The organism is Halobacillus seohaensis (assembly GCF_042663045.1).
GTDB classification, from domain to species: domain Bacteria; phylum Bacillota; class Bacilli; order Bacillales; family Halobacillaceae; genus Halobacillus_A; species Halobacillus_A seohaensis.
The window spans coordinates 1-51,136 of sequence record NZ_JBHSZV010000018.1; the positions used below are offsets into that span (position 1 = coordinate 1).

The 51,136-nt window shown below is 39.4% G+C and carries 51 protein-coding genes and 2 tRNA genes; 50 read left to right on the top strand and 3 right to left on the bottom strand.

Annotated elements, in window-relative coordinates:
* The first annotated feature begins 365 nt into the window (after positions 1-365).
* From ACFQIC_RS07740 to rsmI, 11 genes are all read left to right on the top strand, one after another.
* Positions 366-548, top strand: a complete 183-nt coding sequence (locus ACFQIC_RS07740) for a sigma factor G inhibitor Gin (RefSeq protein WP_204711341.1) — start codon at positions 366-368, stop codon at positions 546-548.
* A gap of 1,150 nt (positions 549-1,698) precedes the next feature.
* Positions 1,699-3,126: an aminotransferase class I/II-fold pyridoxal phosphate-dependent enzyme gene (locus ACFQIC_RS07745; protein WP_390217025.1), complete on the top strand. Its 1,428-nt coding sequence runs from the start codon at positions 1,699-1,701 to the stop codon at positions 3,124-3,126.
* A 14-nt stretch (positions 3,127-3,140) separates the two neighbouring features.
* Positions 3,141-3,791: a dTMP kinase gene (gene tmk, locus ACFQIC_RS07750; RefSeq protein ID WP_204711339.1), complete on the top strand. Its 651-nt coding sequence runs from the start codon at positions 3,141-3,143 to the stop codon at positions 3,789-3,791.
* Positions 3,792-3,836: 45 nt separating this feature from the next.
* Positions 3,837-4,166 carry a cyclic-di-AMP receptor gene (locus ACFQIC_RS07755; RefSeq protein ID WP_204711338.1) on the top strand — a complete coding sequence of 110 codons (330 nt, stop codon included), beginning with the start codon at positions 3,837-3,839 and terminating at the stop codon, positions 4,164-4,166.
* A gap of 15 nt (positions 4,167-4,181) precedes the next feature.
* On the top strand, positions 4,182-4,622 hold the full coding sequence (locus tag ACFQIC_RS07760) for a YaaR family protein (RefSeq protein WP_204711337.1): 441 nt from the start codon (positions 4,182-4,184) through the stop codon (positions 4,620-4,622).
* Positions 4,623-4,635: 13 nt separating this feature from the next.
* Complete coding sequence (gene holB / locus ACFQIC_RS07765) at positions 4,636-5,622, top strand: DNA polymerase III subunit delta' (RefSeq protein WP_390217026.1); 987 nt, start codon at positions 4,636-4,638, stop codon at positions 5,620-5,622.
* A gap of 7 nt (positions 5,623-5,629) precedes the next feature.
* Positions 5,630-6,457, top strand: coding sequence for a PSP1 domain-containing protein (locus ACFQIC_RS07770; protein WP_204711336.1), 828 nt, complete (start codon positions 5,630-5,632; stop codon positions 6,455-6,457).
* The gene (yabA, locus tag ACFQIC_RS07775; protein ID WP_390217030.1) at positions 6,423-6,818 is read left to right on the top strand and encodes a DNA replication initiation control protein YabA; all 396 of its coding nucleotides are present in this window, start codon (positions 6,423-6,425) and stop codon (positions 6,816-6,818) included. Before ACFQIC_RS07770 ends, yabA begins: the two co-directional genes overlap by 35 nt.
* A gap of 378 nt (positions 6,819-7,196) precedes the next feature.
* Positions 7,197-7,940, top strand: a complete 744-nt coding sequence (locus ACFQIC_RS07780; protein ID WP_204711334.1) for a tRNA1(Val) (adenine(37)-N6)-methyltransferase — start codon at positions 7,197-7,199, stop codon at positions 7,938-7,940.
* A complete protein-coding gene (locus ACFQIC_RS07785) occupies positions 7,930-8,223 on the top strand; it encodes a GIY-YIG nuclease family protein (protein ID WP_204711333.1) in 294 nt (97 codons plus the stop codon). The genes ACFQIC_RS07780 and ACFQIC_RS07785 overlap by 11 nt, the downstream gene beginning before the upstream one ends.
* Complete coding sequence (gene rsmI, locus ACFQIC_RS07790) at positions 8,195-9,070, top strand: 16S rRNA (cytidine(1402)-2'-O)-methyltransferase (protein ID WP_204711331.1); 876 nt, start codon at positions 8,195-8,197, stop codon at positions 9,068-9,070. Before ACFQIC_RS07785 ends, rsmI begins: the two co-directional genes overlap by 29 nt.
* A gap of 118 nt (positions 9,071-9,188) precedes the next feature.
* Here the strand turns inward: rsmI and ACFQIC_RS07795 are convergent, their stop codons facing one another.
* Entirely contained in the window at positions 9,189-9,470 is a 282-nt protein-coding gene (locus ACFQIC_RS07795) for an AbrB/MazE/SpoVT family DNA-binding domain-containing protein (protein WP_204711330.1), read from the bottom strand.
* A gap of 415 nt (positions 9,471-9,885) precedes the next feature.
* On the opposite strand from ACFQIC_RS07795, the gene metG reads away from it, so the two are divergent.
* From metG to ACFQIC_RS07920, 25 genes are all read left to right on the top strand, one after another.
* Positions 9,886-11,838 carry a methionine--tRNA ligase gene (gene metG / locus ACFQIC_RS07800; RefSeq protein WP_204711329.1) on the top strand — a complete coding sequence of 651 codons (1,953 nt, stop codon included), beginning with the start codon at positions 9,886-9,888 and terminating at the stop codon, positions 11,836-11,838.
* A gap of 68 nt (positions 11,839-11,906) precedes the next feature.
* Positions 11,907-12,677, top strand: coding sequence for a TatD family hydrolase (locus ACFQIC_RS07805; protein ID WP_204711328.1), 771 nt, complete (start codon positions 11,907-11,909; stop codon positions 12,675-12,677).
* Positions 12,678-12,887: 210 nt separating this feature from the next.
* Complete coding sequence (locus ACFQIC_RS07810; protein WP_204711327.1) at positions 12,888-14,138, top strand: ubiquitin-like domain-containing protein; 1,251 nt, start codon at positions 12,888-12,890, stop codon at positions 14,136-14,138.
* A 106-nt stretch (positions 14,139-14,244) separates the two neighbouring features.
* Positions 14,245-14,808, top strand: a complete 564-nt coding sequence (gene rnmV, locus ACFQIC_RS07815; RefSeq protein WP_204711326.1) for a ribonuclease M5 — start codon at positions 14,245-14,247, stop codon at positions 14,806-14,808.
* Positions 14,798-15,679, top strand: a complete 882-nt coding sequence (gene rsmA, locus ACFQIC_RS07820) for a 16S rRNA (adenine(1518)-N(6)/adenine(1519)-N(6))-dimethyltransferase RsmA (protein WP_204711324.1) — start codon at positions 14,798-14,800, stop codon at positions 15,677-15,679. Before rnmV ends, rsmA begins: the two co-directional genes overlap by 11 nt.
* 104 nt (positions 15,680-15,783) lie before the next feature.
* Positions 15,784-16,656: a sporulation peptidase YabG gene (gene yabG, locus ACFQIC_RS07825; protein ID WP_390217027.1), complete on the top strand. Its 873-nt coding sequence runs from the start codon at positions 15,784-15,786 to the stop codon at positions 16,654-16,656.
* 194 nt (positions 16,657-16,850) lie between these two features.
* Complete coding sequence (gene veg / locus ACFQIC_RS07830; protein ID WP_204711321.1) at positions 16,851-17,108, top strand: biofilm formation stimulator Veg; 258 nt, start codon at positions 16,851-16,853, stop codon at positions 17,106-17,108.
* Positions 17,109-17,336: 228 nt separating this feature from the next.
* Positions 17,337-17,513: a small, acid-soluble spore protein, alpha/beta type gene (locus ACFQIC_RS07835; RefSeq protein ID WP_204711320.1), complete on the top strand. Its 177-nt coding sequence runs from the start codon at positions 17,337-17,339 to the stop codon at positions 17,511-17,513.
* A gap of 209 nt (positions 17,514-17,722) precedes the next feature.
* Positions 17,723-18,592: a 4-(cytidine 5'-diphospho)-2-C-methyl-D-erythritol kinase gene (gene ispE / locus ACFQIC_RS07840; RefSeq protein ID WP_204711319.1), complete on the top strand. Its 870-nt coding sequence runs from the start codon at positions 17,723-17,725 to the stop codon at positions 18,590-18,592.
* Between the two features lie 57 nt (positions 18,593-18,649).
* Positions 18,650-19,471, top strand: a complete 822-nt coding sequence (gene purR, locus ACFQIC_RS07845; RefSeq protein ID WP_204711318.1) for a pur operon repressor — start codon at positions 18,650-18,652, stop codon at positions 19,469-19,471.
* Positions 19,472-19,628: 157 nt separating this feature from the next.
* Entirely contained in the window at positions 19,629-19,919 is a 291-nt protein-coding gene (spoVG, locus tag ACFQIC_RS07850; protein ID WP_204711317.1) for a septation regulator SpoVG, read from the top strand.
* Positions 19,920-20,161: 242 nt separating this feature from the next.
* On the top strand, positions 20,162-21,541 hold the full coding sequence (gene glmU, locus ACFQIC_RS07855) for a bifunctional UDP-N-acetylglucosamine diphosphorylase/glucosamine-1-phosphate N-acetyltransferase GlmU (RefSeq protein WP_204711314.1): 1,380 nt from the start codon (positions 20,162-20,164) through the stop codon (positions 21,539-21,541).
* A gap of 16 nt (positions 21,542-21,557) precedes the next feature.
* The gene (locus ACFQIC_RS07860) at positions 21,558-22,511 is read left to right on the top strand and encodes a ribose-phosphate diphosphokinase (protein WP_204711313.1); all 954 of its coding nucleotides are present in this window, start codon (positions 21,558-21,560) and stop codon (positions 22,509-22,511) included.
* A gap of 86 nt (positions 22,512-22,597) precedes the next feature.
* Complete coding sequence (locus ACFQIC_RS07865; protein WP_204711312.1) at positions 22,598-23,236, top strand: 50S ribosomal protein L25/general stress protein Ctc; 639 nt, start codon at positions 22,598-22,600, stop codon at positions 23,234-23,236.
* Positions 23,237-23,619: 383 nt separating this feature from the next.
* The gene (gene pth / locus ACFQIC_RS07870) at positions 23,620-24,183 is read left to right on the top strand and encodes an aminoacyl-tRNA hydrolase (protein ID WP_204711311.1); all 564 of its coding nucleotides are present in this window, start codon (positions 23,620-23,622) and stop codon (positions 24,181-24,183) included.
* Between the two features lie 69 nt (positions 24,184-24,252).
* Positions 24,253-24,483 (top strand): anti-sigma-F factor Fin, encoded by a 231-nt coding sequence (locus tag ACFQIC_RS07875; RefSeq protein ID WP_204711309.1) that lies wholly within the window; start codon positions 24,253-24,255, stop codon positions 24,481-24,483.
* Between the two features lie 49 nt (positions 24,484-24,532).
* On the top strand, positions 24,533-28,069 hold the full coding sequence (gene mfd, locus ACFQIC_RS07880) for a transcription-repair coupling factor (RefSeq protein WP_204711307.1): 3,537 nt from the start codon (positions 24,533-24,535) through the stop codon (positions 28,067-28,069).
* A 450-nt stretch (positions 28,070-28,519) separates the two neighbouring features.
* Positions 28,520-29,056 carry a stage V sporulation protein T gene (gene spoVT, locus ACFQIC_RS07885; protein WP_204711305.1) on the top strand — a complete coding sequence of 179 codons (537 nt, stop codon included), beginning with the start codon at positions 28,520-28,522 and terminating at the stop codon, positions 29,054-29,056.
* Positions 29,057-29,144: 88 nt separating this feature from the next.
* The gene (locus ACFQIC_RS07890) at positions 29,145-30,725 is read left to right on the top strand and encodes a putative polysaccharide biosynthesis protein (RefSeq protein ID WP_204711303.1); all 1,581 of its coding nucleotides are present in this window, start codon (positions 29,145-29,147) and stop codon (positions 30,723-30,725) included.
* Positions 30,722-32,188 carry a bifunctional methyltransferase/pyrophosphohydrolase YabN gene (gene yabN, locus ACFQIC_RS07895; protein WP_204711301.1) on the top strand — a complete coding sequence of 489 codons (1,467 nt, stop codon included), beginning with the start codon at positions 30,722-30,724 and terminating at the stop codon, positions 32,186-32,188. The genes ACFQIC_RS07890 and yabN overlap by 4 nt, the downstream gene beginning before the upstream one ends.
* Complete coding sequence (locus tag ACFQIC_RS07900) at positions 32,179-32,439, top strand: RNA-binding S4 domain-containing protein (protein ID WP_204711299.1); 261 nt, start codon at positions 32,179-32,181, stop codon at positions 32,437-32,439. The genes yabN and ACFQIC_RS07900 overlap by 10 nt, the downstream gene beginning before the upstream one ends.
* A 268-nt stretch (positions 32,440-32,707) precedes the next feature.
* Complete coding sequence (gene yabP, locus ACFQIC_RS07905; RefSeq protein ID WP_204711297.1) at positions 32,708-33,019, top strand: sporulation protein YabP; 312 nt, start codon at positions 32,708-32,710, stop codon at positions 33,017-33,019.
* A complete protein-coding gene (gene yabQ, locus ACFQIC_RS07910; RefSeq protein ID WP_204711295.1) occupies positions 33,016-33,609 on the top strand; it encodes a spore cortex biosynthesis protein YabQ in 594 nt (197 codons plus the stop codon). Before yabP ends, yabQ begins: the two co-directional genes overlap by 4 nt.
* Positions 33,610-33,678: 69 nt before the next feature.
* Positions 33,679-34,056, top strand: a complete 378-nt coding sequence (locus ACFQIC_RS07915) for an FtsB family cell division protein (RefSeq protein WP_204711294.1) — start codon at positions 33,679-33,681, stop codon at positions 34,054-34,056.
* Positions 34,057-34,130: 74 nt separating this feature from the next.
* Entirely contained in the window at positions 34,131-34,520 is a 390-nt protein-coding gene (locus tag ACFQIC_RS07920) for a S1 domain-containing RNA-binding protein (protein WP_204711293.1), read from the top strand.
* Positions 34,521-35,247: 727 nt separating this feature from the next.
* Here the strand turns inward: ACFQIC_RS07920 and ACFQIC_RS07925 are convergent.
* Together ACFQIC_RS07925 and ACFQIC_RS07930 are read right to left on the bottom strand one after the other, a co-directional pair.
* Positions 35,248-35,319 (bottom strand) — tRNA-Glu (locus ACFQIC_RS07925).
* Between the two features lie 70 nt (positions 35,320-35,389).
* A tRNA-Met gene (locus ACFQIC_RS07930) sits at positions 35,390-35,463 on the bottom strand.
* Between the two features lie 270 nt (positions 35,464-35,733).
* Here ACFQIC_RS07930 and spoIIE point away from each other — a divergent pair.
* The 14 genes from spoIIE to lysS all read left to right on the top strand — a co-directional run bounded on the left by spoIIE (position 35,734) and on the right by lysS (position 50,836).
* Positions 35,734-38,175 (top strand): stage II sporulation protein E, encoded by a 2,442-nt coding sequence (gene spoIIE / locus ACFQIC_RS07935; protein WP_204711292.1) that lies wholly within the window; start codon positions 35,734-35,736, stop codon positions 38,173-38,175.
* Positions 38,176-38,238: 63 nt separating this feature from the next.
* Positions 38,239-38,976 carry a VWA domain-containing protein gene (locus tag ACFQIC_RS07940; protein WP_390217028.1) on the top strand — a complete coding sequence of 246 codons (738 nt, stop codon included), beginning with the start codon at positions 38,239-38,241 and terminating at the stop codon, positions 38,974-38,976.
* Positions 38,957-39,874 carry a serine/threonine protein kinase gene (locus tag ACFQIC_RS07945; RefSeq protein WP_204711290.1) on the top strand — a complete coding sequence of 306 codons (918 nt, stop codon included), beginning with the start codon at positions 38,957-38,959 and terminating at the stop codon, positions 39,872-39,874. Before ACFQIC_RS07940 ends, ACFQIC_RS07945 begins: the two co-directional genes overlap by 20 nt.
* Before the next feature lie 64 nt (positions 39,875-39,938).
* Positions 39,939-41,336, top strand: a complete 1,398-nt coding sequence (gene tilS / locus ACFQIC_RS07950) for a tRNA lysidine(34) synthetase TilS (RefSeq protein ID WP_390217029.1) — start codon at positions 39,939-39,941, stop codon at positions 41,334-41,336.
* Positions 41,337-41,347: 11 nt separating this feature from the next.
* Positions 41,348-41,887: a hypoxanthine phosphoribosyltransferase gene (gene hpt / locus ACFQIC_RS07955; protein WP_204711289.1), complete on the top strand. Its 540-nt coding sequence runs from the start codon at positions 41,348-41,350 to the stop codon at positions 41,885-41,887.
* Positions 41,888-42,005: 118 nt separating this feature from the next.
* On the top strand, positions 42,006-44,084 hold the full coding sequence (gene ftsH / locus ACFQIC_RS07960) for an ATP-dependent zinc metalloprotease FtsH (RefSeq protein WP_204711287.1): 2,079 nt from the start codon (positions 42,006-42,008) through the stop codon (positions 44,082-44,084).
* 133 nt (positions 44,085-44,217) lie between these two features.
* On the top strand, positions 44,218-45,012 hold the full coding sequence (locus ACFQIC_RS07965; RefSeq protein WP_204711286.1) for a type III pantothenate kinase: 795 nt from the start codon (positions 44,218-44,220) through the stop codon (positions 45,010-45,012).
* Positions 45,013-45,015: 3 nt separating this feature from the next.
* Positions 45,016-45,897, top strand: coding sequence for an Hsp33 family molecular chaperone HslO (hslO, locus tag ACFQIC_RS07970; RefSeq protein WP_204711285.1), 882 nt, complete (start codon positions 45,016-45,018; stop codon positions 45,895-45,897).
* A 163-nt stretch (positions 45,898-46,060) separates the two neighbouring features.
* On the top strand, positions 46,061-46,987 hold the full coding sequence (cysK, locus tag ACFQIC_RS07975; protein WP_204711284.1) for a cysteine synthase A: 927 nt from the start codon (positions 46,061-46,063) through the stop codon (positions 46,985-46,987).
* 112 nt (positions 46,988-47,099) lie between these two features.
* Entirely contained in the window at positions 47,100-47,924 is an 825-nt protein-coding gene (gene folP, locus ACFQIC_RS07980) for a dihydropteroate synthase (RefSeq protein ID WP_204711283.1), read from the top strand.
* Positions 47,925-48,293 (top strand): dihydroneopterin aldolase, encoded by a 369-nt coding sequence (gene folB, locus ACFQIC_RS07985; RefSeq protein ID WP_204711282.1) that lies wholly within the window; start codon positions 47,925-47,927, stop codon positions 48,291-48,293. It abuts the gene before it with no gap.
* Positions 48,286-48,783 carry a 2-amino-4-hydroxy-6-hydroxymethyldihydropteridine diphosphokinase gene (gene folK / locus ACFQIC_RS07990; RefSeq protein WP_204711281.1) on the top strand — a complete coding sequence of 166 codons (498 nt, stop codon included), beginning with the start codon at positions 48,286-48,288 and terminating at the stop codon, positions 48,781-48,783. Before folB ends, folK begins: the two co-directional genes overlap by 8 nt.
* Positions 48,784-49,047: 264 nt before the next feature.
* Positions 49,048-49,215 carry a tRNA-dihydrouridine synthase gene (locus ACFQIC_RS07995; RefSeq protein ID WP_204711342.1) on the top strand — a complete coding sequence of 56 codons (168 nt, stop codon included), beginning with the start codon at positions 49,048-49,050 and terminating at the stop codon, positions 49,213-49,215.
* Positions 49,216-49,354: 139 nt separating this feature from the next.
* A complete protein-coding gene (lysS, locus tag ACFQIC_RS08000) occupies positions 49,355-50,836 on the top strand; it encodes a lysine--tRNA ligase (protein WP_204711280.1) in 1,482 nt (493 codons plus the stop codon).
* The last annotated feature ends 300 nt before the right edge of the window (positions 50,837-51,136 follow it).

A 51,136-nucleotide genomic window follows, 5' to 3' on the forward strand; every position in this document is an offset into this window, starting at 1 on the left:
AGTTAAGCTCTTCAGCGCCGATGGTAGTCGGGTCGATCCCCGTGAGAGTAGGACGCTGCCACGTCATTTATAAACCTTAGAAGTTAATCTTCTAAGGTTTTTTCTATGGTCAAAAATAAATAATAAATATATGATTAATAGTTTAGTGAAGCTAAATAATAGAAGAAAAAGTACAAAATGGTCGGTTTCTCTTGTTTTTATGAGTACATAAGTGCAATATACTAGGTAAATACAATTTTCCTGTTAAATTTATTTCCTTCAATAATTTTATGAAAAAGAGTATAGGATTCATAGATTAGGAGATACTAGAAGTAAATCAAACTTATTCTTTTAAAAAGAAGGATAGGTAAGGAGGCAGGGATTCTATGAAACACACTGAATGTTGCAGTATTTGTTCAAAGAAAACAGATAATGGTATTTATTTACTTCGGATTTATATTTGTTCTTCATGTGAGAAAGAAATGATTGATACGTCAACGGATGATCCTAAATATAAGTTTTTTGTTAAAAAGATGAATGAAGCCCATCGATCTATCATTCACTCATAGAATAATTCTAAATTACAGCTAACAAGGCTTGGAGAATTTTATCTCTAAGCCTTGTTTTTATGTAATTGCTTGTGCAACTAAAGCCCCGGATTGTTTATTAAGGGATAATGGTTGATGGGGAGGAAATTAAATCGCTTTCCGCGGACGAACCTTCGAGCTTCCTCTAGTCCAATTTTTCCGGTCGAGTAAGCGGGAGCCTTCATATGTGTGTGGGTCCTCACTCCTCACAGAACCGTGCGAGCGGTATTACCGCACACGGCTCTTCCTACTATCTTTCACAAAAATTCTGCTATCCTTGTCCGTTATGTTTCCATTACTTCTCTACCTCTAAGTGTAGGTAATGTGTTTACCTTCCAAGGTTGATAGCAGGTAACGGCCTTTTTTCCTCCATCAGAATTACCCGACTTCATTGGTACTACGCCGTTATCCGACTTCCTTTAGGCATTTGACAGTCCTCACTTTATTATCGCTTGTCAGTCATTACTCTTATCGAGACCTTAACCCTGTTGCTTTCTACGCTCCTGAACGCATCAGCCTTCCTAAATTCGAATTTCGGAGCTTTTCCCTTCAACCTTTTGGCTTACGGCCCATTACCTAGCTGTCTACGCTTAAAGACAGCTGTTACCAACTGCCCTCCAAGACTCGCTACGAGTGAATGGCTAGTTCTTTCTCGACGGGCATCCCACCCGCTATATGTTACGACCTATGCTCGGTCGCTCCAGGAGTCTCCTTTTTTCCTACCCTCCCTGCTTTATTTTTCACGAAAGGACCCAAATAGTGGGCTCTAAGATTCGTTGATGTTCCGTATCTACTATTCAAGGCAAGGGGGTCGGGGAAATGATGAGACTCCTGTGGGATTAGAGGACATGGTGAGACCCCGTAGCGAAGCGAGGAGGCTCACCGTACTCCCACGGAAAGCGAGTTATTTCCCCGACCTCCTTCTCCTCATACAGATGACGGAACAGCCATACAATCTCGGAATTGAGTCTTCCACTATTCCTCCCCTATAACACAATTAAAAAGTCGTGCTGATACGGCGGAATACATGATCGTGTTCAACTTGAAGAAATTGGTTGTCAGGAGTGGCTTTTTTTCTGCTAAATAATGTAGCATAGAAGCAGACTAATGTTAATAAAGGATGAGTAACAAAATGGTGGACCAACAAAATAAAACGCCACTTTACGATAAACTTATACAACATGGTAAAAAGCAACCTATTTCTTTTCACGTACCAGGCCATAAATTTGGCGATGTTTTCTCTTCTCGTGGTGAAAAAGCTTACAGTGAAATTTTAAAATTAGATGCTACAGAAATTACTGGACTAGATGATTTGCATGGAACTCATGGAGTTATTAAGCAAGCCCAGCTATTAGCTTCAGATTATTTCGAAAGTGATCAAACACACTTTTTAGTGAATGGAACTACGTCAGGAAATTTAGCTGCAATTTTAGCAACTTGTGGACCTGGTGAAACAGTAATTGTTCAGAGAAATTGTCATAAATCAATCATTCATGGCTTGGAGTTAGCTGGGGCTAAGCCCGTCTTTTTGATGCCTCAATTTGAAGAGACAACGAATCGATTTAGTCAAATAAATCCTAATATGATAAAGCAGGCATTCAAAGAATATCCTCAGGCACGGACTGTAATATTAACGTATCCTGACTACTTTGGGCGTGCTTATTCTATTAAAGAGGTGATTGAGGTAATTCATGCATTCCATGTTCCTGTAATTGTTGATGAAGCTCACGGCGTACATTTTAAGGTAGGCGCCCCTTTTCCATCCCCTTCTTTAGATGAGGGAGCTGATCTTGTCACTCAGTCCGCCCATAAAATGGCTCCTGCGATGACAATGGCTTCATTTTTACATATAAAGGGAGAGCGGATATCAAAATCAAAAGTGGCGTACTATTTGCAAGTCTTTCAATCAAGTAGCCCTTCCTACCCGATTATGGCTAGCTTAGACTTAGCTCGGTATTTTCTAAGTATGTATGAGGATACCCACAAGAATGAATTGATCTCCCATGTAAAAGAGTTGCGGGGGTTGCTGGATGAGAGTTCTGAGTTGTTTAGGGTTATGCCACTTACCTTAATGGATGATCCATTAAAAATTACCCTTTCCCCAACAGGACCTCATACAGGGTTTGAGATAGCCGAGTTGCTAGAAAGTCAGAAGGTGTACCCAGAACTTGCTACGTCCGATCAAGTATTATTAACAGTGGGGCTTGTTCCTTCCATAAAATTAAATTCTTTGAAAGAACGACTGTCGCAAGTGAATTGGGAATTAAAAAATAAGCAACACCATGGTACAATAAGATCAGAACAAATATCTTTTCCAATGTTGCAGACGTTGGATATGAATTATCAAGAGATGCAGCAAGGAACCCCGGTATTTGTGTTTTGGGAAGTGGCAGTAGATCGTATTTGTGCAGAGGCGGTAATGCCTTATCCTCCAGGTATTCCTTTAATTATGAAGGGAGAACGTGTGACGGAGAGTCATAAAGAAACTGTTCGATCTTTACAACAACAAAAGGCACATTTCCAAAATACAGCTATCGATCAGGGGATTTGGGTATTTTAAAGGAGAATGGTTGTGTGAAAGGACTTTTTGTAACGTTCGAAGGCGGCGATGGAGCCGGCAAATCTTCAATATTAAAAATGGTTGGTGAACATTTGACTGCGGAAGGCTTCTCGGTGCTAGAAACGCGGGAACCTGGTGGTATTGAAATTGCAGAAAGCATTCGCCATGTCATCTTAGATACTGCCCATACGAGTATGGATGGACGTACTGAGGCGTTATTATATGCGGCTGCACGAAGACAACATTTAGTAGAAAAAGTTATACCTGCTTTAAATCAGGGGAAAATTGTATTATGTGATCGATTTATTGATTCAAGTTTAGCCTATCAAGGTTATGCCCGTGGTTTAGGTATGGATGAAGTTTATAAAGTTAATCAATTTGCTATTGAAAACCGTATGCCAGATGTCACGTTATTTTTTGATATTCAACCTTCTAGAGGTTTAGAAAGAATTGCAAGCAATGATGAACGAGAAAAAAACCGACTGGATCTAGAGAAGATCGATTTTCATGAGAAAGTATATGAGGCTTATCTTCAGTTACTTCAACAGTACCCTGAACGTATGAAGACGATTAATGCTGATCAGAACATCGAGAGAGTAAAGGAGCAGGCGTTACTTACTCTTGATCCATTTTTATCTGCACGTAACGAAAACACACATTATTAAAGAATTTGATATAATAGTAAAAAATTAATAGGAGGTTTCTTTCTAATGAAGATGATCATTGCGATCGTTCAAGACAAAGATAGTAATCGCCTCACAGATAAATTGTCTGAAAATAATTTAAAAACAACGAAACTATCGACTACAGGTGGTTTTTTACGTGAAGGAAATACCACGTTTATGATTGGTTGCAACGATGATGAAGTGGATGATGCATTAGGCATCATTAAAGAAAATTGTAGTCAGAGAGATCAAATGGTAGCGCCAATATCACCTATGGGTGGAAATGCTGATTCGTATATCCCGAAACCAGTGAAGGTTGAAGTAGGAGGAGCTACCGTATTTGTGCTACCGATAGATTCATTTTTTCAGTTTTAAAAAGGAGCAACTCTCATGAAAATCTCACAAGATGTCCGCACCCAGTTAGAAGGAGCGAAACAACAACCTCAACTAAATACAAAGGGGAATAAAAGCTTTGATTCTTTGGTTCAATCTCAAACTAAACAACTTCAGGAAGTTCAATTGAACCAGTTGATGAAAAGCATTTCTACCCAAGGGGAGAGGGTGGCTCGCTTTCGGTCTTTCCGCGATCTTGCTAAGTATAAACGACTGATTAAAGACTTTCTGGAAGAGGCCGTGCAATTCGGATTGAATGTGAAGCAGAGTCACAGTTTTGACATGGATGGGCGAAGTCGGAAGTTAACGATTATCGAATCTGTCGATGAGCGACTGGCTGAATTAACCGATGCAATTATGGATCAGGAAAAGAAGTCGATTGATTTATTGGGCATAATTGGTGAAATCAAGGGATTATTAATTAATTTATACACTTAAGGATGGAATCATTATGTCATCATGGATGGATATAAAAGAGTTACAGCCCTTAGTGGCTCAAATGCTCACAAACAGTTTTAAAAAAGATAGGGTTTCTCATGCATACTTATTTCAAGGCGATCGAGGAACAGGCAAGCGTGAGATGAGTACATTGTTTGCTAAAAGCATCTTTTGTAAAGAGCGCGAGGAAGCAGAACCTTGTCAGGAATGCCGGGATTGTAAGCGAATTGATTCAGGCAATCATCCTGATCTCCATTGGGTTTCTCCGTCTGGTCAATCCATAAAAAAAGAACAAATTCTTGAATTACAAAAAGAATTTACTTATACAGGTTTAGAGTCTAATCGAAAAGTATATATTATTGTCGATGCTGACAGGATGACGGCCAATGCGGCCAATCGCCTATTGAAATTTCTAGAGGAACCGAGTCAGCAAACAACGGCCATGCTATTAACCGAAAATAGTCAGTCAATATTAGACACCATTCGATCACGTTGTCAGTTACTTGCTTTTCAACCTTTAAATCCCGAAAGAGTGGAGCAACAATTAGAAGCACAAGGAGTATCGACATCGAACGCAAAAATTCTTGCTTCGTTAACTAATAATTTAAAAGAAGCCGAGGAGCTAAATGACGATGATTGGTTTGCTAATGTGCGAAAATTAGTGATACAATTAATTGGAGTACTTCTCAACAAACCAAATGAAGGACTTTTATTTATCAACCATCAGTGGATGCCTCATTTTAAAGAACGACAGCAATTACAGATCGGCTTAGATGTACTAATGCTTTGGTTCCATGATTTGATTAATCAATATTTGGACAGGCAACAAGCAATTATATTTCAGCAAGAGAAAGAGAAAAGGGACCAGGCAGTTCTTAGGTGGTCGCGTCAATCAGCTGCTCAATCTTTATCGTTAATATTAGAGGCGAAGCGAAAAATAAATCAGAATGTCCATCCGACTTTAGTGATGGAACAGCTTACACTTCAACTGCAGAGGTGATTTTATAGTGATAGAAGTAGTAGGTATCCGATTCAAACAGGCGGGAAAGATCTATTATTTTGATCCGGGCGAATTAAAATTGACGACAGAAGATTATGTCATCGTTGAAACTGTCCGAGGGATTGAATTTGGAAAGATCGTCATTGCCAATCGAGAAGTTGGCGAAGAGGACGTCGTATTACCTTTGAAGAAAGTGATGCGTAGAGCTGAGGACAAAGATAAAATGTCTGTTGACGAAAACAAAGAAATATCCGAAGAAGCTTACCGTGTGTGTGGAGATAAGATACGTGAACATAAATTGGACATGAACTTAGTTGATGTAGAATATACATTTGATCGAAAGAAAGTCATTTTCTATTTTACAGCAGATGGTCGAGTCGATTTCCGAACACTCGTAAAAGACTTAGCATCTGTCTTTAAAACAAGAATAGAATTGCGTCAAATTGGAGTACGTGATGAAGCAAAAATGCTTGGAGGTATTGGACCTTGTGGGCGAATGCTTTGTTGCTCCACCTTTTTAGGTGATTTTGAACCTGTATCCATAAAAATGGCGAAAGACCAGAATTTATCGCTGAATCCAGCCAAGATATCTGGTTTGTGTGGTCGCCTCATGTGTTGTCTAAAATATGAAAATGATGATTACGAATCCGCTAAGCGTGAGCTACCAGATGTCGGTCAGAATATAGCCACTTCATATGGTAAAGGTAAAGTGGTCGGTCTTAATATGTTAGAGCGCCTGGTACAAGTAGAATTCCGAGAACAGGAACGTACACTCGAGTATTCCTTGGATGAGCTTATCAATGAAGGAGTCGTTCAAACCGAAGCCGCGGAATGATGGGGTGGAGTCAAGCGTGAACAAGAAAGCCATATTTGAACAAGTATCTCACTTAGAAACGCAGATTGGCGAGCTTTATGAACAATTAGGTGATTTGAAGAAACAGCTTGCTTATTTATTAGAAGAAAATCAGCACTTGTCGCTTGAAAATCATCATTTGCGTCAGCGTTTAGACAACGAAAATGAGAATGCTCAACCAACTGATTCTGAGAAAAACAATGAAAAAGGTACAGTTGTAGGTGAAGGATATGATAACCTAGCTCGGCTTTATGAGGAAGGCTTTCATATTTGTAACCTGCATTTTGGCAGTCCACGTGATGAAGATTGCTTGTTTTGCCTTTCATTTTTGAATAAGAAATAATAAGCCTAAGTCCAAGCCTTTCCTTGCTCAATTGAGGAAGGGTCTCTTTTTTTATTATGGCTGTGTTACATCTAGTTGTTGATTTTTGTGAAAAATTTCAACTTCTTTATAAGGTACTCCGTAAAGGTCTCATTATCTAGAAGGTGAGGGTTTCACTGTTTTGTTTAGGTGAAAGGGGGGATGGAGTTGATTCACTTTCCGCGGACGACGGCAAGTCTCCTCGAGCTACACCCTATTCCACTGTCTTTACTAACGGAACCATTTTTTTATAACTCTTTATTCAACAATATGCTCGATGGTTTCAACTCGGGCAACTATAAACTTAACGTTTAACATAGCTCTTATTATAAGGGCATGATTAGAAGGAAGTGCAAGTGTATGGTTCAGTTAAAAGGTGATGAACGACTTGATTTTTTATTAGCAGAGGAAGATATGAGGATCATTCAAAGTGATCAAGTATTTGCATTTTCTGTCGATGCTGTACTACTAGCTAGATTCACTTCTGTACCAAAAACGAGAGGTGAAATTTTAGACTTATGTACAGGAAACGGCGTTATTCCTCTATTTTTATCAAGGAGATCCCAGGTAAATATTACAGGAGTTGAAATCCAATCCCGTCTCCATGATATGGCTTTACGAAATACAGAATTGAATAAACTTGGGTCTCGCCTGGATATGATTCATGGGGACTTAAAAGATATGCCAGCCATATTAGGAAATGGACGGTTTGATTTAGTTACATGTAATCCTCCGTATTTTCCAACCCCGGCTAACGATAAAAGAAATACTAACGAACATTTAGCGATCGCACGTCACGAGATATATTGTTCCCTTGAGGATGTTGTAAAAGCTTGCAGTCGACTAACGAAATCGGGTGGTAAAGTATCGATGGTTCATCGTCCAGGTCGACTTGTCGATATCATAGACGTATTTCGAAAGTACCAATTAGAGCCAAAGCGTATTCAATTCGTTTATCCTAAAAAGGGAAAGGAAGCGAACATCTTACTGATCGAAGCGTCCCGTGACGGAAAGCCAGATTTAAAGGTTCTTCCTCCTCTTTACACGCATCAGGAAAACGGCGAGTATAGTCAAGAATTTCAGGAGATCCTATATGGGAAGTGAACACTATGTATATATCATTCGCTGCAAGGATAACTCGCTTTATACAGGTTATACCAATGATTTACATGCACGCTTACAAAAACACATAGATGGCAAAGGCGCTAAGTATACGAGGGGGCGTGGCCCTTTTATTCTAGAGTATTATCAAACATATGGATCAAAGGGTGAGGCTATGCAACAAGAGTACAGAATAAAGAAAATGCCCCGTCTTAAAAAAGAAGAATGGATTATTAATCAGAAGGGAGGTCTACAAAATGAATGTTCAAAAAAGCTATTCAAATGAAAGTGATTCAGGATCCCTTTATGTTGTTCCTACTCCAATAGGTAATCTAAGTGATATGACTTATCGTGCTGTTTCGGTTCTTCACGATGTAGAAACAATAGCAGCGGAAGATACGCGTAACACAAAAAAACTATTAAATCACTTTGATGTTTCAACGTCACTGATTAGTTATCATGAACACAATAAATATTCGCGGGGACCACAGCTGATCACTCAATTAAAAAATGGAGATAGCGTGGCTATTGTTAGTGATGCAGGTATGCCTGGAATTTCCGATCCAGGTTCTGAACTTGTCCAACTTGCCATTAACGAGGACCTTCCTGTTATCGTTCTTCCTGGGTCCAATGCTGCACTTCCAGCTCTTGTTGGTTCGGGCCTTTCGACTGAAAAATTTTATTTTTGTGGCTTTTTGCCACGAAAGAAGAAAGATCGCTTAGCTGAACTGGAGTCTCTGCAAAACCAATCATCTACTCTTGTTTTTTACGAGTCGCCGCATCGTTTGAAGGAAATGCTTGCTCACGTTTACTTACAGTTGGGAAATCGACAGGCTTCTCTTGCTCGCGAGCTTACCAAAAAATATGAAGAGTATGTCAGAGGTTCACTTGAAGAATTGATCGCTTGGACAGAAAAACAAGAACTACGCGGAGAGTTTTGTGTTGTTGTGGAAGGGTCTAAGGAAGAAGAGCAAGACATCGATCGTTTTTGGTGGAGTCATCTATCGACCGTGGAACATGTTGACTACTATACAAAAGAACAGGAATTGAAAACGAAAGAGGCTATTAAACAGACAGCCTTAGATCGTAAAATGCAAAAACGCGACGTTTATCAAGCGTACCATGTAGAATAAGGATAAAAAGAAAGCCCTTACTGCATTAGCAGTAGGGGCTTGTGTCCGAGCATATGTCAAAAAATTAGTAGTTTTTTTAAAAATTAACCAGTTGTGTAATTTGTCTCTATTTTTATAATTACTTATTGTCGAGCTGACTTTGAATTTCTTGTAGAAGCATGTGAGCTCCATCTTTGCTCAAAACTAAGTTACCATTTGCAAGCTCCATGTTCTCATCAGAAACTTCCCCAGTTACGTGACAAGTCATGTTTGGTTTGTATTTCTTAAGAACGATACGATCATCATCCACATAAATCTCTAAAGCGTCTTTTTCGTTAATCTCTAGTGTGCGACGAAGTTCGATCGGAATAACAACGCGACCTAACTCGTCGACTTTACGTACAATACCTGTAGATTTCATGTTTTTTTGTCTCCCCTCACTCAAAAGTTAATCGCCAAATATCGACATATGTCTCGCAGTTTATAGTACCAACGATTCCCAGTGCTGTCAATTCGGAAAATTTCCAAAGATACCAGTTCCTGATATACCGTCGCGGGTATAAAAGGTTGTTTAATGGCTTCTAATAACAAGGATAACGTTTGTTTTATAAAAATTGATTAATTCCAAAAATGGTTCAAATATCCAAATACTATTACTTGCATTCTACCAGATAATCCCTTGTGAAGTAATAAATAACCGGCTTTTATTTCGACGTTTTTTTGACATGACCATAAAGGATTCGGTATATTTTAGTGTTAGATATGGACATACAGAAATTAACGAGAAAGAATGGTACAATACACTGTATGAATGTTGAAATTGAGGAGGGAACATGATGTCTGAAGAAAAGAAGACATTTTATATTACTACACCAATTTATTACCCAAGTGGTAACTTGCATATAGGCCATGCTTATACAACTGTAGCTGGAGATGCTATGGCTCGTTATAAGCGCCTTAGAGGATATGATGTCATGTATCTAACGGGAACGGACGAGCATGGGCAAAAGATTCAGCGAAAAGCTGAAGAAGCCGGGGTATCATCCCAAGCCTATGTTGATGATATTGTATCGGGCATTAAAAACCTATGGGACAACCTTGATATTTCTTATGATGATTTCATTCGTACTACGGAAAACCGTCATAAAAAAGTGGTTGCCAAGATTTTTGATTACCTATATAAAAAGGGTGATATTTACTTAGATGAGTATGAAGGATGGTATTGTACCCCGTGTGAGTCTTTCTTTACCGAGCGTCAGTTGGAGGATGGTCACTGCCCAGATTGTGGAGGAGCAGTAGAGAAGGTAAAAGAAGAGTCCTATTTCTTCAGAATGAGTAATTATGTTGATCAGCTGCTAGAATTTTATGAAAAAAACCCTACATTTATTCAGCCTGAGAGTCGTAAAAATGAAATGATTAATAACTTTATCAAGCCGGGTCTAGAAGATCTTGCAGTATCTCGAACGACTTTTGATTGGGGTGTTCAAGTCCCTGGTAATGATAAACATGTCATCTATGTATGGATTGATGCGTTAAGTAATTATATCTCGGCACTCGGTTATGATAGTGATAACGATGAATTGTATCAAAAATATTGGCCTGCCGACGTTCATTTAGTTGGAAAAGAAATCGTGCGTTTCCATACGATTTACTGGCCTATTATGCTGATGGCACTAGATCTGCCGTTACCTAAAAAGGTTTTTGCACATGGATGGATCTTGATGAAAGACGGTAAAATGTCCAAATCTAAAGGCAACGTTGTTGATCCTGTTCAATTGAGTGATCGTTATGGCTTAGATGCCCTTCGTTATTATCTTCTACGTGAAGTACCATTTGGCTCGGACGGTGTATTTACGCCAGAGGCCTTTGTTGAACGTACAAACTATGATCTAGCGAATGATTTAGGGAACTTGCTTAACCGCACCGTTGCGATGATTAGTAAATACTTTGACGGGCAAATTCCTCAACTTACCCTATCAGAAGATGAATTTGATCAAGATATAGAAAAGCTTGCAGCTGATGCTAAGGCTGCAGTTGAGGATTCTCTGGAGAACATGGAGTTTTCCGTAGCTCTTTCTGATTTATGGAAGTTTATAAGTCGCACCAATAAATATATTGATGAAACGCAACCGTGGGTATTGGCTAAGGACGATGCGAAAAGGGATCGTTTAGGTAACGTAATGGCTCACCTTTCCGAGTCACTGCGTCATATTGCCGTAATGCTCCAGCCTTTCTTAACAGAAACGCCTGAAAAAATATTTAAACAACTTGGGATATCCGATGATGCAGCTAAAACGTGGACTAGCCTTTCTGAATTTCAAGGGATTCTAGAAGGAACAAAAGTTCAAAAAGATGACCCAATCTTTCCTCGTTTGGATGCAGAGGAAGAGATCCAGATTATCAAAGATATGATGAAGAAACCGGGAGCAGCCCCTGAAAAGGAAGAAAAGAAAGATCAGCTTGAAGAAGTTACCCTTGATGACTTTATGAAACTTGATTTTCGAGTAGCTGAGGTTATAAAGGTCGAGAAAGTGAAAAAGACAGACAAGCTTTTAAAACTCCAGTTGGATTTAGGTGATGAGAAACGACAAGTGGTTTCTGGTATTGCCGAGCATTATGGAGAAGATGAGCTAACTGGCAAAAAAGTGATTTGTATAACGAACTTAAAGCCTGTTAAGTTACGTGGAGAATTATCTGAGGGAATGATTCTTGCTGGAGAAGATGAATCAGGAAAACTGTCTTTAGCTTCTATTGATCAAACACTTTCAAATGGATCAAAAGTTAAATAAAAAAGTGTAAAGGGGGAAGCATATAACAGCTTTCCCCTTTTCTCTATGAATGTTGAAGGAGGATTAGTATGCTATTTGATACACATGTTCATTTAAACGCAGACCAATTTAACGATGATTTAGAGGAAACAATTATACGTGCACGCGAAGCTGGTGTTCAATATATGACAGTAGTAGGTTTTGACCGAAAAACCATTCGATTAGCTATTCAAATCGCAGAGGAAAACGATCATATGTATGCAGCTGTAGGCTGGCATCCTGTAGATGCAATTGACATGACTGAGGAAGATCTTGAATGGATTGAAGAACTTTCATCCCATCCTAAAGTTGTAGCCATTGGGGAGATGGGACTTGATTATCACTGGGATAAGTCTCCAGCTGATATTCAGAAGGTCGTGTTTCGTAAACAGATTCGTTTAGCAAAAAAGGTGAATATGCCAATAATTATTCATAATAGGGATGCAACAGATGATATCGTAGAAATTCTAAAAGAAGAAAATGCAGCAGAAGTTGGAGGCATTATGCATTGTTACAGTGGACCTGTGGAGATAGCTAAAGAATGCATTGACATGAATTTCATGATTTCTTTAGGCGGTCCAGTTACTTTCAAGAATGCCAAGCTTCCTAAGGAAGTGGCCGAAGCTATTGATTTAGAGCATTTGCTTGTCGAAACTGATTGTCCGTTTCTTGCTCCACACCCGAACCGGGGAAAACGCAATGAACCTTCATATGTCAAGCTTGTAGCCGAACAGATTGCGGAATTAAAAGGGATCTCGTATGAAGAAGTCAGTCGACAAACAACAGAGAATGCGCTCCGTTTTTTTCGAATTGAGTCGTAATTCGCAGGACTTTTGGAGTGATGTTACAAGATCACTTATAAATGTATAGGAATTGTAACATGCTTGTTATGTTAATTGAGTAGTTGAACGTTCATAATGTAAAGAGTCAGCAGTTATCAGCTGGCTCTTTTTTATATTAAAGAGTTTTCAGTTGTTAAATGATTGATAAGTTTTATGAAAAACTTGGACGAAAGAAAGGAGGAAGGGACTATGAAACTTATAAAATCTTTAAAGTCTATGATTAGCTCAACTATGATTTTAACATTCATATTTTCCACCCTTAGTATAGCATTTCTAGGAATCATTACTTATGAAGCAACAAAAGCATCGGTTAAGGTGACACAAAGCGGGGAAACCCAAGTTGTTCGCACTCATACTAATACTATCGAAGAATTATTAAATGAACTTGGTGTTACACCTCAACCAAACGATGAACTATCCCATGAGTTAACTCAGCCTATTCAGTATGGAATGGGTGTTGAATATATAGCATCTAAATCTATTAATGTATCGATAAATCAAGATACTAATGAATTTCATACAACGGTAAGTACAGTAGGGAAATTTTTAGATGAGCAGGAAATTGAATTGAAAGAACACGATGAGGTTTCCCATGACAGCTCAGACCAGATACAAGATGAAATGGAACTAAGTATTCAACAAGCAACACAAGTCACCCTTAGCGATGGGGGCGATAAGCAAGAAGTGTGGACAACCGCTTCCACAGTAGGAGAATTTTTGAATGAAGAGAATCTTGAATTAAACAAGTTTGATGAACTGAATGTTAATAAAGAAGATCCACTTAGTGACGAAAATAAAGTTACCATTACGCGTATTGAAAAAGTGACTGATATTGTTAAAGAAAACATTGATTATACAGTGGTCACGAAAAAAGATGATTCCTTGCTTGAAGGAAAAGAGGAAGTAGTGACTTCAGGAGAACAAGGTAAAGTTACTAAAGAGTACGAGATTACCATTAAGAATGGTGAAGAATCTGAACGAGAGCTAATTAATGAAGAAGTAGAAAAAGAAAGTAAAAATGAAGTTGTAGCTTTAGGAACGAAACAGAAAGAAACACCAAATCCTGTGAGGACATCAACACCAGCAACAGCTTCTGCTAAGTCTTCGGGCTCTTCCAAAGAGGCCGTTTCATATAGTGAAGACAGCGGTTCTAAAACACTTCAAATGAATGCGACTGCTTATACAGCTGATTGTGCAGGGTGTTCAGGTGTGACCGCAACAGGAATTGACTTGAATTCTAATCCAAATAAAAAAGTAGTTGCCGTTGACCCAAATGTCATTCCATTAGGAAGTACTGTATGGGTTGAAGGTTACGGTACGGCCGTAGCTGGAGATACAGGTGGGGCCATCCAAGGCAATAAAATTGACGTACATGTTCCTTCAAAAAGTCAGGCTTATGGTTTTGGAAGAAAATCGGTGCAGGTGAAAGTATTAGATTAGTTTTAAAGCAGAGGGAGTGCTCCCTCTGCTTTTTTCTATATTGTAGTCATGGTATGCTATGTAAGATTAAAATGGAGATGAGATACTGATACTGGAGGATATAAGATTGAAAATAAAAGAAGTAATTGTCGTTGAAGGTAGGGATGACACTGCTAGAATTCGTCAGGCTGTTGAAGCAGATACGATCGAGACAAATGGTTCTGCAATAAATGAAGAAGTTTTAGAGCGGATTTATCATGCCCAACAAAAACGGGGTATCATCATTTTTACAGATCCAGACTATCCTGGAGAGCGAATTAGACATATTGTTAACGAGCATGTACCAGATTGTAAACATGCATTTTTACCTAAAGAATTAGCGCGTGCTAAACGAAATAAAGGGGTAGGAATCGAACATGCCTCTCTTGAGGATATTAAGCAGGCTTTATCTGGTGTTTATGAACTCGCCGAGGAATTGACCATAGACATTGATCAGGATGAACTGATTGGTTACGGTTTAATTGGAGGTCCTTTGGCTAATCAACGTCGGGAAAAGCTAGGGATTGTACTCCGAATTGGAAAAACGAATGGAAAGCAGCTGGTAAAGCGTTTAAACATGTTTCAAATTTCCCGAAAACAATTAGATGAAGCGATGAACCAAATCGTTCAGGAGGAAGAGAATGAACAGTAAAGCGGTAGCTACCCCAAAACGCACTAAAGAAATTTTAAATACTTATGGATTTGCTTTCAAGAAAAGCTTAGGTCAAAATTTTATAATTGATGTTAATATTTTGAAGAACATTATACAACATGCAGAGATTGACAAAGCGGCAGCAGCGATTGAAATCGGACCGGGGATCGGAGCGTTAACGGAGCAGCTTGCCCAACATGCGGATCGGGTCGTTGCTTTTGAAATTGATCAACGTTTGGTTCCTATACTAGAAGATACATTAACGGATTACGACAATGTATCAATTATTAATCAAGATATATTACAAGCTGATGTTCGTCAGGTAATAACCGAACAGTTTGAAAAGGGACAACCGATAAAAGTTGTTGCAAATCTTCCTTATTATATCACCACCCCTATATTGATGAAGCTTTTGATGGATCGTTTACCCGTTGATAGTATTACAGTGATGATCCAAAAGGAAGTGGCAGAGAGAATGGCCGCAAGTCCTAACTCAAAGAGCTATGGGTCCCTTTCAATAGCTGTCCAGTACTATACTGAGGCGGAAGTTGCTATGACCGTCCCGAAAACCGTATTTATGCCTCAACCTAATGTGGATTCATCCGTTCTTCATTTGAAAATGCGTGATGAACCGCCTGTGCAAGTAGAGAACGAGGACTTTTTCTTCAAATTAGTCCAAGCAACCTTTGGTCAACGTCGAAAAACGTTAATGAATAACTTAGCCCGTCATTTTAAATCAACGATGGATAAACAAGAAATCAATCAGCGTCTTGAAGCGGCAGGTATAGATCCTAAACGCCGCGGTGAGTCTTTATCCATGCAAGAATTTGCTACCCTAGCCCAAAATTTTCGTGCTCATTTAAACGAATAGTGACTTCTATTTTAAACTCTGATATTGCGTATGGAGTCGTAAAGGTAACATGAAAATAACTCCCACATACACTAGTGTAGTAACTGTGATGAGGTGGGATGGCTGTGTTAACACTTGGAGACTTAGTAACGAGAAATTCTTATAATCACGATGTATTATTTCGAGTGAAGATTATAGAAGATTCATATGTAAAATTAATTGGAGAAAATGTGCGTCTTGAAGCGGATGCTCCCATAGATGATTTAAAAAAAGTGCCAGGATCTGAATATCAGGACAGGAAAACTCATATAAATAAACAAGAGGCTTGTTCTTATCGTCTCTTTCGTCAGGACTACCGATTGTTAAAAGAAAAACGGGAGGTGGAAGCTGGGGGTGGTTATGCTGAACTTGAAGAGAAATCGAACTACTTTCAAATTTCACCGAGAATCCTTCACATCGACGGAGATCCCTTATTTTTGAAAAAATGCGTTCAATTGTATGAACAATTAGGATTGCAAGTGCATGGCCAGTACATTGAAGAAAAAAATATGCCTTTGGAAGTTGTCGCGTTAGTCCAAAAGATCCAGCCGGAAATTGTTATTTTGACCGGGCATGATTCTTATTCGAAAGCCAAAGGATCTACAAGGGAATTAGAATCGTATCGTAATTCTCGTTACTTTGTTGAATCTGTAAGAAACTTAAGGCAGCATTATCCCCATTTTGATCAACTAGTAATATTTGCTGGTGCTTGTCAGTCTCATTTTGAGTCAATCATCAAAGCTGGAGCTAACTTTGCTAGTTCCCCCGCTAGAGTAAATATTCATGCGATTGATCCAGTATATGTGGCCGCGCGTGTAGCCTATACCTCGTTTATGGACCATATCAATATATGGGAGGTGGTCCGCAATACGATTAGTGGAGAAAAAGGCTTAGGTGGACTACAAACAAGAGGATTGTTAAGAATTGGGATGCCCTATTCTGAAGATGTCGAGAAATAGTGTTATTTACCTTTTGAAAGGGAGGTTCATCGATAGTTGTCTTCTAACTAATATGTCATGATAAAAAAATGAAAATAACTACTAAATTATAAGTTATTATATTGACATTGATTTTGTCATACTGGTATAATTAAATATTTTATTTGACTTCGGCTGAAAATAATGGTATATTTACATTAGTGAGGTGGAGTATAGTGGCTAAAACGTTAGTAGAAATCAAACAATCCCTTGAAGGGCAAATTGGTAAACGTTTAACTTTAAAAGCGAACGGTGGACGTCGTAAGACCATTGAGCGATCAGGGGTTCTTGCTGAAACATATCCAGCCGTTTTTATTGTTGAATTGGACCAAAAAGAAAATGCTTTCGAACGTGTATCATATAGTTATGCAGATGTACTCACAGAGACGGTCGAATTAAGTTTCGATGACCTATCAATGGCAATGGAACAGTAAACCTTTATTGGTTTACTGTTTTTTTTATTAGATTTAGGCAGTTTGTAGATTAAAGAATGATTTTCACTTCAATGTATGCATATATTCTTGCCGCATTTTACTGAGAAGTTTTAGTTGGTATATTGGAGATTGTTACTAGTCTTGCCTATAAGTTCTTGAATGGAACATACAAACATAACAAATACTAACGGTGTCGTAGCTAAGTGATGGCGAAAGGAGCTGAAGACGATGGGGCGCCGAAGCATGATGTCCAATTCGTTGAAAGAGGAAATCGCAAAAGAACTTGGGTTTTACGACAAAGTTGAGCAAGATGGCTGGGGCGGTATTACAACTCGTGAAGCGGGAAGTATGGTTAAGCGAGCGATCCAAATGGCCGAAGAGCAAATGGTCAAGAATCAACAATAAGCAAAAGGCTTCTCAGGGTGTTTGTTACTCTGGGAAGTCTTTTTTTGGGAGAGGGTATCGGACATATCTAAGTTTATTCAACTAGTGATATCATATTCCAAATGTCATTGACACATTAGATTAAAGTTAACCTCTTTAGCAATCCCTCCATATAACGCTGTTTTATGGTACAATGCTTGAAGAAGATTTACTGAAGAGGGGGTGTTAATGTGGTTGTATTAGAGAAGGCGCCGGCCAAAATTAATTTGTCTCTAGATGTTTTACATAAACGAAACGATGGATTCCATGAGGTAGAAATGGTGATGACGACGGTCGATCTTGCCGACCGCATTGAATTAACCAAGTTATCGAATAATACGATTCGTATAGAGTCAGAAAGCCGTTTTGTACCTAATGATGAACGTAATTTAGCTTATCGGGCAGCAAAGGTAATGAAGGAACATTTTCAAGTCAAAGCTGGTGTAAAGATTTTCATTGAAAAAAATATCCCTGTAGCTGCGGGGCTAGCAGGTGGCAGTAGTGATGCGGCAGCGGTCTTACGTGGTTTGAATAGACTATGGGGTCTTCGTGCAAGTTTAGAAGAATTAGCCGAACTTGGATCAAGAATCGGTTCAGACGTCCCCTTCTGTGTTTATGGAGGTACTGCATTAGCAAAAGGCCGGGGTGAAAAAATCCAAGAACTTCCATCACCACCTCCTTGTTGGGTCGTTTTAGCAAAACCAGCAATTGGTGTTTCAACGGAAGTAGTGTATCAAAAGTTGAACATAAATAAAGCAGATCATCCGAATACGGAGGCAATGATAACTGCATTAAACGAAAAGGACTTTAAAGGGATCTGTTCGCAAGTATCTAATACATTAGAAGGTGTTACAACCAAGCTTCATCCTGAAGTTGAACAAATCAAGGAGAAGATGCGTCAAGCTGGAGCAGACGCTGTGCTTATGAGTGGAAGCGGCCCGACAGTATTCGCTTTAGTAGGTCAAGAAGCAAAGCTTCATCGAATTTACAACAGCTTAAAGGGATTTTGCCCAGAAGTTCATCTCGTAAGAATGTTAGGATGTCGAGAAAAAACTTGCTAAAATCCGTACAAATCTGATATATTTATTATTAATATTCGGATTTTGGGGTGTCTTTTCATGAAAAGAAGTGAACGACTAGTTGCTATGACCTACTATGTTTTGGATCGTCCCCGTGAATTAATTTCTTTACCCTTTTTATCAGAGAAATATGAAGCGGCTAAATCTTCAATCAGTGAAGATTTAGGGATTATAAATAAAATGTTTCAACATGAAGGAATCGGTTATTTAGAAACAGTTTCTGGAGCTGCCGGTGGTATTAAGTACTTGCCTGCTTTTTCAGAAAGCTATAGTGAACAATTTGTTCAAGAGTTATGTGAGCGCTTAGAGGACCCAGAACGCCTATTGCCAGGTGGATACCTATTTATGAGTGATTTGTTAGGGGAACCTGATACGATAAGGAATATTGGACGTTTGCTAGCATCTGCCTTTGCAGGAAAAGAAATTGATGCGGTTATGACAGTTGCGACAAAAGGTATTCCCTTAGCTTATGCGGTCGCTTCATATTTGAATGTTCCTGTAGTTATTGTGAGGCGTGATCCGAAAATCACAGAAGGATCTACCGTAAGTATCAATTATGTATCAGGGTCAACAAGAAAAATTCAAACAATGGTTCTTACAAAACGGTCATTGGCCGAAGGGTCAAAAGTGTGTATCATTGATGACTTCATGAAGGCTGGCGGCTCAATCAATGGTATGAAGAGTTTACTTAAAGAATTTAATGCAGAAGTCGCCGGAATTGGAGTTTTAGCAGAAGCAGAAGATGAAGAAGAAGATCGAGTGGTTGATGACCATGTATCTCTTGTTCAAATCATGAATGTTGACGATCGTCATTCTAAGATAGAAGTTCATCCAGGTAATTTTTCAACTCGATTGAAATAAAATACCCATAGGAAAATTAGTTATGGACGTTGATGTAATAGTCTTATAAAACTAAATTTTATTAATAAATAAATTTTTTCAGAATATAGGCAGGATTTTCTATATGTTTGTGGAATTATTTTAGTAAGTTCTTTTTGGGAAAAGGTGGTGAACTTTAATGGAAGTAACTGACGTAAGACTGCGACGCGTAAATACCGAAGGAAGAATGCGAGCAATTGCTTCTATTACCTTGGATCAGGAGTTTGTTGTCCATGACATTAGGGTGATTGATGGTAACAACGGACTATTTGTAGCTATGCCAAGTAAGCGTACTCCTGACGGGGAATTCCGTGACATCGCACATCCAATTAATTCTGGTACGCGTGGAAAGATTCAAGATGCTGTTCTTGCCGAATATCATAGTGCAGGAGAAGCAGAAGTTGAGTATGAAGAAGCAGGTGCTTCTTAAACAAAGCATGAAAAAAGGAAGTCTGACCTTCAATAAAGGTCTGGCTTCTTTTTTATGGAACATTTATCTGGATCAACTCATGATGTAACGAATATTTGTAGCTGGTCTCTTATTCAACTCTTTCCCTCATGTTTATTGCTTTCATATCTAAAACAGGTTTCGATTTGATAAGGGATGTCTGTTGAAATTAAGCCTATTTTAAGATATTATTCATAATGGATAATTAGGATGGAGGTTTCTTCATGACCCAAAAATATGCTGTTGTATTAGCTGCTGGCCAAGGTACTCGAATGAAGTCAAAACTTTATAAAGTTTTACACCCTGTTTGCGGGAAACCTATGGTGCAACATGTGGTTGATCAGTTAAATAAACTTGATTTAGACGAATTGATTACTGTCGTAGGTTTTGGTGCTGAAACAGTCCAAGACCAGCTCGGAAAAGATAGTCACTATGTTGTGCAAGAGGAACAGTTAGGGACAGGGCATGCTGTTCAGCAAGCGGATAACATTTTGGCTGATAAAGAAGGTGTCACCATTGTAGCTTGTGGGGATACTCCATTGTTAACAGAAAGTACGTTACAGAATATGGTGGAGCATCATATTCAAACAGAAGCGAAAGCTACTATCTTGACAGCACATGCAGAAGACCCAACCGGATATGGACGTGTCATTCGCGGTGGTAATGGTGAGGTTGAACGTATTGTTGAACAAAAAGATGCCTCTAAAGATGAGCAAGCTGTACAAGAAATTAATACAGGTACTTATTGTTTTGATAATAAATTCTTATTCGAAGCCTTACAAAATGTATCTAATGACAACGTGCAAGGTGAATATTACTTACCTGATGTCATTCAAATATTGCAAAACCAAGGTGAAACTGTAAGTGCTTATCAAACGACTGATTTCTCAGAGTCCTTAGGAGTAAATGATCGTGTGGCATTGTCGAAAGCAGAGAAACTTATGAAAAAGCGTATTAACGAAGCTCATATGCGCAACGGAGTTTCTATAATCGATTCGGATAACACATACATCGGTCCTGACGTTTCGATTGGACAAGATGTAACCATCTATCCTGGATCTATTGTTGATGGCAAAACATTGATCGAAAATGATGTAACTGTTGGACCACATTCTACAATCACAGATTGCCATATTGGACCAGGAACTGTGGTTAAGCAAAGTGTAGCGACAAACAGTTTAATTGGATCCGGCGTTCAAATTGGTCCATTTGCTCATATACGTCCTGATTCTTCATTAGGCAATGATGTAAAAATTGGTAATTTTGTAGAAGTGAAGAAGGCTACATTTGGTGAGGGTAGTAAAGCATCACACTTAAGTTACATTGGTGATGCCGATGTAGGAAGCGGTGTGAACATTGGTTGTGGTACAATTACAGTGAACTATGATGGCCACAATAAATACATGACAACGATCGAAGATGACGCATTTATTGGATGCAATTCAAATTTAGTGGCCCCTGTGACAGTAGGAAAAGGTGCATATGTTGCAGCAGGCTCTACGATCAACAAAGATGTTCCAGCTGAGGCTTTGTCGATTGCTCGATCTCGTCAAACCAATAAAGAAGGTTACGCTAGTAAATTCCAATCGAATAAAAAAGACTAACGGAGGGTTCAAATCCATGGCAACTGGATACAAGGATTCAGCATTGAAAGTATTCTCCCTCAATTCCAACCCCGAGCTTGCAAAAGAAATTGCTGAGAATATTGGGACAGAACTGGGAAAATGTACAGTAACAAGTTTTAGTGATGGCGAAATTCAAATTAACATTGATGAAAGTATACGGGGTTGTGACGTTTATGTGGTTCAATCTACGTGTGCCCCCGTAAACCAGCATCTAATGGAATTGTTAATTATGATTGATGCATTGAAACGTGCCTCTGCTAGTACAATTAACATCGTAATGCCTTATTACGGGTATGCAAGACAAGATCGTAAAGCGCGGGCTCGTGAACCGATCACTGCTAAGCTTATTGCTAATTTACTTGAAACCGCTGGTGCATCCCGGGTAATTATGTTGGACCTTCATGCCCCACAAATTCAGGGATTCTTCGATATGCCAATCGACCATTTGTTAGGTGTTCCTATTCTTTCTGACTACTTTAATACGAAGAATTTTGATGATGTTGTCATCGTGTCACCAGATCATGGCGGTGTGACTAGAGCGCGTAAGATGGCTGATCGATTAAAAGCCCCAATAGCTATCATTGATAAACGCCGACCGAAACCTAACGTTGCGGAAGTGATGAACATTGTTGGTAATGTTGAAGGGAAAACAGCGATAATGATTGATGATATTATTGATACAGCAGGTACCATTACGTTAGCAGCTAATGCTTTAGTAGAAAGTGGCGCCAAAAACGTGTATGCTTGTTGTACACACCCTGTTCTTTCTGGACCAGCTCTTGATCGGATTGAAAACTCTAAGATTGAAGAATTAGTAGTGACTAATACTATTCCATTAGGTGAGGACAAATCGATTGACAAAATCACTCAACTTTCGGTAGCTCCGCTAATTAGTGAAGCTATTGTTCGAGTGCATGAGCGTCAATCCGTAAGCATTTTGTTTGATTAAGTATAATATTTTTACGTGAATGTTTAATTTCTGTTATAATAGGGAATTAGAATATATGAATGGTTAATTTACTGGAGGAGATTATTTTGACAATTACATTAAAAGCAAATCAAAGAAAAAACCTTAAACAGTCAGTAACTCGGGAATTGCGTACGGAAGGCAATGTACCTGGAGTTGTATATGGTAAAGACAAAGATCCTATAAACGTCTCTGTAAATAGTATTGAACTTTTAAAAACAGTACGTGATGAAGGAAAAAACGCAATCATTTCTCTAGATGTTGATGGTGGTTCAACTGTAAACGTTATGTTACATGAGTATCAAATCGATCCTGTAAAGGACGAGCTTATTCATGCAGACTTTTACATTGTAAATATGTCTCAAGAAATGGACGTTGAAGTTCCAGTTCGTCTTGAAGGTGAAGCAGTCGGTTCGAAAGAAGGCGGAGTCGTTCAACAGCCATTACATGACCTTGGTGTACGTGCGAAACCTGCTGATATTCCAGAAGAGATTACACTTGATATATCTGAACTGAATATTGGAGACAGCATCATGGTGAGTGACCTTAAAGATTCTCGTAAGTATGAGATTACTGAAGATGAGAATACAACGATTGTATCTGTAACTCCACCAGAAGAAATGCCTGAAGAGCCGGATACTGATAACGCTGATGCAGAACCAGAAGTCATCGGAGAGAAGAAAACCGGTGAGGATTCTGACAAATAGTATCATAAATGTCAAAAGAGGGGCGTAGCCAAGGGTTGCGCTCTTTTTTTTGGTATCCTTCATTTTGACATATTTCTTGTCATACATTTGTTATAATAAAAGTGAAACTTCTTTTAGTGCGTGTTCAAAAAGATGCCAAATTAGAATCAAACTGGTCAAGGCGGCGAAGTTTCTGAGGACCAGAGTGTAGACTTTTCCTACATGAGGACCGAAGAACGATCCAACGAAGAGATGCACCGCTTATCTTTTGGTGACTTTTTGAACATCCTCTTTTAGTGAAGTTTTTTTCAGTACCATTGAATTAATAAGATGGATTATCTTAATGTATGGATAATTAACCTGAAATGAATAGGAAATGAGCTTATAAAAAGGAAGTTATAGTGATGAAGTGTATTGTTGGTCTGGGAAATCCAGGGAAAAAATATGAAAAGACTCGTCATAATATAGGGTTTGTGATTATCGATGAATTAGCGAAGCAAAATCACTGGAATGTAACCCAAGAAAAGTTCAAAGGATTATATACAATAGAGCATATAGGCGGGGAGAAAGTTTTGTTACTTAAGCCCCAAACATATATGAACTTGTCGGGGAATTCTCTTCGCTTATTCATGGATTATTATGAAATAGATGAAGAAGATGTTTTAGTTATTTACGATGATCTAGACTTACCACCAGGCAGAATTCGTCTGCGGAAAAAAGGTGGACATGGAGGTCATAATGGGATTCGCAGCATCATTGACCAGTTAGGATCAAAGGAGTTCAAAAGATTGCGTGTAGGAGTAGGACGTCCCTCTGTTCCGATGTCTGTAGTTGATTACGTACTTGGCAGTTTTGATAAGGAACAATTAGGGCCGGTTGAAGAAAGTATAGCTCAATCGGTAAAAGCGTGTGAAGCATGGCTAGATCAGCCTTTTAATGAAGTTATGAATGAATTTAACGTTAAGTGAAAAGCCGTATAAGCTTTAGTTATGCCGGGAATAATGAATACATGTACTGCTAATAAGGAGAGTGTATGTATGAAGATTCTTTATAAGTGTCGGCATTGTCAGGGCCAAGTCGGAAAACTGGATCGAAATCAGGTCGAAGTTTCTGAACTTGGCTTAGAGTGTTTAACCCCGGATGACCAGAGAGAAATGATTACGTATGATCACGAAGGAAATTTAAATATCAGGACGATCTGTGACTCATGTGAACAATCTCTCGAGCAAAACCCTCATTATCATGAGGTGGATTTTTTTATTCATTAAACCAGAATAGCTCCTCTTAAGAGCTTTCATGGTTGCGGAGGAGTATATTATGCAAGGTATTAAAGATTATCTATATCCTCAAGATGATGTAAAGTCAGTGATTGATGGTTTTCAATCAGGAATGAAGGAACAAATGATTGCTGGGTTATCAGGAGCTTCTAGGAGCTTAATGGTGTCGTTACTACACGAATCATTACAACGACCTGTTTTAGTCGTAACGCACCAACTGATACAAGCCCAGCAGATTTATGATGATATGGTAGAAATGGCAGACGATGAACAAGTTCACCTCTACCCGGTGAATGAACTGATTGCATCAGAAATTGCAGTCGCAAGCCCAGAGCTTCGTAGCCAGCGAATTGATGCACTTAGCAAATGGCTCAATCAAGATTCTGGAATTTTAATTGCTCCAGTTGCTGCTCTTAAAAGAATTATGCCACCTAAAGATTATTGGGAGCACTATAAGCTCCCTTTTCGTGTTGGGGAAGAAATTGATTTAAGTCAGTACTTAGAACGATTTGTCAGTATGGGGTATGAACGAACAGATATGGTTTCTAGCCCTGGTGAATTTTCTGTTCGTGGAGGCATTATTGATGTTTATCCATTAACTACAGAATACCCGTATCGAATAGAGTTATTTGATACTGAGGTCGACTCTATACGTACGTTTGATTCAGAGACGCAACGCTCCCATAGTAAATTTGAACATATTGAAGTGGGACCTGCATCAGAAATGCTTTTAACAGATGAAGATTTTACAAGGGTGGCTCAAAGGCTCGAGGGGGCTTTAAGTCATTCCTTGCAAAAGCTTACGAAGAATGAAGCGAAAGAAACACTGAATTCCCACATCGAACATGACATTACTCGCTTACATCATCGTGAACGATTTCAAGAAATGTATAAATATATCGGATATTATTACGAGCACCCTGTAAGTTTGCTAGATTATCTACCGGAGAATGGGTTAGTAGTTCTTGATGAAATGAGCCGTATACAAGAAACGGCCGTACGTCTCGACCAGGAAGAGGCCGAATGGTATAACAGCTTACTTGAAGTTAACCAAATGGTCCGGGACTTACGTATTTCCTTTGACTGGCATGATACTTGGGCAAATATGAAACAAACAAAACTATATTTATCCGTATTTATGCGCCATATCCCTAATACACAACCACAAAATGTGGTCAATATATCAAGTCGACAAATGCAGCAATTTCATGGTCAAATGAATTTGCTGAAGAATGAAATGGATCGCTGGTTAAAACAAGGATACAGTGTCGTTATTCTTGCTCCAGACGACTCCAGGGCTGATAAAATTCATTCGGTGTTATTAGATTATGAAATGGAAGCGGTAGTGTCTAAAGAACCTCTAAAGCTACCTGTGACAATGCCTACTATTATTAAAGGGAATATTAGCAGTGGGTTTGAGTGGCCGATGCATAAAGTTGCTGTACTTACAGAAAATGAGTTATTTAAAAAACGTACGGCAAAACCAAAACGTCGACAAAAAATGACCAATGCTGAACGAATTAAGGATTACCAAGAACTTAAAGTAGGCGACTACGTTGTTCATGCCAACCATGGAATTGGAAAGTATATTGGCATTGAAACATTGAAAATGGGCGACAGTCATAAAGACTTTTTAATGCTGAAGTACTCCGGAAACGACAAGCTATTCGTTCCCATTGACCAAATTGATTTAATTCAAAAGTATGTCAGTTCAGAAGGTAAAGAGCCTAAGGTTTATAAACTAGGGGGCAGTGAGTGGGCCAAAGTTAAAAGTAGAGTCCAGTCCTCTGTTGAAGACATTGCGGACGACTTAATCCAACTCTATGCTGAAAGGGAAGCATCAAAAGGCCATGCATTTGCTGAAGATGGAGAAATGCAGCGTGATTTTGAAGGAGCTTTCTCTTATGAAGAAACGGAAGATCAAGTACGTTGTATTGTTGAGATCAAAGAAGATATGCAGAGGATTCGACCGATGGATCGGCTTCTTTGCGGTGACGTTGGTTACGGAAAGACTGAAGTGGCTATACGTGCGGCGTTTAAAGCAGTAGAGAGTGGTAAGCAAGTAGCTCTGCTCGTTCCGACAACTATTCTAGCCCAACAACATTTTGAAACGTTGCAGGAACGGTTCCAAGATTTTGGTGTTAATATTGGCTTACTTAGTCGGTTTCGAACCAAAAAGCAACAAAAAGAAACAACTGATCGTCTAAGAAAAGGCCTTACTGATATTGTAGTAGGCACTCATCGTATATTATCTAAAGATATTCATTTTAAAGATTTGGGACTTTTGATTGTAGATGAAGAACAACGATTTGGTGTAAAACATAAAGAAAAAATCAAGCAGCTAAAGGCTAACGTTGACGTGTTAACACTGACAGCCACACCGATTCCAAGAACACTTCATATGTCGATGCTTGGTGTTCGCGATTTATCTGTAATAGAAACCCCGCCTGAAAATAGGTTTCCTATCCAAACCTATGTCCTTGAGTACAATCCTGTATTTATGAGGGAAGCTGTCGAAAGGGAAATGGCTCGAGGTGGGCAAGTCTTTTTCTTATTTAATCGTGTGGAGAACATCGAAAGGATGGCTCAAGAAATTTCAGCCCTTGTGCCTGAAGCAAGAGTCGCTTTTGCTCATGGGCAAATGAATGAAACAGAGCTTGAGAATGTTATGTTTTCTTTCTTAGAAGGAGAGTATGATGTGCTAGTCAGTACAACAATAATTGAAACAGGTGTGGACATTCCGAATGTCAACACGCTTATCGTCTATGATGCTGATCGAATGGGCCTTAGTCAGCTTTATCAGCTAAGGGGAAGAGTAGGGCGATCTAATCGTGTCGCCTATGCTTATTTCACATACCAAAAAGATAAAGTGTTAACCGAGGTTGCTGAAAAACGATTACAAGCAATTAAAGAATTTACCGAGCTTGGTTCTGGTTTTAAAATTGCCATGCGTGACCTTTCTATAAGGGGAGCGGGAAATCTCTTAGGTGCTCAGCAGCATGGATTCATAGATTCCGTTGGTTTCGATATGTACTCTCAAATGCTTAAGGATGCAATTGAAGCGAAACGACAGGGTAAAGAGCCAGAAGCTGTACAGCCCTTCCAAACCGAACTTGACTTGAATATGGACGCCTATATCCCTGAAGACTATATTTCAGATGAAAAACAAAAAATTGATATGTACAAACAATTTCAAGCCATTGAATCCGTTGAAGATATTCATGATCTACGAGATGAAATTATTGACCGCTTCGGTGATTACCCAGAAGAGGTAGAGAATTTATTTAGAGCATCATCAATCAAACATTACGCAAAACAAGCACGCATAGAGTCTATTTCTGAGAAAAAGAAAAAAATTGTGATGTTGATGGAGTCAGAGCGAAGTCAGCAAATCGATGGTGCCAAGCTATTTGAGTTTGCGAATGAATATGATCGAATGATTCAGCTAGGTACGGAAGATCATAATTTAAAGATCACCTTTACTTGGGATCGGAAATCTGAGTTAAAACGGTATGATGTTGTTGAAGAGTTTTTGGAGCGACTTCCTGAGTTATCAAGAGAAGCGACAAGTGCTTAAGCAATTCAGTTTCAGAGAACAACAATAAAAAATCACAGCCTAGAGAGGTATGCAAATTCGTAATTGAATTCGCATACCTCTTTTTTATCATTTCTGGCTACGCCTTGTGGGTTGTAGACTCACATCATAGGTGTAGAATATTTCATGTTCTGATGGCAGGAAGACTACTGGGAAAAGCATTGATGAGAAACTTAAGAAACCTGATGCACCATTAGAGTGAAGCATCTAGTCAGTCCGCGGAAAGCGAATCGTTCCCCAGCCTCCTTTTCTCTATTTCTAACGAAGGAACCAGATGCTATTCCTTTTTTGAAATTATGCATGTGACCACTTTTAAATTTTATGCATAGGTTTTTTCTGGTGTATCATACTATATTTATCACTTGATTACTCTGAATGCGGTTCAAACAAGATATTCAAAGATGGGCCACCATAGAAAAGGAGGACACAAGAATGAAAGCCACTGGAATTGTACGACGTATTGATGATCTAGGTAGGGTTGTTATACCAAAAGAAATTCGCCGAACGTTACGCATTAGGGAAGGTGATCCCTTAGAGATTTTCGTTGATCGGGAGGGAGAGGTTATTTTAAAAAAATACTCTCCTATCAATGAGCTAGGGGATTTTGCTAAGGAATATGCCGAGGCTCTCCATGAGTCTCTTGAGGCAGCTGTACTCATTTGTGATCGTGACGAGTTTATCGCTGTGGCCGGCGAGTCGAAAAAAGCGTATTTAGACCGCCAAATTGGAAATATCATTGAGCAAGTGATGGAGAAGCGAGCCCCAGAGTCTGATAAACATTCGCAACCAGTAGAGTTTGTCCGCGATCAAGAAGAGGACGTCATTTCTTATATTATTTATCCTATCATTACTCAAGGTGATCCTATTGGTTGTGTTGTTGCATTTAATAAAGAAGGATCTCCTATTGATGAGTCTTCTGTTAAAGCAGTTCACACAGCTGCTCAATTTCTAGCAAAGCAAATGGAATAGAAATTAGGCCAGGTCTACTACGAGATCTGGCTTATTTTGTTATGCTATAATGTAGGCCACTCAATATATTAGATGGAAAGGGTAGACCATGGATCATTTACACGCGTCTCACCGATTACTAAAAGGGGCCTTCCTGCTTACATTATCAGGGTTAATTGGTAAAGTATTAAGTGCAGGGTATCGGATCCCTTTACAAAATATTTCTGGAGATGTCGGTTTCTATATATATCAGCAAGTTTATCCAATTTTAGGGATGGCTATTATGCTTTCGTTATATGGTTTCCCTGTAGCTATTTCTAAACTTGTTTCTGATTTAGATGAACAAGGTGTTCAACTATCAATAAGATCCTTTTACATACCTGCTTTTGCCTGGCTACTCTTAATTTGTGGATTGATTTTCGTAGCTGGGTATACACAGGCAGATCACTTGGCAGCCATAATGGGAGATGAGCAATTAACTTCTTCTTTGCAGGCCGCGTTTTTTGTGTTTCTTTTCCTCCCATTCCCCTCTCTTATTCGCGGAGTTTTTCAAGGTTCGGGAATAATGGAACCAACTGCGATTTCACAAGTGGTAGAACAATTCGTCCGGGTTGTTGTCATTATTGGGACAGCTATTTACGTGACTCGTATAGGTGATATATACGATGTTGGAGTAGGTGGAGCTCTTTCTTCTATTTTAGGGACAGGGGCCTCAGCTATAGTTTTATGGATATTGTGGGTACGTCATCCGAGAGCCCATGTCACATCATCAAATATGGCTTCTATTTCTTTTGCAAAGACCATCTTTTTTTATGGTCTATTCATTTGCTTAAACTATATGTTATTGCTTCTATTACAACTGGTAGACTCGCTTACACTTGTCCCTAATTTAATGGAAGCTGGTTTTCTTGGGGGTGAGGCAAAAGTTGCGAAAGGAGTGTTTGATCGTGGACAACCGCTTATACAGTTGGGAACGGTCATTGCTTCTTCTCTTGCTCTAGCCCTAATTCCTTCAGTTACACAGAAAAGAAAAGAAAAAGAGCCTGACCAAGTTCACCGTTACATCTTTGGTGCTGTGAAATATTGTTTTCTTTTGGCTATTGGAGCAGCAGCGGGTTTAATTACACTGTTTCCATTAGTTAATGAGTTATTTTTTCAAGATACTGAAGGGTCGAATTTCTTGCGTCTGTTTATGCTCGTGATTTTGTTTAGCTCACTTGCCATAACCATCTCTTCGGTTCTTCAAGGACTTGGAAGAGTGGTTCATACGGCAATAGTCATTCTTATTGCTGTTTTGATAAAGTGGGGGTTGAATATATGGTGGATTCCAAAGTTTGAAGTGTACGGAGCAGCGGCCTCATCTGTTGTAACTGTAGCATTTGTTGTATGCTGTCACCTTCTCCTTTTACATAGGGACTTTTCACTCAAAGAATGGAAGCGGCTCCCTTGGTGTGCTACAGGAGCCTCGATTGTTGGCATGGTAGGGTTTTTAGTCACTGTGGAAGCGTTAATGATCGATATTGAACATCGGCTCGCTTTATTAGTTTATGTTCTGATAATCATAGCGTTTGGAGCAGCCATTTATCTTTACCTACTTATTCGCTTAGGGGCATTTTATAAAAAAGAACTAGAGCTGCTCCCTTTTGGAGAATGGCTAATTAAATTATTACCGAGAGGAAGGCGAGTATGAATACAATTACAATTCTTGGGCTAGGGGCTGGTGAACTTAATCAACTGTCTCTGGGTGTTTATAGACAGTTGCGAGAGGTATCAGGTCCTATTTATGCACGAACATTGGATCATCCGGTTATACAAGGGCTACAAAAAGAAGGGTTGTCATTTGAAAGCTTTGATCAAACATATAGGAAATACGATCAGTTTGAAGATGTGTATGAAGCAATTGTTGGTGAGTTGTTAGCCATTGCTCGTGAACAGGATGTCATTTATGTCGTCCCAGGTCATCCGATGCTTGCGGAGCGTACGGTTCAATTGTTGCTTGAACGAAAGGATGCTAATGTGGTTGTTAATGGTGGACAAAGTTATTTAGATGCTTTATTCACAACACTTCAGATTGATCCAATTGAGGGTTTTCAATTTATAGATGCTACTTCTTTTGAAAGAAATCAACTTCAATTGCAAAATCATATTGTTTTCTCTCAGGTGTATGATTCTATGGTGGCGTCAGAGGTCAAGCTGGCACTGCTTGAGGATTTATCAGCTGATCATGAGGTAACAGTGGTTACTGCTGCGGGAAGTTCTGAGGAGAGGCTTATTGCTATTCCATTAGAGGAGTTAGATCGTTCGGTTGAAGTTAATAATTTGACGAGTGTCTATGTGGCACCTGTTGAAAAAGAGAAGCTCAACCATCAGTTTTTCCGCTTGAGAGAAGTGATTGCTAAGCTTCGCGGTCCTGGGGGTTGCCCGTGGGATCAAAAGCAAACCCATGAATCGTTAAGAAAGTATTTGGTTGAAGAAGCATATGAATTCATCGATGCGGTTAATGGTATGGATGATGAGCATATGGTAGAGGAATTAGGTGACGTATTGCTTCAAGTAATGCTTCACAGTCAAATTGGGGAAGATGATGGGTTTTTTAATGTAAATGATGTCATTCAAGCGGTGACGGATAAAATGATTCGTCGACATCCCCATGTGTTTGGTCAGGTGAAGGTTGAAAATTCGGAGGAAGTTGTAACGAATTGGGATGAGATTAAGAAGCAAGAAAAAGGTAGCACTCCAGATTCGTTACTAGACGGAGTGCCGACAAGCTTCCCGGCATTGCTTCAGGCAGAAGATTTACAAAAGAAAGCTTCTAAAGTAGGATTTGATTGGGACGATGTCGAATTAGTACAAGCGAAGGTAGAAGAAGAATGGCAGGAATTTATAGAAGCTGAACGTGCGAATGACGTTGTAGAAATGGAGAAAGAATTTGGAGACTGGTTATTTGCAATTGTGAACTTAGCCCGCCATTATAAAATTAACGCAGAAACATCTCTGCAACGAACGAATCAAAAGTTTAGAAATAGATTTTCATCGATGGAATCACAAGCATCTAAACGCGATCTTAGACTTGCTGACTATTCATTAGAAGAATTGGAACAGTTGTGGGTCCATGCAAAACTTGAGAAGGGGGAAAATGAAAGATGCGATTAGATAAGTTTTTAAAAATTTCCAGGTTGATTAAACGACGTACATTAGCAAAAGAAATAGCAGATCAGGGAAGAATAAACATTAACGGAACTCCAAGTAAAGCAGCTACTAAAGTAGCCGTCGGAGATGAGTTAACGATCCAGTTTGGTCAAAAGATTTTAACTATTGAAGTGAAATCTTTAAGAGAAAATGTGAAAAAGGACGAAGCACTTACTCTTTATGAAATAAAAAATGAAGAAGCTGTCAACAAATAATCGTAAAAACCACTTCAATCTTTGTAACGGGTTCACTTGTGAGGTGCAAATGTTAAATCACAGGGGAATGAGACAGATTTCCAAGATTGTCGGCGCTACGATTCATTCTAAAATCACAGTTAACAAGGCTTAGAGGAATTTTATCTCTAAGCCTTGTTTTTATGTATGGTTTTAATTTTGCTTAGTAATGATAGTTGTGTTTCTTTTCCAAGGCGTTCTAATTTAGTCGTTCTTTTCATAGCTTGTACTAGAGAAGGAGGCTGTGAAAATGGATGGTTTCGAAAAGAATTTAAGTGGTCGCAGTCATCAGAATCAACAGGTTGATCATAATGTGAAAGTATGGAATCGCAGAAACCTAGAAATATCTGGTGTTAAAGAAGTAGATAGTTTTGATAGTGAAGAATTTCTACTGCAAACGAGTATGGGCTATCTCGTGATTCGTGGAGAGAATTTGCAAATGAAGAATTTAAATGTGGATGAAGGAGAAGTAGCGATTAAAGGACGAGTATTTGAGATGACATACTTGGATGAAAACCATGGGGATAAGGCTAAAGGTTTATTTAGCAAGCTGTTCAAATGACACTAACGACCCAATTTATGACGATGATGTCTATGGTAGCGGGCGGTGTTTATATTGGGGCAGCTGTTGACACCTTTGAACGTTTGTTTCATATGCGAAACAAGAAAAGTTGGTTGGAGTTTATCTGGCAGTCTGCCTTTTGGATCGCTCAGGCTGCTTTTCTTTTTTTTATACTATACACGGTAAACTATGGGGAAATAAGGTTCTATATATTTATCGCTGTTCTATGTGGGTATGCAGCTTATCGAGCATTATTCCAAACGGGCTATAATAAATGGTTGGAATTTTGGATCCGCGTAACGTTAACCATTTTGCGTTTTATTAGGCGTCTTTTTAATATATTTATTTTGTGGCCAATTATAACCTTGGTGATCCTGGCGAAAAATATCATATTTTGGGTTTATCGCCTTTTATACAAGGGTATATATATAGTGTTTCTTGTCATATTCTCCCCAATTTTGTTTGTTTTTCGTATCGTTTGGAAGCTCTTACCGATAAATACGAAAAATTACTTACACAAAATAGGAGGGTTTTGCGTTACAATAAAGAATAGTATTAGTAATAGATGGAATGGGAAAGATAAGGAATAGCGGTTCAGGTTGGTTTTGACATCTACGAAGACATTAGGATTGTACCTTTATTAAAGGGGGCTAACGCAAATGGAAAAGAAATCGTCGGTTGCTCGCATGGATTCTACATACATGAATGATTACGACGCCCATATGGAACGTCACTCCAGAAAGAAAAAACGCTTGATGCGCCGGATCCTGCTATTTAGCCTTTTAATGATAATTGTCGCAGGTTCTATGGTTTTCTATCATGTCCAACAGCGGGTGTTACATGCAGAGAAAGTGGAAGAGTATCAGCAGTTGCAAACTAAAATGGATTCATTAGAAAAAGAAGAGAAGCATTTGAAAGAAGAGATTGATTTGCTAAACAATGAAGAGTATGTTCTGCAAATTGCAAGATCGGATTATTTCTTCTCTAGAGATGGAGAAATTATATTTAAAATGCCAAATAATGAACCTTCTTATTGACACACTTTTCATAGCTTATATATAATAGGTAAGAAGGATATTTTTATCGAAATCTAAGGAGGAGCATTTTTTTTATGTCAATTGAAGTAGGCAGCAAGCTACAAGGTAAGGTAACTGGGATCACTAATTTCGGAGCATTTGTTGAGCTTCCTGAGGGGAAGACTGGTTTGGTCCACATTAGTGAAGTTGCCGATAACTATGTAAAAGACATTAATGAACACCTTAGCCAAGGTGACCAAGTAGACGTTAAGGTTATTAATGTCGGAGATGATGGTAAGATTGGCTTATCTATCAAAAAGGCAAAAGAAAATTATGGTCGTCGTGCGCCTAAGAAACCTCGTAAGCCAGCAGAGTCATTCGAACAAAAGATGAGTACATTTCTAAAGGATAGCGACGAACGCTTAGCAACATTGAAGAAGCAAACCGAGACCAAACGCGGAGGTCGGGGTGCTAAAAGAGGATAGCTTGCTGTCTAGGACAATGAGTAAAAGATGCATATTTATATAGAAACAGACTTGCTTCGGCAGGTCTGTTTTTTTGTCTCTAAAATTAGTTATTTTAGTTTTAATTTATATAATTAAGGTGAAAAGAAAATTGGCTCTTTAATGAATGGGGTGGTCATGCTTGATCGAGTCGGTCTTTCTGTTGATAAGCCTCTTCCAGGAACGGGTCAATCACCAGTAAGGCACCGAACCTCTTTTTTTGTTCGTCTGATAACGTATAGCTGGATTTTCATAATAATTTCTTCTTACTACGATTCATCTTGGATGTGTGTCGGTTTATCCACCTCTCGCTGAACTTCACGTCTCACTTCACCTAAGCCCAGTACACCTGCCGCATAAGGTGCGTTTTTTTATATTATCCTGAGATACTTAGGATTTGAAACATTGTTGTTTTGGATAGATAAATGTTTGAGGAAACCATCTAACAAGCAGCCTGAATACACGTAGACTCCTGTGGGAACAGTGGCCAAAGTGAGAACCCGCAGAACAGGCCTCACGGGTCACCCGCGGAAAGCGAGTGTGGTGGCATAAGCAACAAACTATGCGAAAGCAGCTAAATCAAAAGGTTGTTGGAGATCATCCCCACCCCCACATTTGACAGAGAACCAAATTTTAATTTTGAAATAATATATGGTACTAAAAAAAAGATCTGCTTTCTCTAATGAGAAAGCAGATCTTTTTAAGTAGATGACCCGTACGGGATTCGAACCCGTGATACCGCCGTGAAAGGGCGGTGTCTTAACCACTTGACCAACGGGCCTAATATGTAGCAGGTCGCAGTGCTTGTCTTAAGCGTATCACATCTGCTGCAGACCACTTCAAACTAAAAGTAGCGGCGGAGGGGATCGAACCCCCGACCTCACGGGTATGAACCGTACGCTCTAGCCAGCTGAGCTACACCGCCATATTGTCTTCAAAGGCACAAGAAATATAGTACACTATCAAAAAAAAAGTGTCAATACAAAATAAAAATGTGAGATTACTCTGTTAATTTCGATAGGGGATAATTGGGTATTTTGGATAACAAACGGAGGGGGTGAGGTTGATTTTGTAGAATCAACCTCACAATGTAAAAATACAATCGAAGTTTTTGTTATTGCTCTTCTGTTCTTTTGACAAAATGATTAGTTTTAGTGTGGTTTAATAAACCTAACTTAAAAGGAGTGGTGAAAAAATGTTGGGTACTGTAATGAAACGAGCTGGGCAACAAGCAATTTGGAAAGGATCATCATTGAATCGGGAGATGGAGAAGGTTGCATTAACAGGGTTTACGTTTTTGGCCAATAAAGGTGTATTTCATATGGTGCTTAGTTTATTGCTTGGACGAGCTGTTATTTTATCATCGATGGCGCCGTTCGGGGTTGCCTTTCTAGCTGTGATTTGGTGGTTTAAACGTCCGTTGATGATTCCTGCAACCATGATGATGGCGATTGGAGCTTCTACATATAGTTACGGTCATGCGGGGTTTATTGTTGGGGCAGCAGCTTCAATCTTAGTGCTAAACGGGTTATTAAACCATTTAAGTCAGCCGCAGCGTTGGTTACCCGTAATGGCTGCTCTTGCAAGTATGATTCCTCGTACGGCTAGTCTTGCTTTCCTGGATCGGTGGCAGTTATACGAAATCTTTCTTCTGGTTTCCGAGGGGGTGCTAACGTTTATCCTTGTTCTCATCTTTATGCAGAGCTTACCGCTTTTATCACCACAACGTTATCATCCCACCTTAAAGAATGAAGAAATTGTTTGTTTTATTATATTGCTAGCCTCCGTTTTAACAGGAATGGTTGGCTTTGAGTTTCAGGAAGTGGCCATGGTTGATGTATTTGCTCGTTATTTAGTCATCTTACTGGCTTATATAGCTGGAGCTGCTATTGGTTCTACTGTGGGGGTGGTAACTGGACTTGTTTTAAGCTTTTCACAAGTGGACCATCTTTATCAAATGAGTTTGCTTGCCTTTTCGGGTTTATTAGGAGGTTTATTAAAAGAAGGTAAAAAAATTGGGGTAAGTACAGGGCTTTTTGTAAGTACCATTCTAATGGGGTTTTATACAGGGGGGGATTTGTCTGCTACGATGTGGGCCTCTTTCCTCGCAATCATTCTGTTCTTCTTGACACCAGATCGCTGGGTCAAGAGGTTATCACGCTTTGTCCCTGGGACAGATGAGCATCGTCAAGAGCAACAGAAGTATTTACAAAAGGTTAGGGATGTGACAGCTGTTCGTGTCGGTAAGTTCTCAGATGTTTTTGAGGCTTTGTCCAAGAGTTTCCTTCATATTGACCGCACAAAACCAGAGACGGATAGTATGCAAGAAGTGGATTATTTTTTAAGCAATGTAACGGAAAAGACGTGTCAGGCTTGTTTTAAAAAAGAAAAGTGCTGGATTAATCAGTTTGATGAAACACATAACCTAATGACGGATTTAATGGTGGAGATCGATGAAAAAGAAGAGGTAGGGAGGTTGATGCGAAAAAATGTTGATCAATACTGTGTAAAATCACAGAAATTGATTGACACGATGAAGTATGAGCTATCGTTTTATCATGCAAATAAACAATTAAAGCAACAAGTCCAAGAGAGTCGTCGTTTTGTTGCGGAACAACTCCATGGCGTGTCTGAAGTTATGCATAATTTTGCTGAGGAGATCGTAAAGGAACGAGAGCATCATGAGCATAAGGAACAAATTATTCATGAAGCACTAGAACGGTTAGGTTTAAATGTATCGAAACTAGAAATTTACACATTGGAGGCTGGCAATATTGATTTAGAAGTGGTAATCGAAATTAATCAGTATAGGGGGGAAGGAGAAAAATTAATTGCACCATTATTATCTGATATCTTACAAGAAGCGATTGTGGTTACGTTGGAGGATATTTCGCCTTATCCGAATGGGCGCTGTTTATTAACGTTTGGATCAGCGAAACATTACACGATCGAGTCAGGTGTGGCGCATGCAGCAAAAGGAGGAGGGTTTATATCCGGAGATAGTTATTCAATGATGGAGTTAGGGCGAGGGAAATTCGCATTAGCTATTAGTGATGGTATGGGCAATGGGGAACGCGCCCATGAAGAAAGTGTAGAAACGTTACGCTTATTAAAGCAAATCTTGCAATCTGGCATTAAAGAGTCAGTAGCAATTCAGTCTATTAATTCAATTCTTTCATTGAGGAGTAATGATGAAATATTTTCAACTTTGGATTTAGCCATAATTGATCTTCATTTGGCAACTTCGAAGTTTATTAAAATTGGAAGCACACCAAGTTTTATTAGAAGGGGAGGGCAAATTTTCTCTGTTGAGTCAGGCAATTTACCGATGGGCATCATTCCTGAGGTGGATGTTGACACGACTAGTGAACAGTTAAAAGCTGGTGACTTACTAATTATGGTGAGTGACGGAATTTTAGAAGGGCAGAAACATGTAGAAAATGTGGAACTCTGGTTAAAGCGTAAAATCAGGGAAATTGAAGAAACGGACCCACAAGCTGTTGCGGACATTCTGTTAGATGAAGTGATTCGTACAAAGTCAGGAGATATTGATGATGATATGACAGTTCTCGTTGCTCGAATTGATCATTTTATTCCAGAATGGTCAGCTATTCCTGTTCAGAAAAAACAAGCCTAGTTTTACGTATATTCCTCTTCGGTATTGGCGAAAATGGTCATAACGAATGAGGAGGGAACATCGATGAAAGCAGGACGTTTAAAACAAATTTTATTATTAACAGATGGGTGTTCGAACTATGGGGAGGATCCTATTGCGGTTGCTGCATTAGCTAGGAATCAAGGGGTAACTGTCAATGTTATCGGAGTTCTTGATGATCTACAGGCAGGGGAGCCCCAAGGGTTAAAGGAAGTGGAATCCATCGCAGAAGCCGGTGGAGGAGTTAGTCAAATTGTATATCAAAAAAATTTATCGGAAACGGTACAAATGGTTACCAAACAAGCGATGAACCAAACGATTCAAGGAGTTGTGAATAAAGAACTGCAACATATTCTGGGTGAAAGCAAGACGATTGAAGAGCTGCCACCTGAGCAAAGGGGAGAGGTTGTAGAGATTGTTGATGATCTTGGGGAGACGTGTCAGTTAGAGGTGCTAGTACTAGTGGATTCCAGCGCGAGTATGCATCATAAACTCCCAACTGTTAAAGAAGCCCTTGCTGATTTGTCACTAAGTTTAAATGCCCGAACGGGGGCCAATCAATTTAGTGTTTATTCCTTTCCTGATCCCAAACATACAATTAAAGAAAGGCTGGCCTGGACAACAGAGTTAAGTGCTATGCATGGTTTATTCTCTAAGTTATCAAGTGGGGGTTATACACCAACTGGGCCTGCCTTAAAGGAAGCTCTCTATGCATTTACTAAAAAATCTATAGCAAAAGATGAACAAGGTAGGGTAGATCCTTATGAAGAAACCGGTTTTTAATCTCACGTCAGGAACTGTTGTTCGCGGAAAATGGAACCATCATGCTTATCACATCATTCAAAAACTTGGAGAGGGAGCTTGTGGGGTTGTTTATCTATGTCAAAAAAATGGGGAGAAGTACGCGCTTAAAGTAGGGACTGAGAGTTCTAGGCTTATGCTTGAAGTAAATATGCTTAAGAAATTCAGTAAGGTCCAAGGGGTGAAACTTGGGCCTTCTTTTGTTGACGTTGATGACTGGTTACCTACTGAAGGAAGTAACTATCCTTTTTATGTAATGGAGTACATTAACGGTCAATCTTTCTCGGAATTTTTAAAAGGGAAGAAGAAAGAATGGGTCGGTATAGGAGCAATGCAGGTGTTAAGTGATTTAGAGCATTTGCATAATGCGGGCTATGTTTTCGGGGACTTGAAGACGGATAACTTACTAGTAGCTGATTCAAAAGTGCAATGGATTGATGTAGGTGGAGTTACAGGGATTGGGCGAGCTATTAAAGAGTATACAGAATTTTATGATCGAGGGTATTGGGGATACGGATCTCGTCGAGCTGAACCAAGTTATGATTTGTTTGCAGTAACTATGATTATGTTAGAAACCGTATACCCTCAACGGTTCACAGCAAAAAAAGACCCTAAAATGACATTGCAGGACAAGCTAAAGCAAGCGGATCTGCCTTCAGATTACAAAAGGGTAATATCGGCTTGTTGGCAAGGGAGATATCATTCGGCAACAGAAATGAAAGAAGCGCTAGGCCACATTTTGATGAAAAGAGTGCAGCCAACTAAACCTTCTGTTAGAAAAGGAATTCAAACAGACTCTTCAGAGTGGGGAGAAATGCTTGGAGTGAGTTTTATTTCCCTTAGTTTTTACGGTATTTCCATGTGGAACTTATGGCTATAGGTGAATGCTTTGCAGGATAAGTATGTGCAGTGGTACTATGGGGGGAGATGTGAGGGGGAGAGAGTTGTTGCTGGGAACTGTTAATGCATTTGTGAAAAGACACGATTTAATCCAACCTAACCAAACGATAGTGGTAGCCGTGTCGGGCGGCCCAGATTCACTCGCTCTGCTTCACTACTTATGTCGGATTAAAGAAGAATATCAATTAAAACTTATTGTAGCCTCTGTGGACCATGGACTTAGAGGGGAAGCATCCCACCAAGATATGGTGTTTGTAGAATCTATGGCTGATCAATGGAATATAGATTTTCGTGGAACCTTAGTGGATGTAGCTGCGTATAAAAAGCAGACGGGCATGGGAACACAAGAAGCAGCACGAACAATGCGTTATGAATTTTTCTCTCAGGTGATGAAGGAATTTGAAGCAGATAAACTGGCATTTGGCCATCACGGAGATGATCAAGCAGAAACCATGCTCATGCAGTTTTCAAGAAGTGCATTACCTGAAGCTATCCACGGAATGCCGGTGAAACGTCCGTTTTCTGACGGGCAAATCATTCGTCCGTTCCTTTGCTTGACCAAAGGTGAGCTTTTGAGTTATTGCTCTACTCATCATCTCCATCCAAGGTTTGATCCATCTAATGATCAAACTGATTATACTCGTAATAATTTTCGTAAGCATATCCTTCCCTTCTTAAAAGATGTAAACCCTAAATTTCATGAACACATGCAGCAAATGAGTGAACGTGTGACAGAAGATCGAAAATTTATTGAAAACCAAGCAAAACAAGTGCTAAAAACCATGAAGATGTCTGGGGAAGAGGGTGGGTTTACGCAATTTTCTAAAACCACCTTTCAAAATTGTCCCCTTGCTTTACAAAGGAGGGCCTTTCATCTAATATTAAACTATCTGTATGGTAATCAAATTGAGGAGATCTCTTACTTACACGAAGAGATGTTTTTTCACCTTTTACAGGAACAAAAACCTAATGCAATGTTGAACTTTCCAAGAGGTTTGAAGGTCATTCGTGCTTATGATGAAATTACGTTCACCTTTAAAGCAAATAAAGAGAGTTCAAACTTTACCAAAACACTATACATAGGAGAACAAGTTTCACTTCCAGATGGTTCAGTGGTCTCTTTAGAATTGGGGGAAAGCTTCGATGGGCAAGGGAAATATGTGTTCATTTGTGATTCACATCACGTAACTCTACCGCTTGTCATACGTAATAGACAACCAGGAGATCGAATGATGATCAAAGGAATGAATGGGTCGAAAAAGGTAAAAGATATTTTTATCGACCTTAAAACACCTGCGCGATTGCGTGATACTTGGCCACTTGTTACTGATCGTGATGGTCGAATTCTATGGCTTATTGGGTTGAAAAAAGGTGAAGGGTGTACTAGGGACCCTTCTGGTACATGGCTTCGATTACAATATGAAAATAATGGAGAAACGTAGGAGGAGCTTTCATGCACAACGAAATTGAGAAGACCTTAATTTCTGAAGATGAAATTCAAGAGAAATGCAAGGAGCTTGGATCGCAAATAACAGAAGAGTACGAAGGTCGTTTCCCTCTAGCTATTGGTGTTTTAAAAGGAGCTATGCCATTTATGGGAGACCTTTTAAAAAGAGTGGAGACCCACCTGGAAATGGACTTTATGGATGTTTCCAGTTATGACGGAGGTATGAGATCCACAGGCGAGGTTAAAATTGTAAAGGACCTTGATACGCAAGTGGAAGGCAGAGACCTCATCATTGTTGAGGATATTATTGATAGTGGTTTGACATTAAGCTACTTAGTGGACTTGTTTAAATACCGTAAAGCAAAATCCATTAAAATTGTGACGCTTTTGGATAAACCTGAAGGGCGAACCTCTCATATAAAAGCTGATACAATTGGTTTTGAAGTTCCGGATGAGTTCGTGGTTGGATATGGTTTAGACTACAATGAAAAATATCGGAATTTACCGTATATCGGTGTCCTAAAACCAGAAGTGTATGGTGGGTAATGCAATTATTTATGATGGTTCGTTCAAACGTTTCAAATGTAAGGGTAATTAGTTGTATGTTCTGTTTTTGGTATGATAACATTTACTATAGTTTTTCTCGCTTGGGAGGAGGTAGGCAATGAACCGGATATTTCGTAATACAATCTTTTACTTACTAATCTTCCTCGTAGTGATCGGCGTAGTCGGTCTATTTAGAGGTCAAGGTGAGCCAGAAGAAACATTAAATGTGAACGAATTTTACGATAGATTGAATAATGGTGAAATCGAAGAAATGACGATGCAGCCTGTCAATGGAGTGGTTCGTGTCACAGGTTCAATAGCTGGAAGTGCAGAAGATGAAACATTTACAGCCAATATTCCAGCTAATGAAGAAATCATTTCGAATGTGAGCAGTCAAGCTCAAGAGCAAAGTATTTTGTCGGTTGAAGAAGAAGAACAGCCGAGTGTATGGGTGACTGTATTAACATCCATCATTCCGTTTGTGATTATATTTATCTTGTTTATCTTCTTGCTTAACCAAGCTCAGGGCGGCGGTAGTCGTGTCATGAACTTTGGTAAAAGTAAAGCAAAACAATACAGTGAAGACAAGAAGAAAGTTCGTTTCAAAGACGTTGCGGGTGCTGATGAAGAGAAGCAGGAACTTGTAGAAGTTGTTGATTTCTTGAAAGACCCTCGTAAGTTTACCGCAGTCGGTGCGCGTATTCCTAAAGGTGTGTTGCTTGTAGGCCCACCAGGAACAGGTAAAACGTTACTAGCTAGAGCCGTAGCCGGAGAAGCGGGTGTTCCGTTCTTCTCTATCAGTGGTTCAGATTTCGTTGAGATGTTCGTTGGTGTTGGTGCATCGCGTGTACGTGACTTATTTGAAAATGCCAAAAAGAATGCACCGTGTATCATCTTCATTGATGAGATCGATGCGGTGGGACGTCAACGTGGTGCTGGTCTAGGCGGTGGTCATGATGAACGTGAACAAACGCTTAACCAACTGCTAGTTGAAATGGATGGTTTCGGTGCCAACGAAGGAATCATTATGATCGCAGCAACAAACAGACCAGATATCCTAGACCCAGCCTTATTACGTCCGGGACGTTTTGACCGTCAAATCACGGTAGACCGACCAGATGTGAAAGGACGTCAAGCTGTGCTTGGTGTTCATGCTAGGGACAAACCTTTGGCTGATAATGTTGACTTGAAAACAATCGCTCTTCGTACCCCTGGATTCTCAGGTGCTGATCTTGAAAACTTGCTAAACGAAGCTGCCTTAGTGGCTGCTCGTTCAGATAGCACGGCCATTGATATGCTGCATGTTGATGAAGCCATTGATCGTGTTATCGCTGGTCCAGCTAAGAAGAGTCGTGTCATTTCTAAGAAAGAACGTAACATTGTTGCCCACCACGAAAGTGGACACACTGTTATTGGTATGGTTCTGGATGACGCTGATATGGTTCATAAGGTTACGATTGTCCCTCGTGGCCAAGCTGGCGGTTATGCTGTCATGCTTCCGCGTGAAGATCGCTACTTTATGACGAAACCAGAATTACTTGATAAGATTACTGGCTTACTAGGTGGACGTGTTGCTGAGGAAGTAATGTTTGGAGAAGTATCTACAGGTGCTCACAATGACTTCCAACGTGCTACGGCTATTGCTCGTAAGATGGTAACTGAATACGGTATGAGTGATAAGCTCGGACCACTTCAATTCGGTAAAAACTCTGGAGGCCAAGTGTTCTTAGGTCGTGACATTCAAAACGAGCAGAACTATAGTGACCAGATTGCGTATGATATCGATACAGAAGTTCAGAAGTTTATTACAGATAGTTACGATCGTGCGAAGACGATTTTAACTGAAAATAAAGATAAGCTTGAATTGATTGCCAGCACGTTATTAGAAGTAGAAACATTAGATGCTACTCATATTGAATCCCTATTTGAAAAGGGACGCCTTCCAACGGATGAAGAGCTTGAAGAGATTGCTGTTAAAAATAACAAGCAACTTAAGCATAACAAGGAAGAGCAAAAGGAAATTGATGAGCGTCAGGAAAATAATGAGAATGTGCGGGTTAATCTGAAGTCAAAAGAAGAAGATGTAGAAAATAATACATCCTCTACAACAAGTAATGATACAGATGAAGCTCCTAAATCTTCGGAAGAGAGTACGGATTCGGAAGATAGTAATCGTAAGTCAGATGATCGTCAATAGTTTTAAGTTAAACCACGTTCCTTTTTATAAAGGAATGTGGTTTTTTCTGTCTAATTTTGAGATTTCATCACCGCATTGAGATTGTCAATTGTGATATGATTAAGCCGAAGGAAATGAAACGGAGGCTTTGTGTATGATCTTTGTACTGGATGTGGGGAACACAAACACGGTTTTGGGCGTTTTTGATGAAGATGAACTGAAATACCAGTGGCGAATTAAAACGGATCGACATAAAACAGAAGATGAATATGGCATGCTTATAAAGTCACTTTTTGAGCATGAAGGTCTTACTTTTGAAAGTATAAACGGTGTGATTATATCTTCTGTTGTACCACCTATTATGTTTGCATTAGAACGTATGTCTCGTTATTACTTTAATAAAAGTCCGATGATAATCGGAGAGGATGAAATAAAGTCTGGTCTTGCTATGAAGTATCCGAATCCAAGTGAAATTGGAGCCGATCGAATCGTAAATGCTGTTGGGGCCATTCAAGAATACGACACGCCGCTCGTTATTATTGATTTTGGGACAGCTACCACTTATTGTTATATTAGTGAAAAAGGTGAATATGTTGGTGGAGCTATAGCCCCTGGGATTAACATATCGATGGAAGCTTTATATGCTAAAGCAGCTAAACTTCCAAAAATTGAAATTAAAAACCCTGAGCAAGTTATTGGTTCTTCAACGGTTGAAGCTATGCAATCTGGCATATTCTATGGATATGTCGGTCAAGTTGATGAAGTGGTTCGAAGGATGAAAGAAGCTTCTACCTTACATCCTACGGTCATAGCAACGGGAGGGTTAGCTTCCCTTATAGCAGATCAATCACGGACAATTGATGTTGTTGATTCGCATTTAACGTTAAAAGGATTGAATAAAATATATCAAACGAACAAAGATAATAAAGCGTTCAAAGGAGAAGGATGATCTATGTCAGATTATTTAGTACGTGCCATTGGTTTTAATGGGCATGTACGTGCTTATGCCATACAGTCAACAGAAACAGTAGAAGAAGCTAGACGCAGGCAGGATTCTTGGGCAACAGCATCTGCTGCGTTAGGTCGTACACTAACAATTAGTGCTATGATTGGCGCTATGTTGAAAGGTGAAGAAAAACTCACGGTTAAAATTGAAGGGGATGGCCCGGTTGGAGCGATCATTACTGATGCAAACTCTAAGGGCCAAGTTCGAGGCTATTTACAAAATCCTCACGTTGATTTTGATCTAAATCAACAAGGCAAGTTAGATGTCGCTCAAGCTGTAGGAACGAATGGAACGTTGAGTATCGTTAAAGATTTAGGCATGAAAGATCATTTTACAGGGCAAGTTCCGATTGTTTCTGGAGAAGTGAGTGAAGACTTTACGTATTATTTTGCAAACTCCGAACAAGTGCCATCTGCTGTAGGAGCAGGTGTTCTTGTTGATACAGACCACACCATTTTGGCTTCTGGAGGATTTATTATTCAAATGATGCCAGGTGCAGATGATGAAACAACTTCAGCCATTGAAAAGCGTTTAAGCGAGATTGCCCCTATTTCAACAATGGTTCGAGAAGGGAAAACTCCTGAAGAAATATTAGAGGTTCTCTTAGGTAAAGAACAATTGCAAATTCTAGATTCAATGCCTGTAGAATTTAAGTGTCATTGTTCAAGAGAACGTGTCGAAATGGCGATTTCCAGTTTAGGTGATGAAGAAATTGAACGTATGATCGAAGAAGACCAAGGGGCGGAAGCGAAGTGTCACTTCTGCAATGAAGATTATCAGTTCGGTGAAAAAGACCTTAGAGAGTTACAGTCTAATCCCTCACAATAAGATAGCTGCACAATAATTGAGTGAAACAGTAATATCTTCTGTTTCGCTCGTTTTAATTTTGGGAATACTCAAGTAAAATGATTGAAATGTTTGACAATAAAAGAAATTATGCGTACATTGGTATTGAATCCCTATAAAAATACTTGGTTTTAGGAGTGAAATGATGCGAATAGCTAATAATGTAAGTGAACTAGTAGGACAAACACCTATGGTTAAATTGAATGGAAGTGCTGAAGAAAATAGTGCTGACATCTACTTGAAACTTGAGTACATGAATCCTGGAAGTTCAGTGAAAGACCGTATTGCTCTGTCAATGATTGAGGCAGCAGAAGAATCAGGAGAGTTAAAAGATGGCGATACAATAGTAGAACCGACGAGTGGTAATACTGGAATAGGTATCGCGATGATTGCAGCTGCAAAAGGTTACAGAACTGTTCTTGTTATGCCAGATACTATGAGTCAAGAACGTAGGAATTTACTGCGTGCTTATGGTGCTGAGTTAGTTCTGACTCCAGGTGCAGATGGAATGAAAGGCGCGATTAAAAAAGCCTCTGAATTAGAAGAAAAACACGGATATTATATGCCACAGCAATTTAACAACCAGGCTAACGTCGCTGTTCATGAAAAAACAACAGGTCCGGAAATCGTTGAGCAAATGGGTGATCAGCTGGATGCTTTCGTATCTGGTATTGGAACTGGCGGTACAATTACAGGTGCTGGTAAAGTATTAAAAGAGAAATATCCAGACGTAAAAATATATGCAATTGAACCAGAAGGCTCTGCGATATTATCAGGCGGACAGCCAGGCCCACACAAGATTCAAGGGATTGGTGCAGGATTTGTTCCTGGTATTTTAAATACAGAAATTTATGATGAAGTCTCTCTAGTATCCACTGAAGATGCTTATGCTGCAGCTCGTGAAGCGGCAAGAAAAGATGGAATTCTTGGAGGCGTTTCCTCAGGAGCGGCTATCCACGTAGCGAAACAAGTAGCAAAACAGCTAGGAAAAGGAAAAAAAGTAGTTGCAATTATTCCGAGTAATGGTGAAAGATACTTATCAACCCCTCTTTACCAATTCGAAGAAGAGTAATGCGAGATTCAAAAAAGCTGTGTTCCTTACAAGGGACACAGCTTTTTTGTTTTTTAAAGAGGATATGGTGTAAAATAAGTAAATAATCAAGTTGTGAAAAGAGGCTGTTTTTATGGACTTCAAGCTAAGCACATCAAGTAAAACTTATTCATTATCCAAGCAGACCCTTGTTATGGGAATTTTGAATGTAACGCCTGATTCCTTTTCGGATGGAGGGCGATTTAATGAGTTAGAAAAGGCAGTTGAGCGTGCGGTTCAAATGGAAATGGACGGAGCTGACATTATAGATATAGGTGGAGAATCAACTCGTCCCGGACACAAGCCCGTGTCTGAACGAGAAGAAATTAAACGGGTTGCTCCAATTATTCAAGCGCTTAAAGATAGAGTGTCTGTTCCAATTTCTATTGATACATATAAAGCAGAGGTAGCTAGACAAGCTGTGGAAGCGGGAGCAGAAATTATTAACGATGTATGGGGGGCTAAAAAAGAACCGCGGATTGCCGAGGTTGCGGCTCGTTATGATGTACCGCTCATTCTAATGCATAATCGTGAAAACCAAGAATATAGTGATCTGATTTTTGATATGAAACAAGATCTAAAGAAATGCATAGAGATAGCTCTTAAAGCGGGAGTGAAGAGGGAACAAATTATTCTCGATCCTGGTGTTGGCTTTGCAAAAACATTTGAGGATAATGTAGAAGTGATGAGGGAATTAGATCAATTTCACGATTTGGGTTATCCTTTGTTACTAGGAACATCACGAAAGACATTTATAGGAGAGACATTAGATTTACCTAAAGAGGAAAGAATGGAAGGTACAGGGGCGACAGTTTGTTATGGAATATCAAAAGGGATTCATATTGTAAGAGTTCACGATGTGAAACCTATAGGCCGAATGGTCAAGATGATGGATGCGATGATGGGGAGGCAAAGCTAAATGGACCAAATTAATGTTAATGGTATGGAGTTTTGGGCTTATCATGGACTTTTTCCTGAAGAAAATAAATTAGGTCAGCGTTTCTATGTAGATCTTGAGTTGGAACTGAATTTAAAGCCTGCCGGAACGACTGATGACATGAATGAGTCGATTAATTATGGAGATGTATATCAGGTAACAAAAACTATTGTAGAAGGAGAACCAAAAAACTTAGTAGAGACTGTATCTGAAAATTTAGCAGGCGAGCTTCTTCACCAATTCTCACTTTTAGAAGGTTGCCGCGTCAAGATAACTAAACCGGACCCACCTATCCCTGGGCATTATAAATCTGTGGCCATCGACATCTATAGGAGCCGGAGCGATGACTAGAGCTTATATTGCACTAGGTTCTAACATGTCACAAAGAGAGCAATACTTAACTGAAGCAATTGAACAGCTAGACAACCATAAGAAAATTGGGGTGATTATCCAGTCAGAAATTTATGAGACTGCCCCAGTAGGATTTACTGACCAAAATGATTTTTTAAATATGGTTATTGAAGTGGAAACATCATTACCCCCTTTGGCCTTACTTGACTTTTGCCAAAAAATTGAACGGGAATTAGGGCGGAAACGAGTGATTAAATGGGGGCCACGAACAATAGACCTTGACATTTTGCTCTATAATCAAGAAAATATGGAGGATGAGCGTCTATCGATACCACACCCCCATTTGCATGAAAGAGCTTTTGTGGTGGTGCCATTAGCAGAAGTGAATCCAGAAGTCTATATTTCTTCTGTACATCAACGAGCTCAGGAAGTGCTGGAACAATTGCCAGAGGAAGAAGTAGCTGGTGTGCGCATCTGGAAGCAGCGTTGAAATCGTTCATTTTACGAAGCAGTTTTCGGATATAGATTAAGCAATAATATATATTGAAGGTGAATGCATTATGTACAGTATTCATATTCGAAACCAAGTCGTATTGGCCTCCTATGGCTGGAGTTGTTTTGTAACTCAGCATTACGTCTAACTGTTAAAGAGTTCGGGCAGGATTGGTAATTGAAGCGGCAAAGTTCGCGACCGCTAATACCATCGATATTAATATGGGCGGTCCCGTACCCAAGAAAACCTGTCACTGTGAAAATGCGTGCAGGCTGGGACCAAGAGCATGTCTATGCACTGGAAAACGGTAAAACCTTGGACACGGCAGGCGCCAAAGCTGTGGCACTTCATGGTCGTAAGCGCGATCAAATGATTGGAATCTTTTATGATTTCGCTGCTGATATTGAAGAGAGCATAAAGGATTCCTAAATGGTTTGCCGTTGACACCTTTCAAGGACTTTTCTATACTAAACGTTAGTGAGAATGCTGCCAGTGACTTGCTGGCAGTTTTTATTTATAAGAAACGTCTAATTACTATATAAACCTTTTCAAGAATGGAGTGATGATCATGTCAGAAGAACTCAATGACCAAATGCAGGTCAGACGGGAGAAGTTGAACTCCTATAGAGAACAAGGGCTTGACCCTTTTGGAAGTAAGTTTGAACGTACAGCTCTCGCAGATGAATTAACTTCTCAATATGATGAATTTACAAAAGAAGAATTAGAAGAAAAGCAAATTCCGGCAACAATCGCAGGTCGAATTATGACCAAGCGTGGAAAAGGAAAAGCGGGATTTGCTCATATTCAAGATTTGAGTGGACAAATTCAGTTATATGTTCGTAAAGATGCGATAGGCGAAGATGCTTATGAGATTTTTAAATCTGCAGACATTGGGGATATTGTTGGCGTTACAGGCGAAATGTTCAAAACGAATGTAGGTGAACTATCTGTAAAAGCGAGTGAGTTTGAAATCCTAACTAAATCACTACGCCCTTTGCCAGAAAAGTTTCATGGTCTTAAAGATGTTGAACAGCGCTACCGTCAGCGTTATTTAGATTTAATAACTAACCCTGAAAGTCGCGATACCTTTGTGTTGCGCAGTAAAATCATTCAATCTATGCGTAGATACTTAGATAACTTAGGTTTTCTAGAAGTAGAAACGCCAATGATGCATAGCATTCCAGGTGGAGCTTCTGCCCGTCCATTCGTCACTCATCACAATGCTCTTGATATGGAGCTTTATATGAGAATTGCTATTGAGCTGCACTTAAAAAGATTAATTGTTGGCGGTATGGAGAAAGTTTATGAAATTGGACGAGTTTTCCGAAACGAAGGGGTGTCCACTCGACATAACCCTGAATTTACAATGATTGAACTATATGAGGCGTACGCTGATTATCATGACATTATGAGTTTGACCGAACAGCTCATTGCTCATATTGCAAAGGATGTACTAGGATCTTCCAAGGTTCAGTACGATGAACACGAGATTGATCTAGAGCCAGAATGGGCACGCCTTCACATGGTTGATGCTGTTAAAGAATATACAGGTGTTGACTTTTGGAAAGAGATGAGCGATGAAGAAGCTAAAGCCTTAGCGAAGGAACATGGCATCGACATTCAAGAAACAATGACATTCGGACATATAGTAAATGAGTTTTTTGAGCAAAAGGTAGAAGAAAAGCTGATTCAGCCGACATTTGTATATGGTCACCCAATTGAAATTTCACCTTTAGCTAAAAAGAACCCAGAAGATGCTCGATTTACCGATCGGTTTGAGTTATTTATTGTGGGTCGAGAGCATGCCAACGCATTCTCTGAGCTTAATGATCCAATTGATCAACGTGAACGGTTTGAAGCACAATTGAAAGAACGTGAAGAAGGAAATGATGAAGCACATCTCATGGATGATGACTTCTTAGAATCTCTGGAGTATGGAATGCCGCCAACAGGAGGGCTAGGCATTGGTATTGATCGCTTAGTCATGCTTTTGACGAATTCAGCATCCATTAGAGACGTGCTATTATTTCCGCAAATGAGAAATAGATAATTCGAATAGTATAGTAAATTTTAGCACCTCCAATCCTAGTGAATTTGGAGGTGCTATTTTTATAGTTCAGGAAAACAATTATCAGAAAAAACTTTTATTTAAATATCCCCTTGATGTGTTATTCTAACCGTGGTATATTATTAAACGTCGCAGCAAAAGAGCACGACAAACAAATCAAAAACAATTAATATTACACAGAAAAGTTGTTGACTTAAAACTTACAACATGGTATATTAATTGAGTCGCTGTTTTGAAGCGGCAAACCAATTGATCTTTGAAAACTGAACGAACCAACCAGTA

Coding starts and splice junctions, on each gene's coding strand:
- ACFQIC_RS07995 (WP_204711342.1), top strand. CDS start 49,048: ATGCGTGCAGGCTGGGACCAAGAGCATGTCTATGCACTGGAAAACGGT.
- ACFQIC_RS07780 (WP_204711334.1), top strand. CDS start 7,197: ATGGTTCAGTTAAAAGGTGATGAACGACTTGATTTTTTATTAGCAGAG.
- yabN (WP_204711301.1), top strand. CDS start 30,722: ATGAATACAATTACAATTCTTGGGCTAGGGGCTGGTGAACTTAATCAA.
- ACFQIC_RS07915 (WP_204711294.1), top strand. CDS start 33,679: ATGGAAAAGAAATCGTCGGTTGCTCGCATGGATTCTACATACATGAAT.
- ACFQIC_RS07945 (WP_204711290.1), top strand. CDS start 38,957: ATGAAGAAACCGGTTTTTAATCTCACGTCAGGAACTGTTGTTCGCGGA.
- ACFQIC_RS07900 (WP_204711299.1), top strand. CDS start 32,179: ATGCGATTAGATAAGTTTTTAAAAATTTCCAGGTTGATTAAACGACGT.
- metG (WP_204711329.1), top strand. CDS start 9,886: ATGTCTGAAGAAAAGAAGACATTTTATATTACTACACCAATTTATTAC.
- hslO (WP_204711285.1), top strand. CDS start 45,016: ATGTCAGATTATTTAGTACGTGCCATTGGTTTTAATGGGCATGTACGT.
- holB (WP_390217026.1), top strand. CDS start 4,636: ATGTCATCATGGATGGATATAAAAGAGTTACAGCCCTTAGTGGCTCAA.
- yabP (WP_204711297.1), top strand. CDS start 32,708: ATGGATGGTTTCGAAAAGAATTTAAGTGGTCGCAGTCATCAGAATCAA.
- yabQ (WP_204711295.1), top strand. CDS start 33,016: ATGACACTAACGACCCAATTTATGACGATGATGTCTATGGTAGCGGGC.
- ACFQIC_RS07755 (WP_204711338.1), top strand. CDS start 3,837: ATGAAGATGATCATTGCGATCGTTCAAGACAAAGATAGTAATCGCCTC.
- ACFQIC_RS07740 (WP_204711341.1), top strand. CDS start 366: ATGAAACACACTGAATGTTGCAGTATTTGTTCAAAGAAAACAGATAAT.
- spoVT (WP_204711305.1), top strand. CDS start 28,520: ATGAAAGCCACTGGAATTGTACGACGTATTGATGATCTAGGTAGGGTT.
- ACFQIC_RS07835 (WP_204711320.1), top strand. CDS start 17,337: ATGGGGCGCCGAAGCATGATGTCCAATTCGTTGAAAGAGGAAATCGCA.
- cysK (WP_204711284.1), top strand. CDS start 46,061: ATGCGAATAGCTAATAATGTAAGTGAACTAGTAGGACAAACACCTATG.
- mfd (WP_204711307.1), top strand. CDS start 24,533: ATGCAAGGTATTAAAGATTATCTATATCCTCAAGATGATGTAAAGTCA.
- purR (WP_204711318.1), top strand. CDS start 18,650: ATGAAAAGAAGTGAACGACTAGTTGCTATGACCTACTATGTTTTGGAT.
- ACFQIC_RS07890 (WP_204711303.1), top strand. CDS start 29,145: ATGGATCATTTACACGCGTCTCACCGATTACTAAAAGGGGCCTTCCTG.
- rsmA (WP_204711324.1), top strand. CDS start 14,798: ATGAACAGTAAAGCGGTAGCTACCCCAAAACGCACTAAAGAAATTTTA.
- spoVG (WP_204711317.1), top strand. CDS start 19,629: ATGGAAGTAACTGACGTAAGACTGCGACGCGTAAATACCGAAGGAAGA.
- ACFQIC_RS07965 (WP_204711286.1), top strand. CDS start 44,218: ATGATCTTTGTACTGGATGTGGGGAACACAAACACGGTTTTGGGCGTT.
- rsmI (WP_204711331.1), top strand. CDS start 8,195: ATGAATGTTCAAAAAAGCTATTCAAATGAAAGTGATTCAGGATCCCTT.
- hpt (WP_204711289.1), top strand. CDS start 41,348: ATGCACAACGAAATTGAGAAGACCTTAATTTCTGAAGATGAAATTCAA.
- glmU (WP_204711314.1), top strand. CDS start 20,162: ATGACCCAAAAATATGCTGTTGTATTAGCTGCTGGCCAAGGTACTCGA.
- ACFQIC_RS07875 (WP_204711309.1), top strand. CDS start 24,253: ATGAAGATTCTTTATAAGTGTCGGCATTGTCAGGGCCAAGTCGGAAAA.
- pth (WP_204711311.1), top strand. CDS start 23,620: ATGAAGTGTATTGTTGGTCTGGGAAATCCAGGGAAAAAATATGAAAAG.
- folK (WP_204711281.1), top strand. CDS start 48,286: ATGACTAGAGCTTATATTGCACTAGGTTCTAACATGTCACAAAGAGAG.
- ACFQIC_RS07810 (WP_204711327.1), top strand. CDS start 12,888: ATGAAACTTATAAAATCTTTAAAGTCTATGATTAGCTCAACTATGATT.
- yabA (WP_390217030.1), top strand. CDS start 6,423: ATGAAGGAGTCGTTCAAACCGAAGCCGCGGAATGATGGGGTGGAGTCA.
- ACFQIC_RS07860 (WP_204711313.1), top strand. CDS start 21,558: ATGGCAACTGGATACAAGGATTCAGCATTGAAAGTATTCTCCCTCAAT.
- lysS (WP_204711280.1), top strand. CDS start 49,355: ATGTCAGAAGAACTCAATGACCAAATGCAGGTCAGACGGGAGAAGTTG.
- spoIIE (WP_204711292.1), top strand. CDS start 35,734: ATGTTGGGTACTGTAATGAAACGAGCTGGGCAACAAGCAATTTGGAAA.
- folP (WP_204711283.1), top strand. CDS start 47,100: ATGGACTTCAAGCTAAGCACATCAAGTAAAACTTATTCATTATCCAAG.
- ACFQIC_RS07760 (WP_204711337.1), top strand. CDS start 4,182: ATGAAAATCTCACAAGATGTCCGCACCCAGTTAGAAGGAGCGAAACAA.
- folB (WP_204711282.1), top strand. CDS start 47,925: ATGGACCAAATTAATGTTAATGGTATGGAGTTTTGGGCTTATCATGGA.
- ACFQIC_RS07795 (WP_204711330.1), bottom strand. CDS start 9,470: ATGAAATCTACAGGTATTGTACGTAAAGTCGACGAGTTAGGTCGCGTT.
- ACFQIC_RS07920 (WP_204711293.1), top strand. CDS start 34,131: ATGTCAATTGAAGTAGGCAGCAAGCTACAAGGTAAGGTAACTGGGATC.
- ACFQIC_RS07940 (WP_390217028.1), top strand. CDS start 38,239: ATGAAAGCAGGACGTTTAAAACAAATTTTATTATTAACAGATGGGTGT.
- ACFQIC_RS07805 (WP_204711328.1), top strand. CDS start 11,907: ATGCTATTTGATACACATGTTCATTTAAACGCAGACCAATTTAACGAT.
- ACFQIC_RS07745 (WP_390217025.1), top strand. CDS start 1,699: ATGGTGGACCAACAAAATAAAACGCCACTTTACGATAAACTTATACAA.
- ACFQIC_RS07785 (WP_204711333.1), top strand. CDS start 7,930: ATGGGAAGTGAACACTATGTATATATCATTCGCTGCAAGGATAACTCG.
- ftsH (WP_204711287.1), top strand. CDS start 42,006: ATGAACCGGATATTTCGTAATACAATCTTTTACTTACTAATCTTCCTC.